This is a genomic window from Pseudomonas sp. 22085 (assembly GCF_052045815.1).
Lineage (GTDB): Bacteria > Pseudomonadota > Gammaproteobacteria > Pseudomonadales > Pseudomonadaceae > Aquipseudomonas > Aquipseudomonas glycinae.
In genome coordinates this window covers 1-51,555 of record NZ_JBQEQA010000032.1, presented here as the reverse complement: position 1 = coordinate 51,555, position 51,555 = coordinate 1, and the positions used below count along the sequence as shown (strand labels likewise).

45 protein-coding genes are annotated in these 51,555 nt (G+C 60.2%); 22 read left to right on the top strand and 23 right to left on the bottom strand.

Annotation, left to right across the window (positions count from 1 at the left end):
* Positions 1-103: 103 nt before the first annotated feature.
* The 4 genes from ACTJK7_RS27885 to ACTJK7_RS27870 all read right to left on the bottom strand — a co-directional run bounded on the left by ACTJK7_RS27885 (position 104) and on the right by ACTJK7_RS27870 (position 4,686).
* Positions 104-1,054: an alpha/beta hydrolase gene (locus ACTJK7_RS27885; RefSeq protein ID WP_323150543.1), complete on the bottom strand. Its 951-nt coding sequence runs from the start codon at positions 1,052-1,054 to the stop codon at positions 104-106.
* The gene (ypfJ, locus tag ACTJK7_RS27880) at positions 1,055-1,942 is read right to left on the bottom strand and encodes a KPN_02809 family neutral zinc metallopeptidase (RefSeq protein WP_108563311.1); all 888 of its coding nucleotides are present in this window, start codon (positions 1,940-1,942) and stop codon (positions 1,055-1,057) included. It lies immediately after the preceding gene.
* A gap of 190 nt (positions 1,943-2,132) precedes the next feature.
* On the bottom strand, positions 2,133-2,966 hold the full coding sequence (locus ACTJK7_RS27875) for an aldo/keto reductase (RefSeq protein ID WP_108563310.1): 834 nt from the start codon (positions 2,964-2,966) through the stop codon (positions 2,133-2,135).
* Positions 2,950-4,686 (bottom strand): FAD-dependent oxidoreductase, encoded by a 1,737-nt coding sequence (locus tag ACTJK7_RS27870; RefSeq protein ID WP_323150545.1) that lies wholly within the window; start codon positions 4,684-4,686, stop codon positions 2,950-2,952. The genes ACTJK7_RS27875 and ACTJK7_RS27870 overlap by 17 nt, the downstream gene beginning before the upstream one ends.
* Positions 4,687-4,863: 177 nt before the next feature.
* Here ACTJK7_RS27870 and ACTJK7_RS27865 point away from each other — a divergent pair, with 177 nt between their 5' ends.
* The 3 genes from ACTJK7_RS27865 to ACTJK7_RS27855 all read left to right on the top strand — a co-directional run bounded on the left by ACTJK7_RS27865 (position 4,864) and on the right by ACTJK7_RS27855 (position 7,582).
* A complete protein-coding gene (locus ACTJK7_RS27865) occupies positions 4,864-5,640 on the top strand; it encodes an IclR family transcriptional regulator (RefSeq protein WP_064382136.1) in 777 nt (258 codons plus the stop codon).
* Between the two features lie 181 nt (positions 5,641-5,821).
* Positions 5,822-6,637 (top strand): sugar phosphate isomerase/epimerase family protein, encoded by an 816-nt coding sequence (locus ACTJK7_RS27860; RefSeq protein ID WP_085655043.1) that lies wholly within the window; start codon positions 5,822-5,824, stop codon positions 6,635-6,637.
* 66 nt (positions 6,638-6,703) lie between these two features.
* On the top strand, positions 6,704-7,582 hold the full coding sequence (locus ACTJK7_RS27855; protein ID WP_039771776.1) for a DMT family transporter: 879 nt from the start codon (positions 6,704-6,706) through the stop codon (positions 7,580-7,582).
* 42 nt (positions 7,583-7,624) lie between these two features.
* On the opposite strand, the gene ACTJK7_RS27850 is transcribed toward ACTJK7_RS27855, so the two are convergent.
* Positions 7,625-8,962, bottom strand: a complete 1,338-nt coding sequence (locus ACTJK7_RS27850; protein ID WP_064382134.1) for an MFS transporter — start codon at positions 8,960-8,962, stop codon at positions 7,625-7,627.
* 273 nt (positions 8,963-9,235) lie between these two features.
* Between ACTJK7_RS27850 and quiC the strand changes: the two genes are divergently transcribed.
* Together quiC and ACTJK7_RS27840 are read left to right on the top strand one after the other, a co-directional pair.
* Positions 9,236-11,137, top strand: coding sequence for a 3-dehydroshikimate dehydratase QuiC (gene quiC / locus ACTJK7_RS27845; RefSeq protein ID WP_197870522.1), 1,902 nt, complete (start codon positions 9,236-9,238; stop codon positions 11,135-11,137).
* A 102-nt stretch (positions 11,138-11,239) separates the two neighbouring features.
* Positions 11,240-11,917: a TetR/AcrR family transcriptional regulator gene (locus tag ACTJK7_RS27840; protein WP_108563306.1), complete on the top strand. Its 678-nt coding sequence runs from the start codon at positions 11,240-11,242 to the stop codon at positions 11,915-11,917.
* A 33-nt stretch (positions 11,918-11,950) separates the two neighbouring features.
* On the opposite strand, the gene ACTJK7_RS27835 is transcribed toward ACTJK7_RS27840, so the two are convergent.
* The 3 genes from ACTJK7_RS27835 to ACTJK7_RS27825 all read right to left on the bottom strand — a co-directional run bounded on the left by ACTJK7_RS27835 (position 11,951) and on the right by ACTJK7_RS27825 (position 14,304).
* Positions 11,951-12,805: a shikimate dehydrogenase gene (locus tag ACTJK7_RS27835; RefSeq protein WP_108563305.1), complete on the bottom strand. Its 855-nt coding sequence runs from the start codon at positions 12,803-12,805 to the stop codon at positions 11,951-11,953.
* Complete coding sequence (aroQ, locus tag ACTJK7_RS27830) at positions 12,802-13,251, bottom strand: type II 3-dehydroquinate dehydratase (RefSeq protein ID WP_064382130.1); 450 nt, start codon at positions 13,249-13,251, stop codon at positions 12,802-12,804. The genes ACTJK7_RS27835 and aroQ overlap by 4 nt, the downstream gene beginning before the upstream one ends.
* Before the next feature lie 141 nt (positions 13,252-13,392).
* The gene (locus ACTJK7_RS27825) at positions 13,393-14,304 is read right to left on the bottom strand and encodes a LysR family transcriptional regulator (protein ID WP_108563304.1); all 912 of its coding nucleotides are present in this window, start codon (positions 14,302-14,304) and stop codon (positions 13,393-13,395) included.
* 204 nt (positions 14,305-14,508) lie between these two features.
* Between ACTJK7_RS27825 and ACTJK7_RS27820 the strand changes: the two genes are divergently transcribed.
* Together ACTJK7_RS27820 and ACTJK7_RS27815 are read left to right on the top strand one after the other, a co-directional pair.
* Positions 14,509-14,937, top strand: a complete 429-nt coding sequence (locus ACTJK7_RS27820; RefSeq protein WP_064382128.1) for a hypothetical protein — start codon at positions 14,509-14,511, stop codon at positions 14,935-14,937.
* Positions 14,934-15,380: a hypothetical protein gene (locus ACTJK7_RS27815; protein WP_064382127.1), complete on the top strand. Its 447-nt coding sequence runs from the start codon at positions 14,934-14,936 to the stop codon at positions 15,378-15,380. Before ACTJK7_RS27820 ends, ACTJK7_RS27815 begins: the two co-directional genes overlap by 4 nt.
* A gap of 55 nt (positions 15,381-15,435) precedes the next feature.
* Here ACTJK7_RS27815 and trmA read toward each other — a convergent pair whose 3' ends face one another.
* Positions 15,436-16,515, bottom strand: a complete 1,080-nt coding sequence (gene trmA / locus ACTJK7_RS27810) for a tRNA (uridine(54)-C5)-methyltransferase TrmA (protein ID WP_108563303.1) — start codon at positions 16,513-16,515, stop codon at positions 15,436-15,438.
* Positions 16,512-17,807, bottom strand: a complete 1,296-nt coding sequence (locus ACTJK7_RS27805; RefSeq protein ID WP_011336038.1) for an NCS2 family permease — start codon at positions 17,805-17,807, stop codon at positions 16,512-16,514. The genes trmA and ACTJK7_RS27805 overlap by 4 nt, the downstream gene beginning before the upstream one ends.
* Before the next feature lie 220 nt (positions 17,808-18,027).
* Here ACTJK7_RS27805 and ACTJK7_RS27800 point away from each other — a divergent pair, with 220 nt between their 5' ends.
* Complete coding sequence (locus ACTJK7_RS27800) at positions 18,028-18,477, top strand: DUF4879 domain-containing protein (RefSeq protein WP_108563302.1); 450 nt, start codon at positions 18,028-18,030, stop codon at positions 18,475-18,477.
* A 67-nt stretch (positions 18,478-18,544) separates the two neighbouring features.
* Positions 18,545-19,096: a DJ-1 family glyoxalase III gene (locus tag ACTJK7_RS27795; protein ID WP_108563716.1), complete on the top strand. Its 552-nt coding sequence runs from the start codon at positions 18,545-18,547 to the stop codon at positions 19,094-19,096.
* 5 nt (positions 19,097-19,101) lie between these two features.
* Here the strand turns inward: ACTJK7_RS27795 and ACTJK7_RS27790 are convergent, their stop codons facing one another.
* Both ACTJK7_RS27790 and ACTJK7_RS27785 read right to left on the bottom strand, forming a co-directional pair.
* Positions 19,102-19,389, bottom strand: a complete 288-nt coding sequence (locus tag ACTJK7_RS27790) for a HigA family addiction module antitoxin (RefSeq protein WP_045121630.1) — start codon at positions 19,387-19,389, stop codon at positions 19,102-19,104.
* Between the two features lie 119 nt (positions 19,390-19,508).
* Entirely contained in the window at positions 19,509-20,747 is a 1,239-nt protein-coding gene (locus ACTJK7_RS27785) for an MFS transporter (RefSeq protein WP_045121629.1), read from the bottom strand.
* Between the two features lie 400 nt (positions 20,748-21,147).
* Between ACTJK7_RS27785 and ACTJK7_RS27780 the strand changes: the two genes are divergently transcribed.
* The 3 genes from ACTJK7_RS27780 (at position 21,148) to ACTJK7_RS27770 (ending at position 23,840) form a co-directional block, all read left to right on the top strand.
* Positions 21,148-22,584 (top strand): cytochrome ubiquinol oxidase subunit I, encoded by a 1,437-nt coding sequence (locus ACTJK7_RS27780; protein WP_108563301.1) that lies wholly within the window; start codon positions 21,148-21,150, stop codon positions 22,582-22,584.
* Between the two features lie 3 nt (positions 22,585-22,587).
* Positions 22,588-23,595: a cytochrome d ubiquinol oxidase subunit II gene (cydB, locus tag ACTJK7_RS27775; protein ID WP_011336033.1), complete on the top strand. Its 1,008-nt coding sequence runs from the start codon at positions 22,588-22,590 to the stop codon at positions 23,593-23,595.
* Positions 23,596-23,672: 77 nt separating this feature from the next.
* Positions 23,673-23,840 carry a DUF2474 domain-containing protein gene (locus ACTJK7_RS27770; protein WP_007950992.1) on the top strand — a complete coding sequence of 56 codons (168 nt, stop codon included), beginning with the start codon at positions 23,673-23,675 and terminating at the stop codon, positions 23,838-23,840.
* Between the two features lie 69 nt (positions 23,841-23,909).
* On the opposite strand, the gene ACTJK7_RS27765 is transcribed toward ACTJK7_RS27770, so the two are convergent.
* Together ACTJK7_RS27765 and ACTJK7_RS27760 are read right to left on the bottom strand one after the other, a co-directional pair.
* A complete protein-coding gene (locus ACTJK7_RS27765) occupies positions 23,910-25,034 on the bottom strand; it encodes a methyltransferase (protein ID WP_440780333.1) in 1,125 nt (374 codons plus the stop codon).
* Positions 25,035-25,199: 165 nt separating this feature from the next.
* Positions 25,200-25,841 (bottom strand): autoinducer binding domain-containing protein, encoded by a 642-nt coding sequence (locus ACTJK7_RS27760; protein ID WP_440819237.1) that lies wholly within the window; start codon positions 25,839-25,841, stop codon positions 25,200-25,202.
* A gap of 389 nt (positions 25,842-26,230) precedes the next feature.
* Here ACTJK7_RS27760 and ACTJK7_RS27755 point away from each other — a divergent pair, with 389 nt between their 5' ends.
* Positions 26,231-27,007 (top strand): ferredoxin--NADP reductase, encoded by a 777-nt coding sequence (locus ACTJK7_RS27755; RefSeq protein WP_236196072.1) that lies wholly within the window; start codon positions 26,231-26,233, stop codon positions 27,005-27,007.
* Positions 27,008-27,040: 33 nt separating this feature from the next.
* On the opposite strand, the gene mscL is transcribed toward ACTJK7_RS27755, so the two are convergent.
* On the bottom strand, positions 27,041-27,454 hold the full coding sequence (gene mscL / locus ACTJK7_RS27750; RefSeq protein WP_041475433.1) for a large-conductance mechanosensitive channel protein MscL: 414 nt from the start codon (positions 27,452-27,454) through the stop codon (positions 27,041-27,043).
* A 285-nt stretch (positions 27,455-27,739) separates the two neighbouring features.
* Here mscL and ACTJK7_RS27745 point away from each other — a divergent pair, with 285 nt between their 5' ends.
* Together ACTJK7_RS27745 and radA are read left to right on the top strand one after the other, a co-directional pair.
* On the top strand, positions 27,740-29,281 hold the full coding sequence (locus tag ACTJK7_RS27745) for a catalase (RefSeq protein ID WP_064382118.1): 1,542 nt from the start codon (positions 27,740-27,742) through the stop codon (positions 29,279-29,281).
* 143 nt (positions 29,282-29,424) lie between these two features.
* Positions 29,425-30,792: a DNA repair protein RadA gene (radA, locus tag ACTJK7_RS27740; RefSeq protein ID WP_039771749.1), complete on the top strand. Its 1,368-nt coding sequence runs from the start codon at positions 29,425-29,427 to the stop codon at positions 30,790-30,792.
* Here the strand turns inward: radA and ACTJK7_RS27735 are convergent, their stop codons facing one another.
* Complete coding sequence (locus ACTJK7_RS27735; protein WP_108563296.1) at positions 30,793-31,161, bottom strand: PilZ domain-containing protein; 369 nt, start codon at positions 31,159-31,161, stop codon at positions 30,793-30,795.
* A 159-nt stretch (positions 31,162-31,320) separates the two neighbouring features.
* Here ACTJK7_RS27735 and ACTJK7_RS27730 point away from each other — a divergent pair, with 159 nt between their 5' ends.
* From ACTJK7_RS27730 to yjiA, 3 genes are all read left to right on the top strand, one after another.
* Positions 31,321-33,387: a carbon starvation CstA family protein gene (locus tag ACTJK7_RS27730; RefSeq protein ID WP_064382116.1), complete on the top strand. Its 2,067-nt coding sequence runs from the start codon at positions 31,321-31,323 to the stop codon at positions 33,385-33,387.
* 15 nt (positions 33,388-33,402) lie between these two features.
* On the top strand, positions 33,403-33,600 hold the full coding sequence (locus ACTJK7_RS27725) for a YbdD/YjiX family protein (RefSeq protein WP_108563295.1): 198 nt from the start codon (positions 33,403-33,405) through the stop codon (positions 33,598-33,600).
* 163 nt (positions 33,601-33,763) lie between these two features.
* Positions 33,764-34,738 (top strand): GTPase, encoded by a 975-nt coding sequence (gene yjiA / locus ACTJK7_RS27720; RefSeq protein WP_440780335.1) that lies wholly within the window; start codon positions 33,764-33,766, stop codon positions 34,736-34,738.
* Positions 34,739-34,860: 122 nt separating this feature from the next.
* Here yjiA and ACTJK7_RS27715 read toward each other — a convergent pair whose 3' ends face one another.
* The 3 genes from ACTJK7_RS27715 to ACTJK7_RS27705 are packed head-to-tail and all read right to left on the bottom strand — an operon-like array spanning position 34,861 to position 37,663.
* The gene (locus tag ACTJK7_RS27715) at positions 34,861-35,571 is read right to left on the bottom strand and encodes a GntR family transcriptional regulator (protein WP_440780336.1); all 711 of its coding nucleotides are present in this window, start codon (positions 35,569-35,571) and stop codon (positions 34,861-34,863) included.
* 24 nt (positions 35,572-35,595) lie between these two features.
* Entirely contained in the window at positions 35,596-36,300 is a 705-nt protein-coding gene (locus ACTJK7_RS27710; RefSeq protein ID WP_108563293.1) for a FadR/GntR family transcriptional regulator, read from the bottom strand.
* A 49-nt stretch (positions 36,301-36,349) separates the two neighbouring features.
* Positions 36,350-37,663, bottom strand: a complete 1,314-nt coding sequence (locus tag ACTJK7_RS27705; RefSeq protein WP_108563292.1) for a C4-dicarboxylate transporter DctA — start codon at positions 37,661-37,663, stop codon at positions 36,350-36,352.
* Positions 37,664-38,184: 521 nt separating this feature from the next.
* On the opposite strand from ACTJK7_RS27705, the gene ACTJK7_RS27700 reads away from it, so the two are divergent.
* Positions 38,185-38,337 (top strand): hypothetical protein, encoded by a 153-nt coding sequence (locus ACTJK7_RS27700; RefSeq protein WP_199912987.1) that lies wholly within the window; start codon positions 38,185-38,187, stop codon positions 38,335-38,337.
* Between the two features lie 58 nt (positions 38,338-38,395).
* The gene (gene lanM, locus ACTJK7_RS27695; RefSeq protein WP_108563291.1) at positions 38,396-41,461 is read left to right on the top strand and encodes a type 2 lanthipeptide synthetase LanM; all 3,066 of its coding nucleotides are present in this window, start codon (positions 38,396-38,398) and stop codon (positions 41,459-41,461) included.
* Positions 41,462-41,535: 74 nt separating this feature from the next.
* On the opposite strand, the gene glyA is transcribed toward lanM, so the two are convergent.
* Positions 41,536-42,789 carry a serine hydroxymethyltransferase gene (gene glyA / locus ACTJK7_RS27690; RefSeq protein WP_009045723.1) on the bottom strand — a complete coding sequence of 418 codons (1,254 nt, stop codon included), beginning with the start codon at positions 42,787-42,789 and terminating at the stop codon, positions 41,536-41,538.
* 239 nt (positions 42,790-43,028) lie between these two features.
* On the bottom strand, positions 43,029-46,877 hold the full coding sequence (locus ACTJK7_RS27685; RefSeq protein ID WP_064382112.1) for a sensor domain-containing protein: 3,849 nt from the start codon (positions 46,875-46,877) through the stop codon (positions 43,029-43,031).
* A gap of 276 nt (positions 46,878-47,153) precedes the next feature.
* Here ACTJK7_RS27685 and ettA point away from each other — a divergent pair, with 276 nt between their 5' ends.
* Positions 47,154-48,818, top strand: a complete 1,665-nt coding sequence (ettA, locus tag ACTJK7_RS27680) for an energy-dependent translational throttle protein EttA (protein WP_011336021.1) — start codon at positions 47,154-47,156, stop codon at positions 48,816-48,818.
* Positions 48,819-49,135: 317 nt separating this feature from the next.
* Entirely contained in the window at positions 49,136-50,473 is a 1,338-nt protein-coding gene (gdhA, locus tag ACTJK7_RS27675) for an NADP-specific glutamate dehydrogenase (protein WP_440780338.1), read from the top strand.
* On the opposite strand, the gene ACTJK7_RS27670 is transcribed toward gdhA, so the two are convergent.
* Positions 50,470-50,964, bottom strand: coding sequence for a GreA/GreB family elongation factor (locus ACTJK7_RS27670; protein WP_108563289.1), 495 nt, complete (start codon positions 50,962-50,964; stop codon positions 50,470-50,472). The genes gdhA and ACTJK7_RS27670 overlap by 4 nt on opposite strands.
* A 70-nt stretch (positions 50,965-51,034) precedes the next feature.
* The gene (locus ACTJK7_RS27665; RefSeq protein ID WP_064382109.1) at positions 51,035-51,391 is read right to left on the bottom strand and encodes a hypothetical protein; all 357 of its coding nucleotides are present in this window, start codon (positions 51,389-51,391) and stop codon (positions 51,035-51,037) included.
* Between the last annotated feature and the right edge of the window lie 164 nt (positions 51,392-51,555).

The window sequence follows — 51,555 nt, the reverse complement described above, 5'->3', positions numbered from 1 at the left end:
GCTCCCACAGGGATTTGTAGCGGATACAGAATTTGTATTCACGCAAGTCATTGTGGGAGCTGGCTTGCCAGCGATGGGGCCAGATCAAACCACACCAGAGTTATTACTCGAACAGTGCTTTCTGGCCTTCCGGCGAGGTCAGCATGCCGTCGCCGTTATGCCCGACGCCGGGCACTTCGACCAGGCGTTGATTCACCCCTTCAGGGTGGCGACGCAGCAAGTACCCGAAAAACAGCTTCCCGCGCTCCAGTCGATAAGCCCCCTGGGCTTTGGCGGCGCAACTCTTGTCCAGCGCCGGATGTTGCGGGTCGGTGTCCTGCTGGCCCAGCAGATAAATTACCTCGCGTTTGACGTAACGGCCTTCAAGCTGCGCAGGCGTTTGTCCGCCCGCGTAAATCGGCGGGTCCACCAGACCGTACTTCCAGCGGTTGAAACCCGGACACTTGGCATGATCGAAGGCCACCGGGCGTTGCTCATTGAAGTAGGCGTAGGACGACGGATTGGCGACTACATAACGCAAGCGAATGCCTTCGGTCTTGAGTGCCGGTTGTTCCTGGGCCAGCAGCGCATAACGCTGCACCACCTGCGCGCCGCCGGAGTGGCCGAAGATCACGATCTGCTTCACGTCCGGAAACTGCTTGCGATCGCTCAGCCGCCCGACGATTTCGTCCAGTGCGGCGTAGGAACTGAGCGGGTTCGGCCCTGTGGATAACCCGCCGCCCATCCAGTCGTTGCCTTGCCAGCGCAGCACGCTGGCGGGTAACGAGTAGAGCGCCACATCGCTTTCGTTGAGAAACTGCGGGGCGATCACCAGGGTGTTGGCGGTTTGCCCGGCCAGTTCCGCCGCGGCTTCGCCGCTTTTGCGATAGGTCTCGGCGTTGCGCAGGCGGCCATGAATGACGATCAGCACGCGCTCGATTTTCGCCGGCGCCGGGCCGATGCCCACTGCCATTTCGCCGGCCTGCAATTGCAGGCGCCCGGGACTGATTGCGTCGACGCCGGCCGCTTGGGCGGTGCCGCCGATGAACAGTAAAGCCAACAGCCATTTATGCATTTACAGGTTTTTCGCCGCAAAGGTATCGCACTGGCCGACCTGGCCCTGGGCGAATCCGGTTTTGAACCAGCGCACCCTTTGCGCCGACGTACCGTGAGTAAACGAGTCCGGCACCACACGGCCCTGACCCTCTTGTTGCAGGCGATCATCACCGATGGCGTTCGCCGCGTTCAAGGCTTCTTCGATATCGCCCGGTTCCAGCCAGTTCAGACGCTTCTGCGCGTTGTAGGCCCAGACCCCGGCCAGACAATCGGCTTGCAGTTCCTGACGCACCAGCAGACCGCCGTCACCTTCCATCTGCCGGCCTTGCTGGCGGGCTGTCTGAATTTTCGCCGAGACGCCGAGAAGCGTCTGCACATGGTGTCCGACTTCGTGAGCGATCACGTAGGCCTGAGCGAAGTCGCCGGCGGCCTTGAAGCGTTGGGCCATTTCCTGGAAGAACGCCATGTCGAGATAGACTTTCTGGTCCGCCGGGCAATAGAACGGGCCGGTGGCCGAGGTCGCCAGACCGCAGGCGGAATTGACCCGGTTGCTGAACAGCACCAGGGTCGGATCCTTATATTGCCGGCCGGCCTGCTGGAAGATCGCGCCCCAGGTGTCTTCGGTGTCGCCGAGGATCGAGCGCACGAATTCGGCCTGTTCATCGTTGGCCGGCGGTGCCTGACGGGTTTGCGAAGTAGGGGCCGATTGTTCGGTCATCTGCCCGGTGAGCTGGCCGAGAATCTGCAGCGGGTCCTGGCCGGTGATCCAGCCGATACCGACGATCAGCAGGATCGCCCCGAGGCTCAGCCCCTTGCCACCGCCGAAGCGCATGCCGCCACCACCGCCCATATCATCGCCACGGGCATCGACGACGTTGTCACTGCGTCGGCCTTTTTTCCATAGCATGTGGGAATCCTCTGTCTGATCGTGGTGATGAGTGTTGCTGGTGTGTGAGTGTGGCGCCAGTCCGGTCGTCCGTCTATTCGTACACACGCACAAAGGCCCGGCCTCGGGGTGACGAGGTCGGGCCTGTTATTGACGAGCGCGAGCGCCGGGAATTCAATCCGCCGGCGGATTTCTTTCGCCGGGTCAGGTATCAGCGGTCGAAGGCATCCCACACCGGCGCGAAGTCCGGGCTGACCTGACGTTCGCGCTTGGGCAGCGCGGCGATCAGCGCTCGGTCGTCGTCATCCAGTTCGACCTTCAGCGAGGCCAGGTTGGCCAGTTGATTGGTTTTGCTGCTGGCCTTGGGAATCGCCGCGACGTTGTCCTGATCCAGTAGCCACTTCAGCGCGATTTGGGTCGGCAGCACGCCGTGTTTTTCAGCGATCTGCTGAATCTGTGGAATCTCCGAGACCTTGTTGCGTGCCAGCGGCGTGTAGGCCGTCAGGGCCAGATCGTGTTGACGGGCGTAGTCGAGCAGGGCGTTTTGTCCGAGCAGGACGTGGTATTCGACCTGAATGGCTGACAGAGGGGTGCCGTATTCCTCGACGACTTTGCGCAGCAGCGGCAGCGGAAAATTCGCCACACCGATGTTGCGGGCCAGACCTTGCTCCTTGAACGACGCGAGGGTTTCAAGGGTGCGCGGCAGGTCCCAGTCGGTGCTCGGCCAATGGATCATGAACAGGTCGACGTACTCGCTGCGCAACGCCTTGAGGCTGCGATCCAGCGAGTGACGCATGGCGTCCGGTTGCAACTGGTCCCACCAGACCTTGGTGGTGACGTGGATCTGCTCGCGGGGTGTCGGCGTATTCGCCAGGGCCTGTCCGACTGCGTCTTCGTTGTTGTAGGCGGCTGCCGTGTCGATGTGTCGGTAACCGAGTTCCAGCGCTTGCTCCACGGCGCGGGTGCATTCGTCGCCGAGCATCGGCCAGGTGCCGAGGCCGAGTTTTGGCAGGTTCAGTCCTTGTCTGTTAACGATGTGCTGCATGGTCGATCTCCTGTTCGAAAGCCGTGACGCCCGCCAAGTGCCGGGCTGCGATGTAACCGAAAGTCAGGGCCGGGCCGAGGTTGATCCCGCCCGCCGGATAATGCCCGCCCATGATGCTGGCCATGTCGCCACCGGCCGCGTACAGCCCGGTGATGGGCCGGTCTTCGGCGTCGAGCACTTGCGCATGCGGGTTGACCTTAAGCCCGGCGAAGGTGCCGAAACAGCCGGGCTGAACCTTCACCGCGTAGAACGGGCCTTGTTCGATAGGCGCCACGCACGGATTGGGTTGTTGCGCCGGATCGCCCTGTTTGCGGTTGTACGGCGTCGAGCCGCGACCGAACAGCGGGTCTTCGCCGTGCCGGGCATGGTGGTTGTAATCATCGACGGTGGCGCGTAAACCCTTCGCGTCGATGCCGCATGCGCCGGCCAATTCCTCCAGGGTATCGCCGGTTTTCAGATAGCCGCTGCGGATAAAACCTGACACCGGCACCGGAAACGGCCGAGACATGCCGAGCCCGTAACGCCGCTGGAACGCGCGGGTGCAGATCAGCCAGGACGCGACCTCTTCGCCCTCGGGGGCGGCGGCGACCATGGCGCTGACGTAGTCGTAATAGCCGTTGGCTTCGTTGACGAAACGCTGGCCGTTGCGCAGCACGCCGATGATGCCCGGCTTGCCGCGTTCGATGATGTGCGGGAAATGGCCGATGCTGCCGTCGGAATGCGTCACTTGTGAGACCGGTGCCCAGGCGACTGGCGAGGCCACATCGGTGTTGACCCGGCCTCCGACGTTTTCACCCAGCCGCAGGCCATCGCCATTGACTGCCAGCGGAGGCAGCGCCCAATGTTCGTGACCGGTGGGCGTGCGCGGGAACAAGGCCTTGCGCCGCTCGATGTCGTTGGCAAATCCGCCGGCCGCGAGCACCACGCCCTTGCGCGCATGGACAGTGACCGGGCCTTTCGCGGTGTGCACGCGAGCGCCGGTGATGCGTGATTCGTCGCGCAGCAGTTCGGTCACCGGTGCCGACTCCCACAGCAGAACGCCGAGGTCTTCGGCGGATTTCGCCAGCCGCGCCACCAGCGCCACGCCGTTGACCAGTTGCATCGCCCGGCCGTGCAGTGCCAGGTCCAGCAGGTGGCGAGTGAAACGCCGGGTCACGTGCCAGGCCGCCGACAACGAGCGAGTCAGATTGAGAAACGCCGACAGGTCCGCACCGGCCATGATCGGCATGCCCATGAACGATGTTTCGCGCATCGTTGTACGAAGACGCTTGAGCAGGCGCCCGACCTTTCGTCCGTCATAGGGGGCGGCAATCACCGAACGTCCGCCGGTGCCGGCGCCCGGTGTTTCGCCGTGGATGTCGGCGATGGCGTTGCCGTCGGCGAATTGCAGGGCGGTTTGCTGTTCGAAGAACGCCACCATGCGCGGGCCGGCTTCAAGGAAGGCGTCGATCATGGCCGGGTCGTAGTGCTCGCCGAGTTCGTGACGCAGATAGGTGCGCGGCAATTCCACGTCTTCGACGATCCCGGCACGCCGGGCCAGCGGGTTGCACGGCAACCACGCCCAGCCGCCGGACCATGCGGTGGCGCCGCCGAACACCGGATCCTTTTCCACCACGATGACCTTCAAGCCATGCCAGGCGGCGGTGACGGCGGCCGACAAACCGGCGGCGCCGGAGCCGACCACCAGAACGTCGCAGTCGATATCGGGAAGGGCAGGCATCAGCAAGGGCTCCAGCAATCAATTGTTTTTAGAATTGTGTTCCAGAAAATAACCAGTGCGGAGGAAGCAGATCAACTGACTGACGCGCAAAGTGGGCGGTTATCGGACGCCGGGTTCCAGATTTCGCATTCCTCGGGATGTCTTCTAGAATCGGCGAAATTTCACCGAGAGCGCACCATGGCCGGCAGTCAAATCGAACGGGTTTTCAGCGTGCTGGAAAGCCTCACCAGTGAACCGCGCGGGCTGCCGATGCAGACCCTGGCCGAGCAGCTGGACATTCCGAAGAGCGCGACGCACCGCCTGCTCGCCGAGCTGATCCGCCTGGGTTACGTGCGGCAGAATCCGGAGACATTGCGCTATCACCTGTCGACCAAACTGGTTGCGATGGGCTTTCAATATCTGTCGAGCAGCGGTGCCGACATCGTGCAGCCGGTGCTTGATCGTCTGGCCCAGGAAACCGGGGAGCTGGTGCGTCTGGGCGTGATCGACGGCGAGCGCCAGACCTGGATCGCCAAGGCCCAGGGCGCGCGCATCGGTCTGCGTTACGACCCGGACATGGGCCGCGACGCGCCGCTGTTCTACACCGCGTCGGGCCATGCGTGGCTGGCGTGCATGAGCGATGCCGAGGCGTTGTCGCTGGTCGAGCGCCAGGGCGCGGAGGTGCCGGCGGATATCGGGCCCAACGCGCCGCGCTCCAATATTGAACTGCTCGAACGCCTGCGCGTGGCCCGGGAACAGGGCTATGCCTGTGTGGAAGAAAGCTCGGCGGTCGGCACTTCGGCGATTGCCGCCGTGGTCAAACATCCCGCCGATGGCCGGGTGATCGGCGTGCTCAGCATCGCCGGCCCCAGCGCCCGCATGCCGGGGGCGCGATTGCATGAGCTGGCGCCGTTGCTACTGACGTTTACCGAGGAATTGTCGGCGGCCAGCCTGGCCTCGGAGTTGTTCGTTTAAACAAAGCTGTGCGCTGTTCGCCCACTTTTCAATCAGGTGGGTGGGATAATCTGGAACCGGGTTCTAAATTGTCGATGGAGTGGCTATTCCCACAACAATCACAAGAGGATCGCACCTTGAACCCGCCCCTTCGAATCGGCATTGGCTACGCCACCTCACCGGAATTGGCCGAGGCGCGGCCATGAGCGAGCGAATTCTGTCCCTGGCCAGCCTGACCGTCCTCGAATTGTCGCCACCCGACATGATCGAGGTCGCGGCCCGTGCCGGTTACAACCATGTCGGCCTGCGCCTGGAGCCGGCAACGGCCGAGGAATATCATTTTCCGCTGGTAGCCGATGGCGACTTGAGACGTCAGACACTGGCGCGTTTGCGTGATACTGGAATCGGCGTGCTCGACGTGGAAATCCTTCGATTGAAGCCGCAGACAGTGGTCGCTGATTTCGAGCGGCTGCTCAGCGTCGGCGCGGAGTTCGGTGCCAGTGAGTTGCTGGTCGCCGGAAACGATCCTGACGAGCAGCGGCTCACCGATCATTTCGCGGCACTGTGCGATCTGGCAGCGCCCTACGGTTTGCATCCGCATCTGGAATTCATGCCCTGGACTGATGCGCGCAATCTCAAGCAGGCATCGCGCATCGTCGACAACGCCGGGCGCGAAAACGGTGCGGTGCTGGTGGATGCGTTTCACTTTGACCGCTCCGGTTCGCGGCTGGAAGATCTGGCCGGTGTGCCGGCCTCGCGGCTGCGCTACGCACAGTTGTGCGATGTTGCCGGGCCGAGGCCGACGGACATGGCCGAGATCTTGCGTCAGGCTCGCAATGAGCGCCGGTTTCCCGGCGAGGGCGATTGTGACCTGATCGGGTTGTTGCACAGTCTTCCGGCTAACCTTCCCCTGAGTCTGGAAATTCCCACGGTCAAATTGCTGGAGCAGGGCGTGAGCGGATTGCAGCGGGCGCAAATGGCGATCGACCGGACACGGGAATTGTTGGCCCGGCTTTAAGTCTGCTTCAAGGGGCGAGGGCGCCTGCGTCCTCGTCACCGTTTATTTTTCATTCAGAGAGAGCCAATGACCGTCAGCACTCCGCTTTCCGGCGTCAACCAACCCTTCAAGGGGATCTTGCTGATTGTCGTGGCAACCTTCCTGTTCTCCAGTCACGACGCGCTGTCGAAATACCTTTCGGGTTTTTATCCGATCGTGATGGTGGTGTGGGCGCGGTATCTGGTGCACACGCTGCTGATGGCGGGGATTTTCCTGCCGCAGTCCGGGCTGCGCGTGCTGCGCACCAAACGCCCGTTGTGGCAGTTGGCGCGGGCGTTGTGCCTGCTGGGCACCAGCCTGTTTTTCACCACGGCGTTGCTGTACATCCCGCTGGCCGAGGCCACGGCGGTCAACTTTCTTGCGCCGGTGCTGGTGACGGCGCTGTCGGTGCCGCTGCTCAAGGAGCGGGTGACGCGCGGTCAGTGGATCGCGGTGGTGTGCGGGTTCATCGGGGTGCTGATCATCGTCCATCCGGGCGGTGACTTGTTTACCCCGGCAATTCTGTTGCCGTTCTGCTCGGCGCTGTTTTTCTGCTTCTATCAGCTGCTCACCCGCAAGCTCGCCGAAGTCGACAGCCCGACCACCAGCAACTTTTTCGCCGGGCTGTGCAACACGCTGGTGATGAGTGCACTGGTGCCGTTCTTCTGGCAGGTGCCGAGCCTGGGGCATGCGTTGTTGATGCTGGCGCTGGGCAGTTGCGGAATGACCGCGCACCTGTTTCTGACCCAGGCTTTCCGCCATGCCGCACCAGCACTGCTGGCGCCGTTCGGCTATTGCCAGATCGTGTTCGCGGGGTTGTTGGGCTGGTTGCTGTTCGCTCACACGCCGACCCTGATGACGGTGATCGGGATCGCGGTGATCTGTTGCAGCGGACTGGCGGCAGCGTGGCAGCAGAGCCGGCGCTGAAAGCAAAACCGGCCTGAAATCAGGCCGGTCGGTGCAGGAGGGTTATTCGGTAACCGTAGGAATCTTGCGCGGTGCCATGAAGTACATCCAGGTCAGCGCGATGAAGTACATCGCCGGGATCAGAGTGAACAGCACGGTGTAGTTGTTGTTGGTGACGGTCAGGATGTGGCCGACGATCTGGGTCATGAACATCCCGCCGATCGCCGCGCACATGCCGCCGAAACCGAACACCGTGCTCATCATGTGCTTGGGCGTGTAGTCCATCACCAGGCTCCAGATGTTGGCGGTCCAGGCCTGGTGCGCGCCGATGGCCAGAGAGATGGCGGCAACCGCGATCCACAGGTTGGCGGAGCCGGCGGCCATGACCACGCCGATGATGCAGCAGGCGAACAGGAACATCGACAGCAGTCGGGCCTTGATCGAGTTCATGCCGCGACCGATAAGGAACGAAGACAGAATCCCGCCCCCCACGCTGCCGAAGTCAGCGGTGACGTAGATGATGATCAGCGGAATGCCCATCTGGGTGACGTTGATGCCCAGGTTGTATTGCTGATTGAGAAACGGCGGCAGCCAGTACAGGTAGAACCAGAACACCGGCGCAGTCAGCGAGTAGGCGAGGGCGAAGGCCCAGGTGCCGCGCATGCGCAGGATCTTCGAGAACGGCACGCGGGCCTGTTCCGGTTCGATTTCTTTCTGGATGTATTCCAGCTCCGACTGTTTCACGCTCGGGTGATCTTCCGGATTGAAATATTTCAGGCCCCAGAACAGCAGCCAGATCCCGCCCAGCGCCGACATGCACAGGAACGCGGCCTGCCAGCCCCACACGTGAAGGATCAGCGGCAGCAGCATCGGGGTGAACATCGCACCGACGTTGGTGCCGGCGTTGAAAATGCCGGTGGCCACCGCACGTTCGCCGGCCGGGAACCACAGGCGTGTGGTTTTCACACAGGCCGGGTAGTTCGCCGCTTCAGTCAGGCCGAGGATGAACCGGCAGACCATGAAGCCCACCGCCGAGGTCGCCAGACCGTGGGCACCGGTGGCCAGGCTCCAGAGCAGCACCGCGCAGAAGAACACGCGCTTGACGCCGACCCGGTCGATCAGTCGTCCTTGCAGCACGAAGCCGATCGCGTAGCCGACCTGAAACCAGAAGTTGATGTTGGCGTAGTCCATCGCCGTCCAGCTCATTTCCTTGGCAAGGATCGGCTGCATGACGCCGAGGGCGGCACGGTCGATGTAATTGAGGGTGGTGGCGAAAAATACCAGCGCCAGCATGCCCCAACGGGTCTTGCCGACGGCCATGGCGCCCCGGATCTTGTCGCCGATGCCACCCGTGGCAGTGCTCATGGCCGGAGCCATGCGGGAAGTCTGTGAAGGAATCATGTGTTCCACCCGTTTTTGGATTTGTTATTTGGTGTGCTTTTTTTGTGCACGCTGCGACCGGTGGTTCAGTTCCGGACTCAAGGTGAAAGGGATGTTGGGCAGTGGACGAAAAATCGTCAATTCGCCAAACCGGCATTCTGTTCGATAATCGCACGCAAAACTAACCGGGTAGTACAGTTTAAATTGCTCAATGAAAAACCGGGACCAATAATTCGCTCACCCTATAAAAGCGGCGCAGTTTTCGTAGCCGACGTCTCCACCGGGAGTTGAAACATGCAGCGATCCATTGCCACCGTCTCCTTGAGCGGAACCCTGCCGGAAAAACTCGAAGCCATTGCCGCCGCCGGGTTCGACGGAGTGGAGATTTTCGAAAACGATCTTCTGTATTACGACGGCAGTCCCCGGGAAATCCGGCAGATGTGCGCCGACCTCGGGATTGCCATCACGCTGTTTCAACCGTTCCGCGATTTCGAAGGCTGCCGCCGCGATCGACTGGAGCGCAACCTGGAGCGGGCCGAGCGCAAGTTCGACCTGATGCAGGAGCTGGGCACCGACCTGGTGCTGGTCTGCAGCAACGCCTCCCCCGACAGTCTCGGCGAGCAACAGATCCTCATCGACGACCTGCGCCTGCTGGCCGAGCGCGCCGGCGCCCGTGGCCTGCGCATCGGTTATGAAGCGCTGGCCTGGGGCCGTCACGTCAATACTTATCAACAGGTCTGGGACATTGTGCGTCAGGCCGATCACCCGGCCCTCGGCGTGTTGCTCGACAGCTTCCACACCTTGTCGCTCAAGGGCGATCCACGGGCGATTGCCGAGATTCCCGGCGACAAGATTTTCTTCGTACAGATGGCCGACGCACCGATCCTGGCGATGGACGTGCTTGAGTGGAGCCGGCATTTCCGCTGCTTCCCGGGGCAGGGCGAATTCGATCTGCCGGGGTTTCTGGCGCCGATCATTCAGAGTGGCTACACCGGGCCGCTGTCGCTGGAAATCTTCAACGACGGCTTCCGCGCCGCGCCGCCTCGGGCCAATGCGGCCGACGGCTTGCGTTCGCTGCTGTATCTGGAGGAGAAAACCCGCCAGCGTCTGGAGCAGGAAATCCGTCCTGTGGATAACCGCGACATCCTCTTCGAAACGCCGAAGGCCAGCGAATACAACGGCATCGAGTTTCTTGAGTTCGCCGTGGATGAAAGCCTGGGCGCCAAGCTGTCGAACTGGCTGGAACGGCTGGGTTTCGTCAAGGCCGGCCAGCATCGCTCCAAGAGTGTCAGCCTGTTGCGCCAGGGTGATATCAACCTGATCCTCAACTCTGAACCCTATTCGTTCGGCCACAGCTTTTTCGAGGCCCACGGCCCGTCGCTCTGCGCCACCGCTGTGCGAGTCAAGGACAGCGCCAGTGCGCTGGCTCGCGCCGTCGCCTATAAAGGTCAGCCTTATCGCGGACTGGTCGGCCCCAACGAACTGGAGCTGGCGGCGGTGCGTGCGCCGGACGGCAGCCTGATTTATCTGGTGGATCAGGAGGCAGATGTCTACGGCACTGACTTCAATCTGCTGCCAAATGCAGTGGCGCGCGGCGGTCTCAAACGCATCGACCACATGGCCATGGCGCTGCCGGCAGACAGCCTCGACAGTTGGGTGTTGTTCTACAAGAGCCTGCTGGATTTCGAGGCCGATGACGAAGTGGTGCTGCCGGATCCTTACGGGCTGGTGAAAAGCCGTGCCCTGCGTAGCCGCGACAGTTCGATCCGGCTGCCGCTGAACATTTCCGAGAACCGCAATACCGCGATCTCACACGCGCTATCGAGTTATCGCGGCTCCGGGGTGCATCACATCGCCTTCGATTGCGACGATATCTTCGCCGAAGTCAGCCGCGCGAAGGAGGCGGGCGTACCGCTGCTGGATATCCCGCTCAACTATTACGACGACCTGGCGGCGCGCTTCGATTTCGATGACGAATTCCTCAGCGAACTGGCGTACTACAACGTGCTCTACGACCGCGATGCGCAGGGCGGCGAGTTGTTCCACGTCTACACCGAGCCGTTCGAAGGGCGTTTCTTCTTCGAGATCATCCAGCGCAAGAACGGTTACGCCGGTTATGGCGCGGCCAACGTCGCGGTGCGGCTGGCGGCGATGGCCAAATCACGCAGTGGTGCGGTTCGCCAGGCGAAGTTGTAGGAAATTCGTAAACGCGGGATTAAACACCGGCCGCGCGGCTTCCTTCACTGGGGCGCGCGGCCCATAATCGCCAGCCTGTGCAGTGATGGCCGTGAGCCCGCAATGACAATGACTTCAGAACTTCCCGCAGCTCCCGTTCTACCCGCGGTAGAGCCGCGCAAAAGTCGCAAGAACAATCCGGAAAAGACCCGCGAGAATATCCTGCAGGAGGCGATCGTCGAGTTCGTCCAGCAGGGGCTGTCCGGCGCCCGCGTCGATGCGATCGCCGAGCGCATCCACACCTCCAAGCGCATGATCTATTACTACTTCGGCAGCAAGGAGCAGTTGTACGTCGAGGTGCTGGAGAAGCTCTACGGCGACATCCGCAACACCGAGAACCGTCTGCACCTGGCCGAGTTGCCGCCAGTGGAAGCGATCCGGCGTCTGGTGGAATTCACCTTCGATCACCACGATCGCAACGTCGATTTCGTGCGGATCGTCAGCATCGAAAACATCCACAACGCCGAGTATGTGAAGCGTTCCGATGCGATCAAGGCGATGAACAACACCATCCTCGATTCCCTGGGCGAAATTCTGCGTCGCGGTGCTGAGGAAGGGGTGTTCCGCGCCGGGCTCGACGCGCTGGATGTGCATCTGCTGATCAGTTCGTTCTGCTTCTATCGCGTATCGAACCGCCACACGTTCGGTGAGATCTTTCAGATCGACTTGCCGGACGAAAGCATCAAGCAGCGTCATCGCGAGATGATTTGCGAGTCGGTCCTGCGCTATTTGCAGGTGTGACCGAAGTCGAGGGGGCGCCGCCCCCTCACGGTTTTACCCATTCATGCTTTGAAAATGCGCGAGCATTCGTTGCGCATCCGGCGCCTTGCCGCTGAACAGCTCAAACGCCTTCACTGCCTGAAACACCGCCATGTTGCCGCCATCCAGGGTTCGGCAACCCAGGGCGCGGGCGTTGCGCAGCAGTTCGGTTTCCAGCGGGAAATACACAATCTCCGCCACCCACAACTCGGGCCGCAGCAACGCCACCGGCACGGGCATGCCCGGTAATTTGGCCATGCCCATCGGCGTGGTATTCACCAGGCCATCGGCCTGATTCAGCGCGCTCGCCAGATCATGCCCGGCAACCGCCCGGCCAGCGCCGAAATGCTGGTTGAGGTTGTTGGCCAGGCTTTCGGCGCGCTCGACGTCCACGTCAAAAATGCTCAGTTGCTGTACGCCTTCGCTCAACAAGGCGTGGGCCACTGCCGCGCCTGCGCCACCGGCGCCCATCTGGACCACACGTTCGCGGGCGACGTCTGGCAGACCGCGACGAAAACCTTCGGCAAAACCCAGGCAATCGGTGTTGTGGCCGACGCGTTTGCCGTCCTTCAGCACCACTGTGTTCACGGCGCCGATGCCTCGGGCTTCCGGGGACAATTCATCGAGCAGCGGGATGATTGCCTGCTTGCACGGGAAGGTGATGTTCAGCCCGGTGTAGTTCATCCGTTCGGCGGCCAGCAGCAGGTCGGGCAGGGCGTTGCTGTCCAGTTGCAGTTGATCGAGATCAATCAGCCGGTACAGGTAACGCAGGCCCTGTTCGTCACCTTCGTGTTCATGCAGCGCCGGGGTGCGGGAGGCCTGGATGCCGGCGCCGATCAGCCCGGCGAGTATCACGTTGTTGCGATTCATGCGGATCGCCCCTTCAGCCGCTGGCTGAAATGTTCCAGGGCCAGGCGATAGCCGTGGCTGCCGAAGCCGCACATCACGGCGGTGGCGATGGCCGAGACGAACGAATGGTGACGGAACGGCTCGCGGGCGTGGACGTTGGACAGGTGCACTTCGATCACCGGCAATTCGCTGGCGACCAGAGCGTCGCGGATCGCGACCGAGGTGTGAGTCCAGGCGGCCGGGTTGATCACGATGCCGGCGCAGCGCTGACGGGCGCCGTGAATCCAGTCGAGCAGTTCGCCTTCGTGGTTGGTCTGGCGAAACTCCACGGCCAGGCCGAATTCTTCGGCGGCGCGCCCGCACAGGGCAGAGATGTCGGCCAGGGTTTCGTGACCGTAGGTTGCCGGTTCACGGGTGCCGAGCAGGTTCAGGTTCGGGCCGTTGAGCACCAGAACGATAGGGGGCATGGGGGCAAACTCCACTTATTGTTTTTGGCTTGGGCCGAAGGTTTCGACCTGTGGAGTTAAATTGTACTAGATGGTTACTTTAATCAATTGCCCTGCATCGACGACCCGGTTTTGTGGGCGGTGATCGCACACTGATGCAATTCAGTGCGGCAACTGCTCCACCAGAAAATCGATGAAAGCCCTGACGCGCAGCGGCATGTGGCGATTCTGCGGGTACAACAAGGTAAACGGCCGCGAGCGTCCGCTGTAGGGTTTGAGCACTTCTATCAGCGAGCCGTCGGCCAGTTCTTTTTCGACAATGAAGCGATAGGTCTGGAACAACCCGGCACCGTGCCTGGCCAGGGTCACGCCACCGAGCACATCGTCTGAACAGCAAAAATTGCCCTCGGCGAGGATTTCCCGTGGCGTGTCTTCGTCGTAAAACAGCCAGGTGATCCGCCGCCCGTTGCTGGGTAATTCGTACTGGATGCATTCGTGTTGTTCGAGGTCTTCAAGGGTCTGCGGCGTGCCGGCGCGTTTGAGGTAATCGGGGCTGGCAACCATCACCAGCGCCGCATCTTCCAGATGCCGGGCGATCAAACCCGAATCGGGAATCGCCCGCACGCGGATCGCCATGTCGTAGCCCTCGCCGACGAAGTCGATGTTGCGGTTGCTGATGTGCATGTCGACCTTCACCTGCGGGAAGCGCGCGCGAAAGGCCGGCAACAGCGGCAGGATCCGATGATGGGCATAAGTCGTAGGAATACTGATACGCAGGGTGCCGGACGGTTCCTGCTGCTGGCCCATAACCTCCCGTTGCGCCTCGACCAGTTGAGCCAGCGCCTGGCTGCATTCTTCGTAGTAGCGACGGCCGCTATCGGTCAGTTTCACGCTGCGGGTGGTGCGTGCAAACAGGCGTACACCCAGGCGTTCCTCCATGCGGGATACCGAGCGGCTAACCGCTGCCGGCGTCACCGATGCTGCCTGCGCCGCAGCGGTGAAGCTGCCGCACTCGGCGGCCAGGCAAAACAACTCGATGCTGCCCAGCTGAAGATCGTCGAAGTGTCGCTGCATGATTGATTACACCGGGGAATGAGTCTTCGTATGTAGCAAATGCGCGGCCACTGCGAAAGAACTGCTTACCATTTTGCGCGTGGCTTTCCTGAATCCCGCACTAGGCTCGAAAACGTAATGACTATTGAGGACAACAATGCCGATGGTCGGAATTGTCAGGGAATGGCAGTGTTCGAAACTCTTTAACCTAACGGATGGGTTAGCATGAAAGTGTGCAGTTACAAGGGATTGTCGGTGGTGATCATGTTGCGAGACGAACATTGTCCGCCCCATGCGCACGTAGATTCAGGTGCATGGAGTGCCCGATTCAAATTCAGCTTCTGGCACAACGGCGTCGAGTTATGGGATGTGGTGCCCCTGACGCGTCGGCCACCGATTGCAGTGCTTGAGGGACTGCGCCAATCGTTGCGTGAAACGGTTCATCTGCGGCGGGCGCGTCGAATCTGGTGGACTCGTTTGCAGACTGCCTGTCTCGATAACCAATGGTGGGACGGGGACTCGAACGAAGTGGCCGTCATGCGCGAAGTCACTGGTGCGACCTTCAGAATCGGATCGGCGTATTACGAACCAGAAGAAAACAAAACCCTGCTGGCCCTGGTTGGTGCTCAGGAAGGTGTGGAGATCGAACTATGAAAACAGTAAAGGCCGGTTTGCAGGCTGACCGACCGGTAACGGAAGAGCGTCTCGATGAAGCTGTCGATCGCGGGGGGCTGCGGCGACGCAGCAGCCTGCAAGCCGTGTCGGTGACCTTTGAGAAACCGTCCCTGGTGATTCGCTTCGAGGACGACAGCGGCGTGCTTTTGCCAGTGAACCTTTACCGCGAGTTCGATGATTTCGAGCCGGAAGATTTCAGCGGACTGAATGTGGGTTTTGCCGGCACCGCGTTGTGCCACGACGGCAAGGATTTGCAGGTTTCCATCGCCGGCATGATCTCGGCCAGTCAGCCGTTGATGGCCATGGCCGCCTCGGTAATCGCCTCTCGCAATGGTCGCCAGAGCAGCACCGCGAAAGCTGAAGCTGCACGGGCCAACGGCAGGAAGGGTGGGCGTCCGCGCAAGATTGATCCCGTGCCATGAGCAGGCGCAAAAAAGCCGTCGATGATGACGGCTTTCTTGTATCTGGGACCTGCAATCAACGTCGGGTCAACAGCACGCCGGATTCCATGTGGTGGGTCCACGGGAACTGGTCGAACAGCGCGCAGCGGGTGATGCGGTGCGTGTCGTGCAGTTGGGCAATGTTGGCCGCCAGCGTCTCCGGGTTGCAGGAGATGTACAGGATATTGTCGAAGCGACGGGTCAGCTCGCAGGTGTCCGGGTCCATGCCGGCCCGTGGCGGGTCGACGAACACGCTGCCGAATTCGTAGCTTTTCAGGTCGATGCCGTGCAGGCGGCGGAACGGGCGAACTTCGTTCAGGGCTTCAGTCAGCTCTTCGGCGGACAGGCGCACCAGGGTGACGTTATCCACAGCGTTTTCGGCCAGGTTGCTCAGAGCGGCATTGACCGAGGTCTTGCTGATTTCGGTGGCCAGCACTTTGCGCACGCGGGTTGCCAGCGGCAGGGTGAAGTTACCGTTGCCGCAGTACAGCTCCAGCAGATCGTCGCTGCGATCGCCCAGCGCGTCGTATGCCCAGTTGAGCATCTTCTGGTTCACAGTGCCGTTCGGTTGGGTGAACGCGCCTTCCGGTTGGCGATAGCTGAATGTGCGACCGCCGACGTCGAGTTTCTCGACCACGTAGTCGAGGCCGAGCACTTCGCGCTTGCCCTTGGAGCGACCGATGATGCTGACGCCCAGATCCGCCGCCAGTTTGGTCGCCGCCGCGTGCCAGTGCTCGTCCAGCGGACGGTGATAACACAGAGTGATCATCGCATCGCCGGCCAGGGTGGTCAGAAACTCCACCTGGAACAGCTTGTGGCTCAGCGCTGCGCTGGCCTGCCATGCGGCTTTCAACTGTGGCATCAACTGGTTGATGCGCAGGCTGGCGATCGGGAATTCCTCGATCAGGATCGGCGTGCGTTTGTCGTCCTGAGAAAACATCGCGTAATGCCGTTCGCCGGCTTCACGCCACAGGCGGAATTCAGCGCGCAGGCGGAAGTTCTGCAACGGCGAATCGAACACCGTCGGCTCCGGTGCATCGAACGGGGCCAGCAGGTCACGCAGGCGCGTGACCTTGTCTTCGAGTTGTGCGGCGTAGGCCTGGGAATCAAAAGTCATGCGTTGAACCAACCCAGCTTGATCACGAACAGAATCGACAGGATCACCAGCGCCGGGTTCAGCTCACGGGCGCGGCCGGACAGCAGTTTGATCGCAGTCCAGGCGATGAAGCCGAAGGCGATGCCGTTGGCGATGGAATAGGTGAAAGGCATCGCCAGGGCGGTGACCACGACCGGCGCGGCGACGGTGATGTCTTCCCAGTCTATTTCCGCCAGGCCCGAAGTCATCAGCACGGCGACGAACAGCAGCGCTGGTGCGGTGGCGAAGGCCGGTACGCTGGAGGCCAGCGGCGAGAAGAACAGCGCCAGCAGGAACAGGATTGCGACGACGATGGCGGTCAGGCCGGTGCGGCCGCCGGCACTCACGCCCGCAGCGGATTCGATGTAGCTGGTGGTGGTCGAGGTGCCCAGCAGTGAACCGGCCATTGCCGCGGTGCTGTCGGCGATCAGTGCACGGCCCATTTTCGGCATGTGGCCGTCCTTGCCCATCAGGCCGGCGCGCTTGGCGACGCCGATCAGGGTGCCGGAGTTGTCGAACAGGTCGACGAACAGGAAGGCGAAAATCACGCTGACCAGACCGATGTCCAGAGCGCCCTTGATGTCCAGTTGCAGGAAGGTCGGGGCCAGCGAAGGCGGCATCGACGTCACGCCGCCGAACGGGGTGAAGCCCATCACGATGGAAACGATGGTCACCGCGAGAATGCCGATCAGCACCGCGCCGCGCACTTTCAGGGCTTCAAGGGCAACGATCAGGGCGAAACCGAGGGTGGCGAGGATCGGGGCTGGTTGTTTCAGGTCACCGAGGCCGACCATGGTCGCCGGGTTGCTGACCACGATGCCGGCGTTGTGCAGGGCGATCAGCGCCAGGAACAGGCCGATACCGGCGGCAATTGCCGAGCGCAGCGGCAGCGGGATGCTGTTGATGATCCATTCACGGATGCGGAAGATCGACAGCAGGAAGAAGCACACCGCCGAAATGAACACCGCGCCCAGCGCCACTTGCCAGGTGTGGCCCATGTGCAGCACGACGGTGTAGGTGAAGAAGGCGTTCAGACCCATGCCCGGCGCGAGGGCGATCGGGTAGTTGGCGATCAGGCCCATGACCGTGGAGCCGATGGCGGCTGCCAGGCACGTGGCGACGAACACCGCGCCCTTGTCCATGCCGGTCTCGCCGAGGATGCTCGGGTTGACGAACAGAATGTAGGCCATGGCCAGGAAGGTCGTGACGCCCGCCAGAATCTCGGTCCGCACGTTGGTGTTGTGTGCCTTGAGTTGAAACAGCCTTTCCAGCATGTCTGCTCCCCGTGGCGCGCGTGGCGCCGTGAATGTATCGACCTCAACAGCAAAGCACAGACCGTCGCAAGCGCCTGGAAAATTGTGGTGGGCCGGAAAAAGCCGCGCATCATACCAGCAGCGTGAGGAAGATGGCGGATGTTGGTGTCGATCGTCGGCGAAGTTTTGCACCACGGCCAAGTACGCCATACTGCGCGCTGTTTTTTCGGGGATGGATCGCATGAACATGGGTTGGACCAACACTGCCGGACTGATGGCCTTGCTGCTGACCGGTGTACCGGCGGCACTTGCGGCGTCGGCACCGCCATTGAGCGAGGTAAAAGTCATCAAGGTTCAGTCGGCGTCCTGCGGGCTTGAAGACATTACCGATGGTCAGGTGCAGACCCGTTGCGATCACAACGCGCCGGGCATCAAGGTGTATGTGCTGGAAATCGGCTACGGCCAGAGTCAGCCTCAGGCAGCACTGGACGGTTTCGAAGTGAATGGCACCCGGAGTCCGGTCTGTGCCTTCGATAACGGCAACCTGACCGAGTGCACGCCCGGCAGCAAAACCGTCGGTTCGCTGTATACCTTCGATCTGGCGGCCCGTCAGGAAGGCACCTTTACCTTCAGCAACACCTCGATCAACGCCCCGCGCAACACGCTGTCGACCCAGCTTTACATCAAGTAACGGCTGTCGCCGAACAGGGCAGGACAAAGCTGACTACGCTTTAAGGATCACCCAGCGGATGGCGCCCATGACCTTTAGAGCCCTGATTACCCTCGCCGAGGGCATCGATGATCTGCAATGCGTGACCCTGATCGACGTGCTGCGCCGCGCCGGCGTCGAAGTGGTGGCGGCCAGCATCGAAGGCCGGCGCATGCTGACCTGCGCCCGGGGTACGCGACTGACCGCCGACGGCATGCTCATTGATGTGCTGGCCCAGACCTTCGACCTGATTGTTTTGCCCGGTGGCGCCGTCGGTGCGCAACATCTGGCCGCGCACCAGCCTCTGCAACAATTGCTCAAGAACCAGGCCAGCGCCGGACGCCTGTTCGCCGCCATCGCCGAAGCCCCGGCCGTCGCCCTGCAAAACTTCGGCGTCTTGCGCCAGCGCCGCATGACTTGTTTGCCCGCCACCAGCCATAACCTCTCCGGTTGCACCTTTGTCGATCAACCCGTAGTGGTCGACGGTAATTGCATCACCGCCCAGGGTTCCGGCGCCGCGCTGGCATTTGCGCTGACACTGATCGAGCAACTTGCGGGCAAGGCCGTCAGAGCGAAGGTGGCGGGGGAGTTGCTGGCCTGAGAAGGTCAGGCGTGAGCAGCGATTGGTTGAATGGCTGGCTGCTCACGGTGCTCGGCTTGCCAAAGGTCGTAATCGGTTTGAACGCCTAGCCACATGCGAGCCTTGCCAATCCCCGCGCGTTCCAGTCGCACGGCCAGATCCGGACTGATCGGCGCATGCCCGTGCAAAACACGGGAAAGGTGAGGACGAGCGAATCCAAGATGCCGAGCCAATTCGGTCACGCTGATCCCAAGTTCCGGCAATACGTCCATCAGCAGTGTTTCACCGGGGTGTGGCGGGTTGTGCATGGGCATAGGATTTGATCATGCGGCGAGTGTAAGGCGATACATTACACTCAATGCGGTATCTATGTACCGCATCTTTTCGAGCTATTTGTGCTTGGGGGATGGCCCCGCTGGTGGAGCCCGTGTAGCTAGGCCTTCACCTCTTCCACCGGCACATGCATCCGGTCGCGGTTGGCCAGGGTCGGGAACAGTTTGATCCAGGTTCCGGTCACCACCAGCGTGCCGATGCCGCCCATCACCACCGCCGGCACGGTGCCGAACCAATGCGCGGTGAGGCCGGACTCGAATTCACCCAACTGGTTCGAGGCACCGATGAACAGGCCGTTCACCGCGCTGACCCGGCCGCGCATTTCGTCCGGGGTTTCCAGTTGCACGAACGAGGCGCGGATCACCATGCTGATCATGTCCGCCGCGCCCAGCACCACAAGTACCGCCAGGGAGAACCAGAACGAGGTCGACAGACCGAAGGCGATGGTTGCCACGCCGAATACACCGACGGCGGTGAACATCACTCGACCGACGTTTCGCTCGACGGCAAACCGCGCCAGGAACAGCGACATCATCAGCGCGCCAACCGCCGGCGCCGAGCGCAGCAATCCCAGCCCCCACGGCCCGGTCAGCAGAATGTCCTTGGCGAACACCGGCAACAGCGCCGTGGCGCCGCCGAGCAGCACGGCGAACAGATCCAGCGAAATCGCACCGAGAATGTCCGGACGGCTACGAATGAAGCGAATCCCCGCCAGCAACGAATCCAGTGTCGCCTTGCCCTTGTTCAGCGGGGTTTGCCGTGCGGGCAGGTTGAGCATCAAGGTGCAGGCGATGACATACAGAATCACCGTCGGGCCATAGACCCAGACGCTGCCGAAGGCATAGAGCAGACCGCCGAGGGCCGGTGCGACGATGGTGGCCGATTGCTGCGCCGACTGCGCGGCGGCGACGGCACGCGGGAACAGCGCACTGGGCACGATGCTTGGCAGCAGCGCTTGAGTGGTCGGCATCTCGAACGAGCGTGCGGCGCCGAGCAGGAACGCCAGGATAAAGATCATTTCCCGGGTGACATGATCGGTTGCACTGCCGATGGCCAATGCCAGCGCGATCAAGGCCTGCAACGACTGGCAGATCGCCGCGACCTTGCGCCGGTCGTAGCGATCGGCAACGTGGCCGGTGTGCAGCATGAACAAGACCCGTGGTGCGAATTCCACCAACCCGACCAGACCCAGGTCGAGCACATTGCCGGTCAATTGATAGAGGTTCCAGCCGATCGCCACGGTGAGCATCTGAAAACCGCTGGCGGTGAAGATCCGGGCAAACCAGAACGCAAGAAAGGGACGGTGGTGACGTAACAGCAAGGGCTCTTGGCTGGGCATTTGCGGGCCGGTCGTGATCGAGGGGAACCGCGAGATTATCACCAGTCTGTAACAGGAAGTTGCTATGACAGAAAATTTAGTTAGCCAGACATCGATTTTCCTGCGCCGTGGCGCGAAACCCGGCCACCGATGTATTTCAGGGCGTTGCCGTGACTGTGAGGCAACTTGTCACGCGGCAAAAGACCACGCGGTTTCCCGTCGGAAATGGGACTACTCTTTCTACGTTGATTGATCCAGATCAAGACCTTTCGTGGAAACGATCGCGGACCCGTCGGCAGACTCCCTGCGTCGCGATGCCTGTAAAAAGAAGAACGAATCCGAGTTCGCCGCACTCCATACCCGTGGGGGCAGTGGTTCAAGGCCGCCAGTCCTGGAACCGTTATCTGATAGAGGAAAGCTTATGTTCGGTTTAGAGGCCCTGGATCTCGCCCGAATTCAGTTCGCATTCACCATCTCGTTCCACATCCTGTTCCCGGCGATCACCATCGGTCTTGCGAGCTATCTCGCGGTGCTGGAAGGCCTGTGGCTGAAAACCGGTAACGATACCTATCGCGATCTCTACCACTTCTGGTCGAAGATCTTTGCCGTCAACTTCGGCATGGGCGTGGTATCGGGGCTCGTCATGGCCTACCAGTTCGGTACCAACTGGAGCCGCTTCTCGGACTTCGCCGGTTCCGTCACCGGGCCGTTGCTGACGTACGAAGTGCTCACGGCGTTCTTCCTCGAAGCCGGTTTCCTCGGGGTGATGCTGTTCGGCTGGAACAAGGTCGGGCGTGGCCTGCACTTTTTCTCCACGGTGATGGTGGCCATCGGCACACTGATTTCGACCTTCTGGATTCTCGCTTCCAACAGCTGGATGCAGACCCCGCAGGGCTTCGAGATCGTCAACGGTCAGGTCATTCCAACCGACTGGCTGGCAATTGTCTTCAACCCATCGTTCCCCTATCGCCTGATGCACATGGCAACGGCCGCGTTCGTCGCAACGGCGTTCTTCGTCGGTTCGTCAGCGGCCTGGCACCTGCTGCGCGGCAAGGACAACCCGGCGATCCGCACCATGCTGTCGATGGCGATGTGGATGGCGTTGATCGTGGCGCCGATCCAGGCGGTCATCGGCGACTTCCACGGCCTCAACACCCTTAAGCATCAGCCGGCGAAAATCGCCGCGATCGAAGGCCACTGGGAAAACGTCGGGGACGAAGCGACACCGCTGATTCTGTTCGGCTGGCCGGACATGAAGGAAGAAAAAACCAAGTTCGCTGTCGAGATTCCATACCTCGGCAGCCTGATCCTGACCCACTCGCTGGACAAGCAAGTCCCGGCGCTCAAGGAGTTCCCGCCAGAAGACCGGCCGAATTCCACCATCGTGTTCTGGTCGTTCCGGATCATGGTCGGCCTCGGCTTCCTGATGATCTTCACCGGTCTGTGGAGTTTGTGGCTGCGCAAGCGTGACTCGCTCTACACCTCGCGGCCGTTCCTGTACCTGGCGTTGTGGATGGGGCCGTCCGGTCTGATCGCGATCCTGGCGGGCTGGTTCACCACTGAAATCGGTCGTCAGCCGTGGGTGGTCTACGGGCTGATGCGCACGGCGGACGCGTCGTCCAACCACAGCTTCATGCAGATGAGCATCACGCTGATCATGTTCGTGGTGGTGTACTTCGCGCTGTTCGGTGCGGGTCTGGGCTACATGATGCGCCTGGTGCGCAAAGGACCGAAGACCGACGAAGGCAAGGAAACCAACGAAGGTGGTCCTGGCCAGAAACGTACGCCGGCCCGTCCGTTGTCCGCTGCCGACGACGATGGCGCCGAACACGACCGCAGCCTGACCAAGGAGATTTGAGTCATGGGTATTGATCTTCCGCTGATCTGGGCCGTGATCATCATCTTCGGGATCATGATGTACGTGGTCATGGACGGTTTCGACCTGGGGATCGGGATTCTCTTTCCGTTCATCCCCGGCAAGACCGACCGCGACGTAATGATGAACACCGTCGCCCCGGTGTGGGACGGCAACGAAACCTGGCTGGTGCTGGGCGGCGCTGCGTTGTTCGGCGCGTTCCCGCTGGCTTATTCAGTGGTGTTGTCGGCGCTGTACCTGCCGCTGATTTTCATGCTGATCGGGCTGATCTTCCGTGGCGTGGCGTTCGAGTTCCGCTTCAAGGCCAAGGACGACAAGCGTCACCTGTGGGACAAGGCATTCATCGGTGGTTCGATTGCCGCAACGTTTTTCCAGGGTGTGGCGCTGGGCGCGTTCATCGATGGTTTGCCGGTGGTCAACCGGCAATATGCCGGCGGTTCACTGGACTGGCTGACGCCGTTCACGCTGTTCTGCGGCGCCGCACTGGTGGTGGCGTATGCCTTGCTCGGCTGCACCTGGCTGATCATGAAGACCGAAGGCAAGTTGCAGGAACAGATGCATGACCTGGCGCGTCCTCTGGCCTTCGTGCTGTTGGCGGTGATCGGTGTCGTCAGTCTGTGGACGCCGCTGGCCCATCCGGAAATTGCGACGCGCTGGTTCAGCATGCCGAATCTGTTCTGGTTCATGCCGGTGCCGATTCTGGTGCTGGTGACGATGTACGGTCTGATTCGCGCGGTGGCACGCAATGCCAACTACATGCCGTTCCTGCTGACCCTGGTGCTGATCTTCCTCGGCTACAGCGGTCTGGGCATCAGCCTGTGGCCGAACATCGTGCCGCCGTCGATCTCGATCTGGGACGCCGCCGCACCACCGCAAAGCCAGGGGTTCATGCTGGTGGGCACGCTGTTCATCATCCCGTTCATCCTGGGTTACACCTTCTGGAGCTACTACGTGTTCCGCGGCAAGGTCACCCATGAAGACGGTTATCACTAAGCAAAAACCTGTGGGAGCGAGCTTGCTCGCGATGGCGTCGGTAGCGGCGCCATCCATCTTGAAGAGGTTTAAAGAAAATGACCGGCAAACATTCCCTGCACGACATTGAAGAAGCCGAAAAAAAGCCGCTGTGGCAGCGGCTCGGCTGGTTGGCCATGATCTGGGTCGGCAGCGTCGGTGCATTGTTCATCGTCGCCAGCCTGATGCGCATGTTCATGAATGCCGCAGGTCTGACCACGCACTAGGACTTCCCATCCCGCTGCCTTGCGGCACGGACTTTTGACCCTCCGACCGGAGGGTTTTTTTTGCCCGGGTTATTTGCGCGCCTTGAGGATCACGAATTTTGGCGTGGCCGCGACTTGCTCGACACCGCGGAACAGCCGCGCCAGTTTGCTGTGATAACCCAGGTGACGGTTGCCGACGATATACAGCGCACCGCCAACCACCAGCGCTTCGCGGGCCTGCTGGAACATGCGCCAGGCAAGGAAGTCGCCGACCACCTGTTGCTGGTGGAACGGCGGGTTGCACAGCACCACGTCGAGCGACTGCGCTTCCTGCCCGGCCAGACCGTCGCCTGCGCGAACGATCACTTCACGTTCACCCAGCGCCGCGCGCCAGTTTTCGGCCGCCGACTGCACGGCCATGAACGATTCGTCCACCAGCGTGTAATGCGCTTCAGGATTTTGCAGGGCGCTGGCGATGGCCAGTACGCCGTTACCACAGCCTAGGTCGGCGACCCGTGCCGCGCCGAGGTTTTTCGGCAGGTGCGGAAGGAAGGCGCGGGTGCCGATGTCCAGCCCTTCACGGCAGAACACGTTGGCATGGTTGAGCAGTTCGATGGCAGGCTCGTCGAGGCGATAGCGGGTCGGGTAGGGCGAGATGGCCAGTGCCTTGGCCTCGGGCGTGGCAATCAGCAAGCGTGCCTTCTTCACCGCCAACGACGCTTGAACCGGGCCGATATAGCGTTCCAGCAGATCCCCGGCGGCACGAGGCAAATGCTTGACCATCGCCGCTGCTACCACCTGAGCGCCGGGTGCCAATTGGCCTTGCAGGCGAATCAGTTGCTCTTCCAGCAGGGCGAGGGTTTTCGGGACGCGTATCAGCACCCGGTCGAACGGCCCGACCAATGGTTCACTGGCAGGAATGCCGCGCAGCGCATCGAATGCCTGACCATTGCGCAGCAGGTTTTTTTCCAGCCCCTGAAACGCCAGGAACGAATCGCCGCTGGTGCTGACCTGCACTTTGCCTGACAGGCTGATGGCCAGCGCGCCGAAGCTGTCGTTAAGTACCAGAACCCGCGTCTCGATCGGCAAGTTCTGTTCGGCCAGATGATTGAGCAGGTATTCGTCGGCCGCATCGAACGCTTGCAGCGGTTCGTTCTGCTGTTCGGGCTGGCGGATCAGATCGAGCTGGGCGAAGGGCGTATCGAGCAAAGGCATGGGGCGGGGACTCTGGGTAATCAACGGGTGTCCCGCAGCCCAGGGTTTCGTGCGGCGGAACCGTCCGAGTGGACAGCGGCGCGAAGTTACGCGTCATCACTCAGGAAGGTCGCAAATGGTACTTTTTTTTTGACTGCAATACTTGGCTGATTTCCGGCGCGCCGACTAGATGATCCCGGCCTTGGCGGCGGCGATGACCGCAGAGATCTTGTTGCAGACGTTCAACTTCTCCATCACGTTGTGCACGTGATAGTTGATGGTGCGTTCGCTGAGACTCAGGATTCTGGCGCACTCATAGGCTGTCTTGCCGACTGCGCACAGCTTCAGCACTTCTATTTCACGGGCCGACAACCGAGGTTGCCGAGTCTGCTCCGGTCGCGTGGGGAGTGTACGGGCGAACAGATCGCTCAAATGACTGGTGACATAGAACATGTAGCCAAAATGTTCGTACAGCTCCATCGGGGTGATCGGACAGTGTGGCCGGGCCAGGCTGAGAATGCTGCAAAAACCGCAGTCGTTATTAAGGAATGATTGCGACCAGCCATGCTGCAGTCCCTGGTCCTGAAGTGCCTCCCAGAGTTGTGGCGCTTTGCAGAAAACTTCTTGGGTCCAGACAATCGGCAACATCGAGCGATTGCAATGTGCTATTACCGGGTCAACTTCTTCGTGATTTTTTTCTTCATATTGCCGGCTCCATGATGGGGGGTAGTTGTTGATATGCAAGGATTTGAACGCAGTGCTCCGATCTGTCGAAGTCACTGAAATACCACAAAAGCTGAATCCGAGATTTTGGGCGAACCTTTCCAGAATCGGATACGCCGTATCTATGTGCTTGGCATAGGTCAGTTGTTTTAACTAAAACTCCTTCCACATTTCCATTGAGGATTCTCCATACATTCCGAGGGGGTGCTTTGGATCCAAAATCCAGCACGTAATCGAGTGTAGGAGATTTCTTGCGGAATGTTCTGAACATTTCGCTCTTGTTGAACATCGAGTTTGTATAAAGCGTTATTAAGCAAAAGTCGTTTTTGTATTCAGGGTGTAATACTAAAAGAGCGCGTACTGATGGGTGACTTATTGCGAGGTGGGCGGCTTCTATTGGTCGAAATAAGGCTGCTAAATGCCATCATTTACTGTGGGTGTTTAAATGTACAACTTTGCGCGACACTGTTAGCCCATGCCGAAAGGAGTGTCCCATGACCGTCAGTGCAGAAAAGTTCACGTGCCAGACCCTGCTCGACGTGCAACCCTTGACCCCAAGTCTGTTCACCTTGCGTACGACGCGCGACGCCGGCTTTCGCTTTCGGGCCGGTCAGTTTGCCAGACTGGGCGTGACCAAGCCCGATGGCAGCACGGTGTGGCGTGCCTACTCCATGGTGTCCTCGCCGTTCGACGAGTTCCTCGAGTTCTTCTCGATCGTGGTGCCGGGTGGTGAGTTCACCAGTGAGCTGAGTCGACTGCAGGCGGGTGATTCATTGTTGGTGGAACGTCAGGCATTTGGCTACCTGACCCTGGATCGATTTGTCGATGGTCGCGATCTTTGGCTGCTTTCCACAGGCACCGGCGTGGCCCCCTTTCTGTCGATTCTGCAGGACTTTGAAGTCTGGGAAAAATTCGAACGCATCATTCTTGTGTACAGCGTGCGGGAAGGGCGGGAGCTGGCTTATCAACAGCTGATCAGCGAACTGACACAGCGCGACTACCTCGCCGAGTACGCCCACAAGTTCCGGTTCATTCCGGTGGTTACGCGTGAGCCGTACGCAGGTGCCCTCAATGGACGCATCACCACGCTGATTGAAAATGGCGAGCTGGAAAAGCTGGCCGGTGTCGAACTCACTCCCGCTTATTCCCGGGTCATGCTCTGCGGCAATCCGCAGATGATCGATGACACCCGGGCGCTACTCAAGCAACGCGGCATGGCCTTGAGCCTGACCCGGCGACCGGGGCAAGTGGCGGTAGAAAACTACTGGTGAAAAAACGGCGCCTTCGGGCGCCGTTCAGCGTATTCAAGGCCGGTTGTTCTGGGCCTTGAGCAGATCGCGGATCTCGCCCAGCAATTCTTCTTCCTTGGTCGGTACCGGCGGCAGGGTCGGGGCCACGGCTTCTTCGCGTTTGAGGCGGTTGATGGCTTTGACGCCCATGAAAATCGCGAAGGCGACGATCACGAAGTCAAGAACGCTCTGGATGAATTTACCGTACGCCAATACCACCGCTGGGGCGCTGCCCTCGGCGGCTTTCAGCGTGATGGCCAGGTCACTGAAGTCCACCCCGCCGATCAGCAGTCCGATTGGCGGCATGATCACGTCACCGACAAACGACGAAACGATTTTGCCGAACGCCGCGCCGATGATGATACCGACGGCCATGTCGACCACATTGCCTTTGACCGCGAAGGCCTTGAACTCGCTAAGCACGCCCATAGTTATTTCCTTGTTACAGATGAGTTTGGTGTCAGCAGTGTAAATCAGCAAAACGCGTCCTGCGCGAAACACCTTCTTACAATGCCCGCTTTTATCGACACATCGATTGATCATTAGTTTGCAAAGTGCCACCAATCGCGCGCGAAATACGCTGCAACGTGCTGATATTCAAGAAAAAACCATCAATCATGTCGTTACGAACTTTCTATTTATGTTTGGCGAGCTGAGCTTCTAGCCTCTGGCTGGCGCACCTGGATGCGCCTCAAAAGAACAGAGGAGTCTGAAATGAATTCCATGCCTGGCCTGAGGGCCTTTCCCTATCGTCGTACCTTCGGTTTGTTGACTGCCGGTCTACTGACCCTCTCCGCGAATGCCGCGCCCCTGACCCGGGATAACGGTGCAGCAGTCGGTGACAATCAGAACTCACAGACCGCCGGCCCCAACGGACCGGTGTTGTTGCAGGATGTTCAGCTGATTCAGAAGCTGCAGCGCTTTGATCGTGAGCGCATTCCCGAGCGTGTCGTGCATGCCCGGGGTACCGGTGCACATGGCACGTTCACCGCGACCAACGACCTGAGTGATCTGAGCAAGGCCAAGGTGTTCACAGTCGGGCAGATCACTCCGGTGTTCGTGCGCTTCTCATCCGTGGTGCATGGCAACCATTCCCCGGAGACTTTGCGTGATCCACGCGGGTTCGCGACCAAGTTCTACACGGCAGATGGCAACTGGGATCTGGTAGGCAACAACTTTCCTACCTTCTTCATACGCGATGCAATCAAGTTTCCGGACATGGTGCATGCCTTCAAGCCGGATCCTCGCACTAATCTGGATGACGATGCCCGACGCTTCGACTTCTTTTCCCATGTACCGGAAGCCACCCGTACGTTGACCGAGCTGTATTCCAACAATGGAACACCGGCCAGTTACAGGGAGATGGATGGCAACAGCGTACACGCCTACAAGTTGGTCAATGCCAAGGGCGATGTGAATTACGTGAAATTTCACTGGAAAAGTTTGCAAGGGATAAAGAATCTTGATCCTGAGCAAGTCGTGAAAGTACAGGGGCGCGATTATAGTCATATGAGTAATGACTTGGTGAGCCAGATCGGCAGTGGCAACTTTCCAAAGTGGGACTTGTACATTCAGGTGCTAAAACCGCAAGACTTGTCCAAGTTTGATTTCGATCCTCTTGACGCTACCAAGATCTGGCCAGGTATTCCTGAGCGGAAAGTTGGACAAATGGTATTGAACCGTAACCCTTCCAATGTCTTCCAGGAAACCGAACAAGTTGCAATGGCACCGTCGAATGTCGTGCCGGGAATTGAGCCTTCGGAAGACCGCTTGTTGCAGGGGCGGATGTTCTCTTACGCAGATACGCAAATGTATCGCCTTGGTGCCAATGCCCAGCAGTTGCCGATCAATGCTGCGAAAGTAACGGTCAACAATGGCAACCAGGATGGTGCGATGAATGGCGGTGCGACCCACTCTGGCGTCAACTATCAGCCAAGTCGCCTGCAACCGCGTGAAGAAACGCAGAGTGCGCGTTACAGTCAGGCGGCCCTGCAAGGCAGCACGCAACAGGCGAAGATCCAGCGTGAACAGAACTTCAAGCAGGCCGGAGATCTGTATCGCTCGTTCAGCAAGAAGGAACGTAAGGATCTGATCGAGAGCTTTGGCGGTTCGCTGGCGAGTGCCGATGATGAGAGCAAGCACATCATTCTGTCCTTTCTCTACAAGGCGGATCCGGAATACGGCGCCGGGGTGACCAAAGTGGCCAAGGGTGACCTGAGTCGGGTCAAGGCGTTGGCGGCCAAACTGGCCGACTGACCGCGCGCCCCTCAAAACCCGGCAACTGTCGGGGTTTGACCGACAGCAGCGCCGTGCGTCTGGCCAGCGGAGAAATCCGTCCCGACGCGCCGCGCTGATCGACGATGGCTGCGTTATCATCGCGGTTTTTGCCGGGGGTTCAGATGGCCAAGGCCAAGCGCATGTACGGCTGCACCGAGTGCGGCGCAACCTTTCCCAAGTGGGCCGGGCAGTGCGGCGAATGCGGCGCCTGGAACACCCTGACCGAAACCATGGTCGAGAGCGGCGGTGCCGCCGCCCCGAGCGGGCGCACCGGCTGGGCCGGGCAACAGGCCCAGATCAAGACCCTGGCCGAAGTCAGCATTGAAGAGATTCCGCGTTTTTCCACAGCCTCCGGTGAGCTCGACCGAGTCCTTGGCGGTGGTCTTGTGGACGGTTCGGTGGTGCTGATCGGCGGCGATCCCGGTATCGGCAAATCGACGATTCTGTTGCAGACCCTGTGCAACCTCGCCAAGACCATGCCGGCGCTGTACGTCACAGGCGAAGAATCCCAGCAACAGGTCGCCATGCGCGCGCGCCGCCTCGGTCTGCCGCAGGATCAACTGCGGGTGATGACCGAAACCTGCATCGAAACCATCATCGCCACCGCCCGTCAGGAAAAACCCAAGGTGATGGTGATCGACTCGATCCAGACGATTTTCACCGAACAATTGCAATCGGCGCCGGGCGGCGTATCCCAGGTACGCGAAAGTGCGGCGTTGCTGGTGCGTTACGCCAAGCAAAGCGGCACGGCGATTTTTCTGGTCGGCCACGTGACCAAGGAAGGCGCATTGGCGGGCCCCCGCGTTCTGGAGCACATGGTCGATACCGTGCTTTATTTCGAGGGCGAGTCCGACGGGCGATTGCGCCTGCTGCGGGCGGTGAAGAACCGTTTCGGCGCGGTCAACGAACTCGGCGTGTTCGGCATGACCGACAAGGGTCTGAAAGAAGTCTCCAACCCTTCGGCGATTTTTCTTACCCGTGCACAGGAAGAAGTCCCGGGCAGCGTGGTGATGGCGACGTGGGAAGGCACTCGGCCGATGCTGGTTGAAGTCCAGGCACTGGTGGATGACAGTCATCTGGCCAACCCGCGTCGGGTCACCCTGGGTCTGGATCAGAATCGTCTGGCGATGCTGTTGGCGGTGCTGCACCGTCATGGCGGCATTCCGACCCACGATCAGGACGTGTTCCTCAACGTGGTCGGCGGGGTGAAGGTGCTGGAAACCGCCTCCGACCTGGCGTTGATGGCTGCGGTCATGTCGAGTCTGCGCAACCGTCCGCTCCCCCATGATTTGCTGGTGTTTGGTGAGGTCGGTCTGTCCGGCGAAGTGCGCCCGGTGCCGAGCGGTCAGGAGCGGTTGAAGGAAGCCGCCAAACACGGCTTCAAGCGCGCGATCGTGCCCAAGGGCAACGCGCCGAAGGAAGCACCGCCGGGTTTGCAGATCATTGCGGTGACGCGTCTGGAGCAGGCGCTGGATTCATTGTTCGAGTGATCAGACGTCGATCAGCGCCGCGAACTCGCGTTCCAGCTCGGTTTCGTCGGCCAGATTGAGTTCGATCAGGCGACGCAGGCGCTGAATCGACTCCAGGCCGATATGCCGGCAAACAAAACCGAGCTGGCCGTGATCTTCATGAGCCAGTTGCACATCCATCTCGATGTGCACGTCCTCGCTCAGATGAATGTCGACGAAAAAGTCCTGCTCGGGATTGCCCAGCCAGGGTTCCGGTCGCTCGATCAACAATCCCTTGAGCGACAGGTCGATCAGCCTCACCGGCCAGATGTACTCGCCCTGGCTCAATTCGGTTCTGGCGTCGAACGCGATACGTTTGAAGCGGCGACGCTCGGACGGGTGCTCGCTCATGGCGCAATCCTCAGGAAGGTCAGCTGACTATAGACCCGACCGGCGGGGTGATGCCAACGAATGGACTGTCTAGACCAATGTCGGGGTATGGCCTTTGCCGCCAACAGCGCTAAACTCGGGGTGGCTGTCTTTCTTGTCCACCCTGGCTGGAATAATAAAATGAAAAATAATAATAGCCTGCTACGCCACTTACCCTGGCTGCTGCTGGCAATCGTAGGAGCGTGCGCCCTGGGCGTAGTGGCATTGCGCCGAGGCGAGGCGATCAACGCCTTGTGGATTGTGGTCGCCGCCGTGGCCATCTATCTGGTTGCGTACCGTTACTACAGTCTGTTCATCGCTAACAATGTGATGCAACTCGATCCGCGTCGGGCCACCCCCGCCGTGCTCAACAACGACGGTCTGGACTACGTTCCAACCAACAAACACATTCTCTTCGGACACCACTTCGCGGCCATCGCCGGCGCGGGGCCGCTGGTCGGTCCGGTACTGGCGGCGCAGATGGGCTATCTGCCCGGTACGCTGTGGCTGATCGCCGGCGTGGTGCTGGCGGGCGCGGTGCAGGACTTCATGGTTCTGTTCATGTCGACCCGTCGCAACGGCCGTTCCCTGGGCGACATGGTGCGTGAAGAAATGGGCCGTATCCCCGGCACCATCGCGCTGTTCGGCTGCTTCCTGATCATGATCATCATCCTCGCGGTGCTGGCGCTGATCGTGGTGAAGGCCCTGGCTGAAAGCCCATGGGGCATCTTCACCGTGATGGCGACCATCCCGATCGCGATGTTCATGGGCATCTACATGCGCTACATCCGTCCGGGCCGCATCGGCGAGATCTCGGTCGTCGGCGTGTTGCTGCTGCTGGGTTCGATCTGGCTGGGGGGGCAGATTGCCGCCGATCCGGTCTGGGCCAAGGCCTTCACCTTCACTGGCGTGCAGATTACCTGGATGCTGGTCGGTTACGGTTTCGTCGCCGCTTCGCTGCCGGTGTGGCTGATTCTGGCGCCGCGTGACTATCTCTCCACTTTCCTCAAGATCGGTACCATCGTCGCCCTGGCGATCGGCATTCTGGTGACCATGCCCGAGCTGAAAATGCCGGCACTGACCCAGTTTGTCGACGGCACCGGCCCGGTGTGGAAGGGCGGTCTGTTCCCGTTCCTGTTCATCACCATCGCTTGCGGTGCGGTATCGGGTTTCCACGCGCTGATCTCTTCCGGGACCACGCCGAAGCTGCTGGATAACGAAACCAACGCCCGTTACATCGGTTACGGCGGCATGCTGATGGAATCGTTCGTGGCCATCATGGCCATGGTCGCTGCCTCGGTGATTGAGCCAGGCGTGTACTTCGCCATGAACAGCCCGGCCGCCGTGGTCGGCGGTGATGTGGTGTCCGTGGCAACTGCGGTCAGCAACTGGGGCTTTGCAATTACCCCGGAAGCCCTGCAAGCCGTGGCGCATGACATCGGCGAAACCACCATTCTGGCCCGTGCCGGTGGTGCGCCGACCCTGGCGGTCGGTATCGCGCAGATCCTGCACAGTGTCCTGCCGGGTGAAAACACCATGGCGTTCTGGTACCACTTCGCGATCCTGTTCGAAGCGCTGTTCATTCTGACCGCAGTCGATGCCGGCACCCGTGCCGGTCGCTTCATGCTGCAGGATCTGCTCGGCTCCTTCGTACCGGCACTCAAACGTACCGAATCCTGGTCCGCCAACCTGATCGCCACCGCCGGTTGTGTGGCGATGTGGGGCTGGTTGCTGTATCAGGGCGTGGTCGATCCACTGGGCGGGATCAACACCCTGTGGCCGCTGTTCGGTATCTCCAACCAGATGCTGGCCGGTATCGCGCTGATGCTCGGCACCGTGGTCCTGATCAAGATGAAGCGCCAGCGTTACATCTGGGTCACCCTGCTGCCGGCCACCTGGCTGCTGATCTGCACCACGACTGCAGGCTTCATCAAGCTGTTCGACGCCAACCCGGCGATCGGCTTCCTGTCGCTGGCCAGGAAGTACAGCGATGCATTGGCCAACGGTCAGGTGCTGGCGCCGGCGAAAAGCGTCGAGCAGATGCAGCACGTGATCTTCAACGCCTACACCAACGCTACATTGACCGCGCTGTTCCTGTTCGTGGTATTCAGCATCCTGTTCTATGCGCTCAAGGTCGGCATCGCCGCCTGGGGCAAAAAAGAGCGTACGGACAAAGAATCGCCATTCCAGGCCCTGCCGGACGCGTAACCAGAGGATTGCAGCATGTTCAATGACCTGAGTCGCCTCGGTAAATACCTCGGTCAGGCCGCGCGCCTGATGGTCGGCATGCCCGACTACGACACCTACGTCGAGCATATGCAGACCAAACACCCGGATAAACCGGTGATGAGCTACGAGTTGTTCTTTCGTGAACGTCAGGAAGCCCGTTACGGTGGCAAGGGTGGGCCGAAGTGCTGTTGATCTGACAGCCTTCGGTTGATGCAGTCCCCAACTGTGGGAGCGGGCTTGCTCGCGAAAGCGGTGTGTCGTTGAGCAATGATGTCGNGACTGACACGACCCCTTCGCGAGCAAGCCCGCTCCCACATTTGTTTTGTGTTGTTCATCAATTTTGTGAAGGGGATCGATGTTGTCTTCTCCAATACCTGTAACGGTGCTCAGCGGTTTCCTCGGCGCCGGCAAAACCACCTTGCTGCGCCATCTGTTGAAAGCCGAGCACGGCCTGAAAATCGCCGTGATCGAAAACGAATTCAGCGACGCCGGTATCGACACCCAATTGCTGGGCGACAAGCCGGTGCAAGTCATGACCCTGGCCAACGGCTGCGTCTGCTGCACCATCCACACCGACCTGACCAAAGCCCTGTACCTGCTGCTCGAGCGGCTGGACAGCGGCGAAATCGCCTTTGATCGGCTGGTCATCGAATGCACCGGCCTAGCCGACCCGGCCCCGGTGGCGCAGACCTTTTTCATCGACGAAGAACTGCGCGAGCGTTACCTGCTCGACGGCATCATCACCCTGGTCGACGCTGCTCATGCCGAGTTGCACCTGACTCAGACTATCGCCCAGGCGCAGATTGGTTTTGCCGACCGCTTGCTGGTGAGCAAAACCGATCTGGTGGACGAGGCCGCGTTCACCGCGCTCAGCGAGCGACTGACCCGCATCAACCGCCGGGCACCGATTCGCGTGGTCGAACACGGCAACATCGATCTGGCTGAATTGCTCGATGTGCGCGGTTTCAACCTGAATGCCGATCTCGGCGGCGGGGTGAGCTTGCGGCCGGTGAGCAAGGCGCCGTCCATTGACCGGATTTCCAGTCTGGTGCTGCGTACCGACCAGCCGCTGGATATCGATCAGCTCAGCGAATTCATGAATGAACTGCTGGAAGAGCACGGCAAGCAATTGCTGCGGTACAAGGGCGTGTTGAACATCGCGGGCGAAGATCGGCGGCTGGTGTTCCAGGGCGTACTGAAACTCTACGGCTTCGACTGGGACACCGAGTGGGCGGAAGGCGAAACGCGAGAAAGCGTGATCGTGTTTATCGCCGACGATTTGCCGGAAGAGAAGATCCGGGCGGGGTTTGCTCGGGTCGTGGCAGGCTGAAGGCTGTTCGGTGCCTGTGATGAAGTCATCGCGGGCAAGCCCGCTCCCACAGGTTAAACAGAGGGCACAATGTTTTTGATCGCCTCAAACCCTGTGGGAGCTGGCTTGCCAGCGATGGCGATTTAGCCAGCAACACAATGTTCGAGGGCTTCACCCAGCAACGTCTGCTCAAGATGTTCCAAATGCCGATTCATCAACATACCGGCTCTGGAAACATCTTTACGCTCCAACGCCTCAGCCAACGCCAGATGCTCCTGCCACGCGCAACATCTGTGCGTCTGCTTAGTGCATCGCGCAATCGCCAGCGACGTCAGCGGCACCAGGGTGCCGAGAAAGTGCGCCAACGGTGCATTCCGCGCCATTTTCGCCAACTGCAAATGGAACTCTCCGGACAGGCGAATCGCCGCCCCGCGTCGATCTTTATCAACAGCCTGGCGCTCGTATTCGATCAACGCTCGCAGGCGCTTCAAATCTTCAGCCTGCACATGCTGACAAGCCAGCCGCACCAGCGTGTTCTCGGCCAGGCGCCGGGCATGCAGGGCCTGGCGCGTCTGCTCGGGGTCCGGCGCGGCCACCCGTGGTCGGTGGTTGGCCCGCAGCACGATGATCTGTTCATGGGACAGTTGGGTCAGCACCCGACGCACATCGGCGCGGCTGACGCCGAACATCTGCTTGAGACTCTCTTCGGTGAAACGGCTGGTGGCATCGATACGCTGTTCGAGGATCGCATCGAACAGGCGCGGATACAGATCGTCCACCGGCGCGTGCAGGCGGGAGAAGGGCAGGGCCGCCGAGGTCGAGCGAGGGTGCGACGGCGTGGCAAGACTGTTCATGGCCGGTCTCCAGTGTGAGGCGTTTCAGTGGCTCAAGTTGTCATCCGGAATATTCAGCTCGATGCCCATCCGCTGGCCTTCACGCAGGATGTGCCGGCGCATTTCGGCGCTGGCCTGGGCGCTGTTCTTGCTGCGGATCGCGCGCACCACGGCTTCGTTTTCCTCAAGGCGTTCGGCCAGGTGCTCCGGCGAATTGCGCAGTACTTCGGCACTTTGCTTGAGGGCGTTGCTGGTCTGTTGCACCACGCTCTGGAAAATCGGGTTCGAGGTCAGGGTGAACAATTCCTCGTGGAAGGCGATGTAGGCGCTGACGCCGGCCTCACTGTCACCCGCTTCGAGGGCTTCGCGCATGTCCATCAGGGTCAGGCGTAGTTGCCCGACTTCCTTGCTGCTGATCGACTGCGCTACCAGACCGACGATGAAGGGCTCAAGGGTGTAGCGAAGTTGCAGCACGTCTTCGAGACTGGCGCCGGCTACCGCGTTTTCGTGGCTTTGGCTGTCACTGGCCTGGGCATCGAGCACTACCACGCCTTTGCCCGGCATCGAGCGCACCAGGCCGAGGGTTTCCAGCACGATCACCGCTTCGCGCAGGCTCGGGCGGCTGATGCCCAGTTGTTCGGCCAGTTCGCGCTGACCCGGCAGCATCTCCCCGGAGCGCCACTGACCACGGGCCAGCGCGGCCCGGAGTTTTTCTACCACTGAGTTGACGACGGTTGATGTAGTAATCACGTGTTCGCTCCATGATCCGTGCCTGCACCCGCGCAGGCGCGGCGCTCATTCAGAATTCTTTGGCCGCCGCTTGAGCGACGGTTTTTCTCGGCTGAAAGTTATAGCCCTGCTCGCCGTTGAGCACCTTGTTCGCCCGTTGCACATCGATGTCCTTTTCCCAGCGGGCGATGGCCACGGTGGCGACGCAGTTGCCGATCAGGTTGGTCAGCGCCCGGCCGATGCCCATGAACCAGTCCACCGCCAGCACCAGCACCAGGCCGACCACCGGAATCGCCGGGATGGCCGTCAGCGTGGCCGCCAGAATCACCAGCGCCGAACCCGGAATACCGTGGGCGCCTTTGGAGGTAATCAGCGACACCAGCAAAATTGTCAGCAGATCGGTCATGGCCAGCGGCGTACCGGTGGCGTTGGCAATGAACACGATGGCCAGGGTCAGGTAGATCGAAAAGCCGTCGAGGTTGAACGAGTAACCGGTTGGAATCACCAGCCCGACGGTCGAGCTACCGATGCCCAGATGTTCGAGCTTGCGCATGATCTGCGGCAGCACGGCATCGGAGGACGCAGTGCCCATGACGATCAGCAGTTCTTCACGCAGGTACTTGAGCAGCGGCCACATGCGCAGGCCGGAGAGGCGCATCACCAGACCGAGAATCAGCGCGACGAAGGCGATGCAGGTCAGGTAGAACAAGCCGACGAGGCTGCCCAGGTGTTGCAGGGAATCGAGGCCATATTTGCTGGTGGTGAAGGCGATGGCGCCGAACACGCCGATCGGAGCCAGACGCACGATCATGCCCATGATCCGGAAGATCACATGGCTCAGCTCGTTGATCAGCCGCGAGATCCCGGAAGCGGCTTCGCCCACCAGATTCAACGCGCTGCCGAACAGCACCGAGAACAACAGCACTTGCAGGATGTTGTTCTCGGCAAAGGCGCCGAGTACCGAGGTCGGGATCAGGTCCATCAGGAACTGAGTGGTGGTGTGCATCTGCTGGCCGCGTTCGGCGATGTCGCCCATGTCGGCGGCGGACAGCTGCTCCAGATGGATGTTGGCGCCGCTGCCGATCCCGGTGGTGAAGGCGAACACCAGACCGATCACCAGGGCGATGGTGGTCAGTACTTCGAAGTAGATCACCGACTTGAGGCCGATACGCCCGACTTTCTTCAAATCGCCCGCGCCGCTGATGCCGCTGACCACCACACAGAACACGATCAGGCCGATGAGCATCTTGATCAGTTTGATGAAACCGTCGCCAAGCGGTTTGAGCTGGGCCGAGTATTCGGGAAGGGTCAGCCCGCAGACGATGCCGAGCATCAGTCCGAGAACCACTTGGAGGAAGATTGAACGCGAGCACCATCTGAGCATGGGAGGAATCCTGGTCGGTGTCCTGGCTGCCGTGCGCGGGGCGCATCAGATTCAGGACTTAATTATTGTGGTCTTACCGGTATGTCCAGTGCAGGCGCAGTCTACGTCCGGTTTTTTCGGCTTTACAAGGGGGAATCGAGAAATTGGCATGACCGGTCTGACCAGTGGTAGTGACGCTCACTCACATCCTTTTCAGGGGCCCTCACGGAACTCCAGTCGTAAAAAATTGAATCCGATATTTGATCAAGTTGAATGCATGAGCCTCAGAGACGCATTTTGTTAAGTTTAGGTGAACATCCAAATTCAGTTTTTACGGGCTCTTTAAGTGGTGGGGTGTTACTGAATTGTTGCAGTGTATTTTATTTTTTAAAATTAGTTGCTCGTTTTTTCAGCTGTTCTGTTAGTTGCGGGCAGGATGAATTTACATTTTGTTTTGGATGATATTGGTGTGCGCTTGATGATGGGTGATAACTTTACATGGCGCCAACTGAGGCGACTGTATATTGATTAGGAGTTAACTCATGCAAGAGCAAATCATGGATCTGTCGGGTGAACTGGATGCCGAGTTTGAAGCGTATGTAAGTTCCGGTGACGCAGGTATTGAAGGTGGTGGCACGATGTGCACAGTTATTCAATGCGGGACTTTGGGCTGCACCGTTCTCGCTTGCTGCTGACCCTTCCATAATGCAGGGCGGATCGACGATCCGCCCTGTTCGTCAAAGGCTGTGACAGATGCTGAGTGATGTTCTGGACTTCAATGAGCGGAAGAAATGGGGCGCTGCAACTGATAGTGAAGCAATGCGCAAATGCCTTGAACTTTTGCATAAGGATGATAAAGCTGTTCTTTGTTACTTTGGTTTGCATAGGCGGGAATTGCTCAAGGCATTTAAAGATTTTGCAGGTGCTGATAAAAATGGCGATGCCCCTGTTGTTGAGGCGCTTGGCAGGGGGATTCGAGAAGTCGATGCGCGACAGGTTGGCTGTGAAAGTCAGGATGCTTTTAGTGGGTTTCAGGCTCGCTGGTTTTTATACTTTAAATGCGTATTTGAAAATGATCCCCGGTTCAATTCAATGGGTCACTGGATCAATGTCGAAACGTTTTTATCGAGTGTTCGCCCATATATTGTTTCCTTGGTTAAAAGCTTTTCCGAAAAATCACTGGTTCACCAATTAAACAGTCGGATAGCCGAGGGAGAGGATCTTGATCTCGACGCATTCAACCGGGAACTGGCCAACGAGACACTGGTTCCGTTTCTGACCGCTTATCCTGTCCTGGCTCGCCTGTTGCTGGATCAAATTGAAGCCACGGTGAACTACCTGTACAAGGTTGTCGGGCATTTCATCAGCGATATCCAGGCGCTGGAGACGGCTTTTGGCCTGGCCGTTCGGCAGATCGATTCGATAGAACTCGGCCTGGGTGACGCCCATGCCAATGGCGAAACCGTCTGTTGCCTCCAGATAGGTCGGCACTCGCTGATATATAAGCCAAGAAGCAACCGGGAAGCCATTTTCTACGGTGCGTTGCTCGCCCGGCTTCACGAGCTCAGCGACAAGCCCTGCTTTTCTGTGTATTCGCCCATCATGGTGTCGGTGGACAATCGCTGCTGGGTCGAAAAAATCCAGCACCGAGCCTGTGAGGCCGAGAGTGACCTGGCGCTTTTCTTTCAGCGCCTGGGCGCTCAGGTCGCAGTGATTCACGCCTTGAATGGCATCGACTTTCACTACGAAAACCTCATCGCCTGCGGTAGCCACCCGGTGATGATTGATCTGGAATGCCTGTTCACGCCCGCCATGGTGGATTTGAAAGTCAACCTGCCGCATGGTCGCGCGCTGTTTAAAACCATCAGGTTCAACAGCCAGTCGGTGTACTCGAGCGGTTTTGTACCGTACGCCCCGGGCTCCGATAATGACTACAGTGGCCTGAGCCGGCAGCAGCAGTTCCAGTCGAAAAAAAGGCATCTGGTTCGTGAGCAGGGTTTCTACCGTTTGAAGCAGGTCATGGTGCAAGGGGAGCCGTCCCTGTCCCACCGGCCGGTTTTCGAGGGGGAGGTGCGTTCGGTTACCGATCACAAAGAAGCTTTTTTGCGCGGGTTCGAGCAAGGCTACGATGAAATCATGGAGCGGCGTGGCATGTTGCTCGAGTTGCTCGAGCAACATGCCGGCTCCTTGAAAACTCGGGTCTTGATCAAGAATACGCAGCGTTATGCGGACTTCATCGGGATGATGTTGCACCCGCGATTCACCCGATGCCGCCTGCAGCAGGAATTATTGCTGGCAACCTTGTGGTCGGAATTGAATGAAACGCTCAACGATTGCGGGGTCCCCCGACATGAAATCAAAGACCTTGAGAGAGCCGGCATTCCCTGTTTTAGCATGCCTTTGCTCTCCAACTGCCTGATCGATGGTTATGGCCAGGTCGTTGCGCCGCTGGCAATCGAGCGTCCGTTCGACACGTGTCGCCGCAAGCTGGACAGTCTTTCGCCGTCAGACAAAGCCTTTCAACTGCATGTCTTGCAAATGTGCCTGTTTCCCGTGGCCAACGAAGCGTTACCGCTGAATCGGGCACATCACCTCAACGCAGCGCCTGACCCGAGTGGCGCGCAATTCCTTGAAGGTGCGATGAGCATCGCCCAGGCTATCGAGAGGGGGCGCATCGAGGGTGAGGAGGGCGATGTTGGCTGGCCGTTCATGGATACGCACCCCAGAACACAGCAACACTACCTTTCGCCGATGGGCAACGGTTTGTATAACGGCATGGGAGGTTTGGCGATTTTCTATCTGAGCCTGTACCGCGTCAGCGAGATGACATGTCACTTGGACGAGGCCGAGCGAATCCTGTGTGCCATGCATCATTCTCAGGGGTATTTTGCCAACGAGCTGACGGCCAGTGCCTATTTCGGCCTCACGTCCTATCTGTACGTGTTGGTCAACCATCGGCTCATGACAGGTCGCCAGACGTATCAAGCGACCGTCGATGAACTGCTGGTCAAACTGACCGGATTTCCACGGGAGGGCGATGAATTCGATTTCATTCACGGCTGGTGTGGAACCGTGACTGTTCTGGTCAACCTTTATCACCTTGAGCCGCAAGACGCTTTGCTGCAGATGATTGAAAAGCTCTCGCTGGCTATTCAATCAGCACTGATGCTGGAAGCGGGAACACTGTTGCTCAACGCCACTGGAAGGCCGCTGTGGACAGGCTTTTCCCATGGTATTTCCGGAGTTTTGCATGCGCTGGGTAAAATCTGGTCGGTGACGAAAGAGCCGTTGCTGGCCGAACGCATCGCCCAATGGTTGCGGGCGGAGAACCGTCTTGCATCCGATGGCTTCTGGCTTGATCTGCGAGAAAACGCGAAGTCTATATCCACCATCAAGTGGTGCCATGGCGATGGCGGAATTCTCATTGCCCGACGGGGGCTGGCACAAGTGATGGGCGTCGCGCTGGACGCCGATACCCGAACGATCCTTGAACAGGATATTGAGCGCTGTGAGCGTCATCTCTGGGAGCAGGGGCTTGGGTCTGGTTACAGCCTGTGCCACGGTGATTCCGGCAATCTGATATGCCTGCTCAAACTCTATCGCGCCACCGACAATGAGCAGGGCATTGCGCAGGTCAATCGGGCGCTCTCCCAAGTGATCGATAATTTCTTCAAGGAAGACTTTATGGATGAAAGCAACATCCCTGACCTGGGGATGATGCTGGGAATCGCCGGCGTGGGTCAGGCTTTGCTGCATGCGCTGGACGCCAGTTTGCCTGATGTGTTGTCGCTGGAGTTCGCAACGCCGGAGGCGGCCTGAGGCACACAAAACCCGGACGAAAAAAAACCGGCCATCACTGGCCGGTTTTTTATTGCTGCGGTTCAGCGGTGCAATCAGGCGCCGTATACCGGCAGCTTCTTGCAGATGGCCTTGACCTTCTCACGAACGGCGTCGATCACCGCTTCGTTGTTCAGGTCAGCCAGGATGTCGCAGATCCAGCCTGCCAGCTCTTTGCACTCTGCCTCTTTGAAGCCGCGAGTGGTCACGGCCGGAGTACCGAAGCGCAGGCCGGAGGTGACGAACGGGGAGCGTGGGTCGTTTGGCACGGAGTTCTTGTTCACGGTGATGAACGCTTTGCCCAGAGCGGCGTCGGCGTCTTTACCGGAGATTTCCTGCTTGATCAGCGACAGCAGGAACAGGTGGTTTTGAGTACCGCCGGAAACCACGTCGAAACCGCGCTCGATGAACACGCCGGCCATGGCCTGGGCGTTTTTCACCACTTGTTGCTGGTAAGCCTTGAACTCAGGCTGCAGGGCTTCCTTGAAGCAGATCGCTTTGGCGGCGATCACGTGCTCCAGCGGGCCACCCTGGGCACCCGGGAATACCGCGGAGTTCAGCTTCTTCTCGATGTCGGCGTTGGCGCGAGCCAGGATCAGGCCGCCACGTGGACCGCGCAGGGTCTTGTGGGTGGTGGTGGTCACGACGTCAGCGAATGGAACCGGGTTCGGGTAGACGCCAGCGGCGACCAGACCGGCCACGTGAGCCATGTCGACGAACAGGTACGCGCCCACCTTGTCGGCGATGGCACGGAAGCGCGGGAAGTCGAGGATCTGCGAGTAGGCAGAGAAACCGGCCACGATCATTTTCGGCTTGTGCTCGACCGCCAGGCGCTCGACTTCGTCGTAGTCGATCAGGCCGTTGGCATCGATGCCGTACTGGATGGCGTTGTACAGCTTGCCGGAGGAGGAAACGCTGGCGCCGTGGGTCAGGTGACCGCCGTGAGCCAGGCTCATGCCCAGGATGGTGTCACCGGCCGACAGCAGGGCCAGGTAGACAGCGGCGTTGGCCTGGGAACCGGCGTGCGGCTGAACGTTGGCGTAGTCGGCGCCGAACAGCTCTTTGGCGCGGTCGATGGCCAGCTGTTCAACAACGTCGACGTACTCGCAACCGCCGTAGTAGCGCTTGCCCGGGTAGCCTTCGGCGTACTTGTTGGTCAAAACCGAGCCTTGAGCTTCCATCACCGCTGGGCTGGTGTAGTTCTCCGAAGCGATCAGCTCGATGTGTTCTTCCTGGCGCTGGGCTTCTTGCTCCATGGCGGCAAAAAGATCGGCGTCGTACTTGGCAATAGTCAAATCACGGCTGAACATGGCGGTCCTCAAGGATCGGGGGCAGAAAAGGGGGGCATTCTAACCCAACAGGTTTTGGATGGCATATGAAACGACATCATGTCGCAGACAAGTGGCGTTCATGACAGATGTGCGGTGCTTTTGCTGGCCTCATCGCTGGCAAGCCAGCTCCCACATTAATTGAGGCAAGCCCACGATTTTGTGATCGACATCAATCCTTGTGGGAGCTGGCTTGCCAGCGATGGCAGCGCCGCAGATGTTCAGTCAAACATGAACAGCGCATCATTGCTGAACTGCGCCTCGAACCGTCCCGCCGGCATCGGTCGCCCGAACAGATAACCCTGAACCTCGTCGCAGCCATGCTCGCGCAGGAAGTCCAGTTGTTCATGGGTTTCCACGCCCTCGGCGATCACCGCCAGATTCAGGCTGTGGGCCATGGCGATGATCGCCCGGGCGATCTGCGCGTCCTGCTCGCCGGACGGCAGGCCGTCGACGAAAGTGCGGTCGATCTTCAGCACGTCGATCGGGAATTGCTTGAGGTAGTTCAGCGATGAGTAACCGGTGCCGAAGTCGTCGACCGCAATGCTCAGGCCGAGGTTTTTAAGGCCTGCAAGAATCTGCATCGCCTCGCTGACTTCACGCATCAGGATACTTTCGGTCAGCTCCAGCTCCAGGCAGGCCGGCGGCAGGCCGGTTTCCTTGAGGATGGTGGCGATCCGCGTGCCGAGCTGGCCGTCGGAGAACTGCCGCGCCGAGATGTTCACCGAGACCTTCGGCACGCGCACGCGGCTCTGGTGCCAGGTCTTGAGCTGGCGACAGGCTTCGCTGATGACCCAGTCGCCGACGTCCACCACCAGCCCGAGTTCTTCAAGCACCGGAATGAAGTCCCCCGGCGGCACCAGTCCGCGACGCGGATGACGCCAGCGCAGCAGGGCTTCGGCGCCGGTCAGGCGTTTGCCGTCGCCGCTGAACTGCGGCTGGTAATACAGCACGAATTCGTTCTGCTCCAGGGCGTGGCGCAGATCGCTTTCCAGTTCCAGACGCTCCAGCGCACTGGCGTTCATGTCGGCCTGATAGAACTGGAAGTTGTTCTTGCCGCGTTCCTTGGCGTGGTACATCGCGGTGTCGGCGTTCTTCATCAACTGGCTGAGTTCATTGCCGTCCTGCGGGCTCAGGGCGATGCCGATGCTGGCGGTGACGAAGAATTCGCGACCCTCCAGCACGAACGGCCGCACAAGGCTGGCGAGAATCTGCTCGGCCACGTGGATCGCACGGTTCAGCGCCATCTCGCGGCTGGAGCGGTGTTGCAGCAACAGGGTGAATTCGTCGCCGCCCATCCGCGCCACGGTGTCGTCATCGTCGACGCAGGCCAGCAGCCGGGTGGCCATGTCCTTGAGCATGCGGTCGCCGGCGGCGTGGCCGAGGGAGTCGTTGATCGGTTTGAAACGGTCGAGGTCGAGGAACATCAGCACCACCCACGACTTCTGCCGTTCGGCCGATTGCAACGCGGTGTGCAGACGATCCTGGAACAGCGTGCGGTTCGGCAGGTGGGTCAGGGCGTCATAGTAGGCGAGGCGGTGAATCCGCTGCTCGCTGGCCTTGCGCTCGCTGATGTCGCTGAAGAAGCACACGTAACTGGCCAGATCGCCCTCGTCATCGAGCACCGCAGTGATGCCGACCCACGCCGGGTAATGCTCGCCATTGCGGCGCTTGAGCCAGACTTCACCTTCCCAGGTGCTGTGCTGATGCAACTGCTTGAGCACGTAGCGCAGGTGCGCGTCCTGCTGTTCGTCGACGGTCAGCATGTTCGGCAACTGGTCGAGCACTTCGCTCACCGCGTAACCGCTGACCCGGCTGAACGCCTCGTTGGCCTGGACGATGTAACCGGCCGGGTCGGTGATCAGGATCGCCGAGGTCGAGTGCTCGAAAACCGTGGCCGCCATGCGCAGGTCTTTCTCGGCGCGGCGCTGCTGGCTGATGTCGCGGCCGACCCCGAGCACGCCTTCGAAGGCGCCATGTTCGTCCCACACCAGCACCAGACGCAGTTCGATCGGGATCTTGCGACCGTCGGCGCGCAAGCAGTCGAACAGGAACATCTGGGTCTGCACCTGGCTTCGCAAAGTCACCAGTTGCTCGGGTTTGCCCAGCGCTTTGCTGACCCGATCCATCAGGTGATAGATGCCGCTCAGTTGCTGCGGGTTGGCGATGGTCGATTGCCAGCCGTTCTGGAAAATCCACTCGGCGTCATAGCCCAGCACCGCTTGCACCGACGGGCTGACGTAGTTCAACGACAGCTGGCTGTCGGTGGAGAAAATCACGTCGCTGATGCTTTCGGCGAGCATCCGGTAGCGTTGTTCGCTGTCACGCAGGGATTCGCTGGCTTCGATCTGCTCGGTGATGTCCTTGGCCACGCCGATGATCCGCGTCACCTGATCGTGCTTGTCCCGGGCCAGCGCCTGTTCACGAATGTCGAAGCGCCGCCATTTGCCGTCGCGGTGGCGGAAGCGCAGCTGGCATTGCAGCAACTGGCTGTAACCGGCGTGACGCTGCATCTGCCGCGAGCGGTGGTAATAGTCGGCGTCTTCCGGGTGCAGAAGGATTTCCCAGAAGTACTCGCCCATCTGATGCAGTTCGGTGCGGTTGTAACCGAGGGTCTGGCCGAGGTGGTGGTTGCTGAAGATCATCCGCTGGCTGATCACGTCCTGCACGTACAGGTGATCCGGCACGGTGCGCACCACGTCCGACCAGAAACCTTCGCGCTCCAGCAGCGACAGTTCGATCAGTTTGCGGCTGGTGATGTCGTTGATGCTCAGGATCACGGCCTTGTAGTCGTGCTGCTCTTGCGGCAGGCGCAGCACCAGCCACAGATGCTGGTCGCGGCCATTGATGTCCGGGAGCTTGATTTCCAGTTCCAGCTGTTTCTGTTGCTGGAGTACGGCGTCGAGCACCTGATTGCCGATGGCGCACTGACTGTGCGGCTGGCCGTCGATCAACAATTGCCAGGCGTGGTCGCAGGAATTGACGTTGAGCAGTTGCAACGCAACCTGGTTGACCTCGGTAACCCGCAGTTCCTGGAGCAATTGCTGGCGCTGCGCGGGCTGGTCGAGCCAGGCCTTGAGCTGGTCGCTGGTCTGGATCTGGGCCTTTTCGAACAGCTGCTTGAGCCCCGAAAGATCCAGCACGCACAACGCCACGCCGGTGCCTTCGAAAATATCCTGATAACGCCGACGCCCTTCATGCACCTGACGCTGACGGCGGCGCATGTTGAGCAGTGCGATAAACGGCAGCAGCGAGAGCGCCAGGCCCAACAGGCATTTGCCGATGAACGCCGGCAGCAGTTGTTCGAGCACGTGCTGGCGGTCGAAAAGGCCACGCAGTTGCCAGTCGCTGCTGCTCAGCGGCACCGTCAGCACGCTGTTGGCCAGATCGTCCGGGGTCAGGACGCTGGTGCTGCCGATGGGCATCGCTTCGTCGCGGCTGATGATCTGATGGTTGATGCGATTCTCTACCAGCCACAGAGGACGGATCCCGGTTTCGCCCTGTTTGGTCAGTGCTTTAAAGAAGGTGGGTGTCAGCCGCAGTGCCCAGTAACCGCGAGTGCTGCCACTGGCCTGGTGCAACAGCAGATGCACCACCGAGCCGTCGTCGTCATTGCTGAAGTAATGCGCCTGAGCGCGGCTGCGGCGGACAAGATCGCTGAGGTAATCGGCGTCTTGGCTGTCAGTCGCGCTGTCGCTGAGGATTTTTCCGGAGGGGCTGAGCAGGGCCAGGCTGCGCAGGTCGGGCAGCGACTTTTGAAGTTTGCGCAGCAGCGCCTGCTGTTCGTCGGCCGACTGCGGTTGTTCGACGATCGGTAGCAGATTGAGGGCAATCTGCGCGTTCAACGCCATGTTCAGGCTGACCTGGGCGGCGAGGTCGGCGGTGTAATCGATGGTGTACTGGCGCTGGTTTTTCTGGGTTTCGCGCAGTTGATCGAGCAGTTGCCAGAACAGCAGCGCGAGCAGCAACAGCACCAATGTCGCCAGCGCGCCTTTCAATGTTCCGCGCAGGGACGAGCCGGGCGCCGGTTGGGTGCTGCTCACAGAAGCTGGCGGAGTGACATTGGACAAGCTGTAATCCTGCGGTCTGGCTGGACTGGCGCGACGTGCACTATAAGCCGGACGCCCAAGAGGCGGCTAGCATGCCTTGAGTTGTGGCGAAGTGCCAGCCCCGCTCGGCTGGACTGCCTTCCGTCATTCAGGTAGCTTTGCCGGTTACGCGGGAGCGTTCCAGCTCCTAGACTTTCCGCGCGCACGCATTGATATCTTCCAGTGAACGACGCGCACGGTCTGGCCGGGCATTGCCTGTGTCCCAATCATTCATCAGTCACTGACCCAAGGTTCTCCATGGCTCAATACGTCTTCACCATGCATCGGCTGGGCAAAGTTGTTCCGCCGAAGCGGGAAATCCTGAAAAACATTTCTCTGTCTTTCTTCCCCGGCGCCAAGATCGGCGTACTCGGCCTCAACGGTTCGGGTAAATCCACCCTGCTGAAAATCATGGCCGGCGTCGACACCGAGTTCGAAGGCGAAGCGCGCCCGATGCCGGACCTGAACATCGGTTACCTGCCGCAAGAGCCGCAGCTGGATCCGACCAAGACCGTGCGTGAAGTGGTCGAGGAAGCGGTCAGCGTGATCAAGGATGCGCAAGCGCGTCTGGACGAGGTCTACGCCGCTTACGCCGACCCGGACGCCGACTTCGACAAGCTGGCCGCCGAACAGGCCAAGCTCGAAGCGATCCTGCAGGCCAGCGACGGTCACAACCTGGAGCGCCAGCTGGAAGTCGCCGCCGATGCGCTGCGTCTGCCGGCCTGGGACGCCAGGGTCGAGCACCTGTCCGGTGGTGAAAAACGTCGTGTGGCCCTGTGCCGTCTGCTGCTGTCCGCCCCGGACATGCTGCTGCTCGACGAACCGACCAACCACCTGGATGCCGACTCCGTTGCGTGGCTCGAACACTTCCTGCACGACTTCCCGGGCACTGTGGTCGCGATCACGCACGACCGTTACTTCCTGGACAACGTCGCCGGCTGGATTCTGGAACTCGACCGCGGCGCGGGCATTCCTTACGAGGGCAACTACTCGGGCTGGCTGGAAGCCAAGTCCGATCGTCTGGCCCAGGAATCCAAGCAGCAATCGGCTCACGAAAAAGCCATGAAGGAAGAGCTGGAGTGGGTGCGCAAAGGCGCCAAGGCCCGCCAGTCGAAATCCAAGGCTCGTCTGCAACGCTTCGAAGAAATGCAGTCGCAGGAATTCCAGAAGCGTTCGGAAACCAACGAGATCTACATCCCGGCCGGTCCGCGCCTGGGCGACAAGGTCATCGAGTTCAAGAACGTCACCAAGGGCTACGGCGATCGCGTCCTGATCGACAACCTGTCGTTCTCCATGCCGAAGGGCGCCATCGTCGGCGTGATCGGCGGTAACGGTGCCGGTAAGTCGACCCTGTTCCGCATGCTGATGGGCAAGGAAACTCCGGACTCCGGCAGCATCGAGATCGGCGAAACCGTGCAACTGGCCTGCGTCGACCAGAGCCGCGAAGACCTGGACGGCAGCAAGACCGTGTTCCAGCAGATTTCCGACGGTTCCGACCAGATCCGCATCGGCAACTACGAGATCCCGTCGCGTACCTACGTCGGTCGCTTCAACTTCAAGGGTGGCGATCAGCAGAAGTTCGTCAAGGACCTGTCCGGTGGTGAGCGCGGTCGTCTGCACCTGGCGCTGACCCTGAAGGAAGGCGGCAACGTCCTGCTGCTCGACGAACCGTCCAACGACCTCGACGTTGAAACCCTGCGTTCCCTGGAAGAAGCCCTGCTGGACTTCCCGGGCGCCGCCATTGTGATCTCTCACGATCGGTGGTTCCTTGACCGCGTCGCGACCCACATCCTGGCGTACGAAGACGACTCGCAAGCGGTGTTCTTCGAAGGCAACTACACCGAGTACGAAGCCGATCGCAAAAAGCGCCTTGGCGAAGCAGCGGCCCAGCCACACCGGGTACGCCACAAGAAACTGGCCTGATTTCAGGTTGGTTGCATGAAAAAGCGGAGCCTTCGGGCTCCGCTTTTTTTTTGCCTGCAATACTGCGCTGGCCTCATCGCTGGCAAGCCAGCTCCCACAATTTCTGCGGTGCTCACCCGTCCAAGGCAAGGCGCAAACTCTGTGGGAGCTGGCTTGCCAGCGATGGCGGATTAACAGTCGATGCAGGTCTGAAATTACAGCATGTGTACTATTTGTTTTCATAAATGCGACATTTTGTTCGGTTGCTGTGTACATATCGTTTGTTACAGTCCGGCTCAATCGCTTCCAACGACAATAAATCTGCCGAGACTTTTCCCATGATCGAATCCGTCGAATCCTTCCTTGCCCGTCTGAAAAAACGCGATCCGGATCAACCCGAATTCCACCAGGCCGTCAAAGAAGTCCTGCGCAGCCTGTGGCCGTTTCTCGAAGCCAATCCGCACTATCTGACCTCGGGGATTCTGGAGCGCATCTGCGAGCCGGAGCGGGCGGTGGTGTTCCGGGTGTCGTGGGTCGACGATCAGGGCAAGATCCAGGTCAATCGCGGTTTCCGTATCCAGATGAACAGCGCCATTGGCCCGTACAAGGGCGGTTTGCGTTTCCATCCTTCGGTGAATCTGGGCGTGTTGAAATTCCTCGCCTTCGAGCAGACCTTCAAGAACTCCCTGACCTCGCTGCCCATGGGCGGCGGCAAGGGTGGCTCGGACTTCGATCCGAAGGGCAAGAGCGACGCCGAAGTCATGCGTTTCTGCCAGGCGTTCATGAGCGAGCTGTACCGCCACATCGGTGCCGACGTGGACGTGCCGGCCGGTGATATCGGTGTCGGCGCGCGGGAGATCGGTTTCCTGTTCGGCCAGTACAAACGCCTGAGCAACCAGTTCACCAGCGTGCTGACCGGCAAGGGCATGACCTACGGCGGCAGCCTGATTCGCCCCGAAGCCACCGGTTTCGGTTGCGTGTACTTCGCCGAGGAAATGCTCAAGCGTCGCGAGCAGACCGTCGAAGGCAAACGCGTGGCGATCTCCGGTTCCGGCAACGTTGCGCAATACGCGGCTCGCAAAGTGATGGATCTGGGCGGCAAGGTGATTTCCCTCTCCGACTCCGAAGGCACGCTGTATTGCGAGGCGGGCCTGAGCGAAGAACAGTGGTTGGCGCTGCTGGAACTGAAGAACGTCAAGCGTGGGCGGATCAGCGAATTGGCGTCTGCCTTCGGTCTGGAGTTCCGCGCCGGTCAGTTGCCATGGTCGTTGCCGTGCGACATTGCGCTGCCATGCGCGACCCAGAACGAACTTGACGCGGAATCCGCCCGCACCTTGCTGCGCAACGGCTGCGTCTGCGTGGCCGAAGGCGCGAACATGCCGACCACCCTTGAGGCTGTGGATATCTTTATCGAGGCGGGCATTCTATTCGCGCCGGGCAAGGCCTCGAATGCCGGCGGCGTAGCGGTCAGTGGGCTGGAGATGTCGCAGAACGCCATGCGCCTGCTGTGGACGGGCGGCGAGGTGGACAGCAAGCTGCACGGGATCATGCAGTCGATCCACCACGCCTGTGTGCATTACGGTGAGGAAAATGGCCGGATCAACTACGTCAAAGGCGCGAACATCGCCGGCTTCGTCAAGGTCGCCGACGCGATGCTCGCCCAAGGCGTGGTTTAAGAACGCTCTATGCGGATCACTTCAATCACTTGATCGCCGGCCGGGCGCTGCCACAGCACTTCATCGTTGAGCCGCGCGCCAAGCAGCGCACGGCCCAGCGGTGAAGCCCAGTTGATCAGGCCGTTGGCGGCATCGGCCTGATCCTCGCCGACCAGTTGCACCCGACGCTCGGTGCCGTGTTCGTCGGCGTAGGTCACCCAACTGCCGATCTGCACCTTGTCGTTCGACGTCGGGGCCGGCGCGACCTGAGCGCTGGCGACCCGTTGATTGAAATAACGCAAATCCCGTTCGAGATCGGCCAGCCGCTGCTTGTCGGCCTGTTCGCCCTTGGCGGACTGTTCGGCGTGCAGGCTTTGCAGTTCGGCGAGTTTCGCCTGCAACTGGGCAAGTCCTTGCGGCGTGACGTAGTTGGGCTGGGTGCTGACCTGCCGTTCGACCGGCTGATCGGCTTGCGCAGCGGCGTTGTCTTCGTTGACGAAAGCGCGACTCATGGTGGGCTCCTGTTATAGCCGTTGGGCCATGGTCGCAGGCAAAAGGTTTCGCTGGATGTCTGGAAGCGACCTACTGCGAACGATAAGCCCGCGCTGCGCCCTGATCCTTCTCCTGCTGCCAGGCGCGTTCGCGTTCGTCCCAGTGTTCGTTGCGATACTGTTCGCGGTCCTTGTTTTCCAGCATCGCCTGACACTGGCGGAAGCCGTCGCTCCAGCCTTCGGCGTATTGCTTGTCCTTGAGATAACGCGGCACGTTCTTGCGAAACTCGCCGCTGATCGAGCCGGCGGCCTGGCGTCCGCTGATGCAACCGTCATCGAAACCGTCAGCGAACGCCGGTGGATAACCCTTGGCAATCAGATCTTCGTGGGTGCTCTGACAGCCACCCAGCAACAGCAACACGCCCGCAAAACACACACACCGCCACATCACACTCTCCCGGGCCGTTAAACGGCTGATAGGGAAAGTGTAGAAGGTGATTCGTCGGGCTTTGGTGAAAGGCCTGTCAGTAATTCGTTAACCAGTGGAGAGCCCTGTGGGAGCGGGCTTGCCCGCGATGAGGCCATCAGAATCAACATCTCTGTTGACTGATC

Bases quoted from the DNA above. Each gene is read 5' to 3' on its own strand.
- ACTJK7_RS27665 (WP_064382109.1), bottom strand. From the start codon at position 51,391: ATGTGGCGGTGTGTGTGTTTTGCGGGCGTGTTGCTGTTGCTGGGTGGC.
- ACTJK7_RS27825 (WP_108563304.1), bottom strand. From the start codon at position 14,304: ATGCAGCGACACTTCGACGATCTTCAGCTGGGCAGCATCGAGTTGTTT.
- ACTJK7_RS27835 (WP_108563305.1), bottom strand. From the start codon at position 12,805: ATGAATCGCAACAACGTGATACTCGCCGGGCTGATCGGCGCCGGCATC.
- ettA (WP_011336021.1), top strand. From the start codon at position 47,154: ATGGCTCAATACGTCTTCACCATGCATCGGCTGGGCAAAGTTGTTCCG.
- ACTJK7_RS27700 (WP_199912987.1), top strand. From the start codon at position 38,185: ATGCAAGAGCAAATCATGGATCTGTCGGGTGAACTGGATGCCGAGTTT.
- ACTJK7_RS27865 (WP_064382136.1), top strand. From the start codon at position 4,864: ATGGCCGGCAGTCAAATCGAACGGGTTTTCAGCGTGCTGGAAAGCCTC.
- lanM (WP_108563291.1), top strand. From the start codon at position 38,396: ATGCTGAGTGATGTTCTGGACTTCAATGAGCGGAAGAAATGGGGCGCT.
- glyA (WP_009045723.1), bottom strand. From the start codon at position 42,789: ATGTTCAGCCGTGATTTGACTATTGCCAAGTACGACGCCGATCTTTTT.
- ACTJK7_RS27670 (WP_108563289.1), bottom strand. From the start codon at position 50,964: ATGAGTCGCGCTTTCGTCAACGAAGACAACGCCGCTGCGCAAGCCGAT.
- ACTJK7_RS27840 (WP_108563306.1), top strand. From the start codon at position 11,240: ATGACAATGACTTCAGAACTTCCCGCAGCTCCCGTTCTACCCGCGGTA.
- ACTJK7_RS27860 (WP_085655043.1), top strand. From the start codon at position 5,822: ATGAGCGAGCGAATTCTGTCCCTGGCCAGCCTGACCGTCCTCGAATTG.
- radA (WP_039771749.1), top strand. From the start codon at position 29,425: ATGGCCAAGGCCAAGCGCATGTACGGCTGCACCGAGTGCGGCGCAACC.
- aroQ (WP_064382130.1), bottom strand. From the start codon at position 13,251: ATGCCCCCTATCGTTCTGGTGCTCAACGGCCCGAACCTGAACCTGCTC.
- ACTJK7_RS27870 (WP_323150545.1), bottom strand. From the start codon at position 4,686: ATGCCTGCCCTTCCCGATATCGACTGCGACGTTCTGGTGGTCGGCTCC.
- ACTJK7_RS27820 (WP_064382128.1), top strand. From the start codon at position 14,509: ATGAAAGTGTGCAGTTACAAGGGATTGTCGGTGGTGATCATGTTGCGA.
- ACTJK7_RS27875 (WP_108563310.1), bottom strand. From the start codon at position 2,966: ATGCAGCACATCGTTAACAGACAAGGACTGAACCTGCCAAAACTCGGC.
- ACTJK7_RS27735 (WP_108563296.1), bottom strand. From the start codon at position 31,161: ATGAGCGAGCACCCGTCCGAGCGTCGCCGCTTCAAACGTATCGCGTTC.
- ACTJK7_RS27855 (WP_039771776.1), top strand. From the start codon at position 6,704: ATGACCGTCAGCACTCCGCTTTCCGGCGTCAACCAACCCTTCAAGGGG.
- ypfJ (WP_108563311.1), bottom strand. From the start codon at position 1,942: ATGCTATGGAAAAAAGGCCGACGCAGTGACAACGTCGTCGATGCCCGT.
- ACTJK7_RS27730 (WP_064382116.1), top strand. From the start codon at position 31,321: ATGAAAAATAATAATAGCCTGCTACGCCACTTACCCTGGCTGCTGCTG.
- quiC (WP_197870522.1), top strand. From the start codon at position 9,236: ATGCAGCGATCCATTGCCACCGTCTCCTTGAGCGGAACCCTGCCGGAA.
- gdhA (WP_440780338.1), top strand. From the start codon at position 49,136: ATGATCGAATCCGTCGAATCCTTCCTTGCCCGTCTGAAAAAACGCGAT.
- ACTJK7_RS27785 (WP_045121629.1), bottom strand. From the start codon at position 20,747: ATGCCCAGCCAAGAGCCCTTGCTGTTACGTCACCACCGTCCCTTTCTT.
- yjiA (WP_440780335.1), top strand. From the start codon at position 33,764: ATGTTGTCTTCTCCAATACCTGTAACGGTGCTCAGCGGTTTCCTCGGC.
- ACTJK7_RS27705 (WP_108563292.1), bottom strand. From the start codon at position 37,663: ATGCTCAGATGGTGCTCGCGTTCAATCTTCCTCCAAGTGGTTCTCGGA.
- ACTJK7_RS27770 (WP_007950992.1), top strand. From the start codon at position 23,673: ATGACCGGCAAACATTCCCTGCACGACATTGAAGAAGCCGAAAAAAAG.
- ACTJK7_RS27805 (WP_011336038.1), bottom strand. From the start codon at position 17,807: ATGCTGGAAAGGCTGTTTCAACTCAAGGCACACAACACCAACGTGCGG.
- ACTJK7_RS27745 (WP_064382118.1), top strand. From the start codon at position 27,740: ATGAATTCCATGCCTGGCCTGAGGGCCTTTCCCTATCGTCGTACCTTC.
- ACTJK7_RS27725 (WP_108563295.1), top strand. From the start codon at position 33,403: ATGTTCAATGACCTGAGTCGCCTCGGTAAATACCTCGGTCAGGCCGCG.
- cydB (WP_011336033.1), top strand. From the start codon at position 22,588: ATGGGTATTGATCTTCCGCTGATCTGGGCCGTGATCATCATCTTCGGG.
- ACTJK7_RS27800 (WP_108563302.1), top strand. From the start codon at position 18,028: ATGAACATGGGTTGGACCAACACTGCCGGACTGATGGCCTTGCTGCTG.
- ACTJK7_RS27765 (WP_440780333.1), bottom strand. From the start codon at position 25,034: ATGCCTTTGCTCGATACGCCCTTCGCCCAGCTCGATCTGATCCGCCAG.
- ACTJK7_RS27815 (WP_064382127.1), top strand. From the start codon at position 14,934: ATGAAAACAGTAAAGGCCGGTTTGCAGGCTGACCGACCGGTAACGGAA.
- ACTJK7_RS27885 (WP_323150543.1), bottom strand. From the start codon at position 1,054: ATGCATAAATGGCTGTTGGCTTTACTGTTCATCGGCGGCACCGCCCAA.
- ACTJK7_RS27755 (WP_236196072.1), top strand. From the start codon at position 26,231: ATGACCGTCAGTGCAGAAAAGTTCACGTGCCAGACCCTGCTCGACGTG.
- trmA (WP_108563303.1), bottom strand. From the start codon at position 16,515: ATGACTTTTGATTCCCAGGCCTACGCCGCACAACTCGAAGACAAGGTC.
- ACTJK7_RS27795 (WP_108563716.1), top strand. From the start codon at position 18,545: ATGACCTTTAGAGCCCTGATTACCCTCGCCGAGGGCATCGATGATCTG.
- ACTJK7_RS27790 (WP_045121630.1), bottom strand. From the start codon at position 19,389: ATGCCCATGCACAACCCGCCACACCCCGGTGAAACACTGCTGATGGAC.
- ACTJK7_RS27715 (WP_440780336.1), bottom strand. From the start codon at position 35,571: ATGAACAGTCTTGCCACGCCGTCGCACCCTCGCTCGACCTCGGCGGCC.
- ACTJK7_RS27850 (WP_064382134.1), bottom strand. From the start codon at position 8,962: ATGATTCCTTCACAGACTTCCCGCATGGCTCCGGCCATGAGCACTGCC.
- ACTJK7_RS27780 (WP_108563301.1), top strand. From the start codon at position 21,148: ATGTTCGGTTTAGAGGCCCTGGATCTCGCCCGAATTCAGTTCGCATTC.
- mscL (WP_041475433.1), bottom strand. From the start codon at position 27,454: ATGGGCGTGCTTAGCGAGTTCAAGGCCTTCGCGGTCAAAGGCAATGTG.